This is a genomic window from Streptosporangium sp. NPDC003464, assembly GCF_053588315.1.
The window spans coordinates 56,982-103,244 of sequence record NZ_JBSFPS010000002.1; the positions used below are offsets into that span (position 1 = coordinate 56,982).

Here is a 46,263-nt window from a genome sequence, read left to right on the forward strand (position 1 = left end):
TCGTCGCCGAGCGCGACCCGGTGGTGGGTGAAAAGGCGGACCCGCGGGGATTCCACCCCCGCCTCCAGGTCCAGCCGCTCGATCTCCTCCAGATAGCGCCGCAGCAGGATCAGCAGCTGCAGGGCTCCGGTCTGGAACATCGACGGGCTGTCCAGCACCTCGACCATGTCGGTGCCGGTCCGTTCCGGGTCCGGCCCGCTGGGCGGCTCGGCCGCGTCCAGCACAGTGATCACCCGGTGGGGCGCGCCGTCCTTCCACCGGTCGTCGATGAATTCGGTGTGGTGGATGAGGCCGGCGATGCGCGCGGTGGAGAAGCCCAGGAACAGCTCGTCCGTCGCGATGGGGCCCGCGGGCCAGTCCGGCCGGTACAGGCACTCGGCGAGGCGGAAGACACTGCCGTCGCCGCGATGCGGCACCCGTTCCTCGCCGTAACGCTCCAGCATCATCTGGTCGATGATGCCCAGGTGGTGGTACAGCTCCTCGCGGATGTTCCAGTGCACCCCGAGCGAGGGGTCGCCGCGCATGTCGACGCCGACGGCACGGCGGCCCATGGCCACCGTCCACAGCATGGCCATCATGTTCGTGCAGCCCAGACCCAGCGCCAGGAAATCCGGATCGCGTACGCCCCTCAGATCATCCGTATGATCGCTCTGGTTGAACGGGACATAATCCACGTCGGGCTGATTCATTTCGCGCTCCTCCCCGGTATTCATTTGTCGGCGCCACAGAAAAAGAGTTGCGACCGGCCGTTCCCGGTACGATTGAATTGAACCGATTCAGTAATCGACCTCTTCATGCCCTTCTCTTTTCTTGGTCCGCCGACTTTTCCTCCAGAACCAACTCTGCGCGTCCGGCGGCACGCAAACCAGGAATTCCGGTTGCAGGAAGCTGCTCGTGATTGCAGCTTCCTGCCACGCCGCCGCATCCGGGCGGCCGCGCCGCCGTGTCGAATACCGGAGCAGGAGTGCATGGAGAAAAGACGGCGCAGGCGCGCCGGCGGGCGTCTTTGACGGGGAGGCCCGGCACCGGTCCTGCGCTCCGGCAAAGGCCGGACACCGGTCCGGGACGGAGATTCATGAGGCCGCTCCCGGCGGCCGAAAGCACCGGACCGGCCAGGCCTCCCGTGCCCCGCGATCCGCGCCCGGCCCTCGGTCAGGGCGGAGCCACGGACGGTGGAGCCGGCCGGCCTGACGCGCCGGCCGACACGGCCGCCGGCAGGAGCGCCCGCGTGCCGCACACGGCAATGCCGTCCGCGGACGTCATAAAAGTTATTACCTGTGATCGAAGTCAGCAATATCGGAGAAGCCAGGCGCGCCGGACCTTGAAATCCTACGGGGAACTTACGTTCTCAACTGTGAGGAAGAGGTGAGCAACAATGACTGTCACCGTGGCGGAGGAGTGGAAAAAGAATGTAGCGGCGCATTCGGACGAGCGATTGACCGGCCCCCGGGGCGCGTGGTGGTTCACCGGCAAACGCCCCCTCCCCGGGGAGTGCCCGGGTATGCAGGAGACCGGCCGGATCACTTCGCTGCCGCTGCCGGACCTGTCGGTGTGCGGCCGTGACGCGGTGCTCGACTACTTCGACAACTCTTGGGCGCTTCAGGAGATCCTGTTCGCGGGACTGCAGACGTCAGAGGCCTTCTACCGTCCTCCGGCGCACAACCTGCGGCACCCCATGATCTTCTACTACGGTCACCCGGCCGCGCTGTACATCAACAAGCTGCGGGTCAGCGGCCTCCTGAGCGGTCCGGTCAACGCCTACCTCGAGCACGTCCTGGAGACCGGCGTCGACGAGATGTCCTGGGACGACCTGTCCAAGAACGACATGCTCTGGCCCTCTGTCGGTGAGGTCCACAGCTACCGGGCCGAGGTCTACCGGATCGTCCGGGGGATCATCGAGTCGACGCCGTTCGCCCCGGACCTGGGCCGCCCGGTGACGATGGACGACCAGGCGTGGGCGATCTTCCTCACTTTCGAGCACGACCGCATCCACCTGGAGACCAGCTCCATGCTGATCCGGGAGCTGCCCCTCAAACTGGTGCAGCACCCCTCGGCCTGGCCGGCCCCCGCCCCGATGCGGCGCGTCGGCGACGCCGGCGGCCCGACCCCGGAGTCGGTCCCGGACAACCACACGGTGGCCGTCCCCGGCGGGCGGGTCCGCCTGGGCAAGCCCTGGTCCTTCCCCTCCTTCGGCTGGGACAACGAGTACGGGACCCGGGAACTGGACGTCGCCGACTTCGAGGCCTCCCGCTACCTGGTCAGCAACGGCGAATACCACCGCTTCGTCGCCGACGGCGGCTACCGCCGGCCGGAGCTGTGGTCGGAGGAGGGCTGGGGCTGGCGCGCCTTCCGCAACGCCAAGTGGCCCCAGTTCTGGGTGCCCGACGGGCCGAGCGGACTGCACCGCTACCGCCTGCGCACGACCTTCGAAGTCATCGACATGCCCTGGGACTGGCCGGTCTGCGTCAACTACCACGAGGCGAAGGCCTACTGCGCCTGGCGCGCCGAGCGGGACGGCCGCGCCTACCGGCTGCCGACCGAGGCGGAGTTCCGCTGCATGCGCGCGCTGCCGGACGAGCCGGCCGTCGACGACGACCCGGTCATGCGCCTCAGCGGTGCGCACCTGCGCGCGCAGGGCGTCAACCTGAACCTCGCCTGGGGGTCGGAGACCCCCGTCGACCACTCGCCCGCCACCGCGCACGGCGTGCACGACTCCGCGGGAAACCTCTGGACGTGGTGCGAGGACACCTTCAACCCGCTGGACGACTTCGCCGTCCACCCCTACTACGAGGACTTCAGCACCCCCTGCTTCGACGGCCTGCACCAGATGATCCTCGGAGGCTCGTTCGTCAGCACCGGCGACGAGGCGAGCATCTGGGCGCGTTTCCACTTCCGCCCGCACTTCCTGCAGCAGTCCGGGATCCGGCTGATCGCCTCGCCGGACCCGGCCACAAGCACCGAGGCCCCCGACACCTACAACACCCAGGAGATGCTCAACCGCTATCTCCTGATGCACTTCGCCAGTGTCCAGGAGACCTTCGGCCGCCCCGACCACCCCCTCGCCGTCGCGCACGCCTATCCGCAGCGTCTGGCGAGAATGCTCACACGCGAGGCCGAGCGGATCGGCGTCAGCCTCCACCGGGTCCTGGACGCCGGATGCGCCGTCGGCGGTGCGAGCTTCACCCTTGCCGAGAGCACCGTCACCAGCGTCGTGGGCGCCGACCTCAGCTCCACCTTCATCGAGACCGCCCGCAAACTGGCACGCGGCGAGGCGGTGCCGTACGAAAGGCTCGACCAGGGCGAGGTCCGCACCCGCCTGCACGCACGCGCGCCGCGGCCGGCCGGCGGCGCCGACGTCGACTTCGTCATCGCCGACTGCTGCGCGCTGCCGGAGACCCTGGGCAGCTTCGACGCCGTGCTCCTGTCCAACCTTCTCGACCGCGTCGCCGACCCCCGGGCGTGCCTGCGGCAGTTCACCGACTCCGACCGGGTCCTGCGCTCGGGCGGGCTGCTGCTGGTGGCCAGCCCGTGGTCGTGGCAGCCCGCCTACACCGCGCCGGACAAGTGGCTCGGCGCACGGTCCCAGTCGCCGACCAGCGAATACGAGATCAGGCGGATCCTGGGTGAGGCCTTCGACCTCGTCGCGGAGTCCGACGAGCCGGGCATGCTGCGCGACCACCGGCGTCACTACGAATACCTCAGCGCCGACGTCTCGCTGTGGCGCAAGCGCTGACCACCGAGGGGCCCGCCGGATCCCGCCCCTGATCCGGCGGGCCCGCCCCCACCTCCGCGCGGAGCGACAGGAGATCCGCCGTCAGCCGTGACCGCGGATCTCCTGAACCGCCCAGCCGTTGCCGTCCGGGTCGCTGAAGTGCACGAAGGCGCCGCCGTCCCTCGAAGAGAGCCGCTTGACCTCGGTGACCTCCACGCCCCGCTCCAGCAGCTCGGCCCGGGCCGCCTCGATGTCGGAGACGACCAGATGCAGGCCCTGGAGCGAACCCGGCGGCGTGTCCACGATTCCGACGCCGATGGCGATCGAGCAGGCCGATCCGGGCGGGGTCATCTGGACCACCCGCAGATCGTCGCTCATCCAGCTGTCGTGGTCGAGGTCGAAGCCGACCTTCTCGGTGTAAAAGCTCTTGGCCAGATCCACGTCCTTGACGGGAACCGGCACCAGTTCGAGCTTCCATTTCATGGCGCGTCATCCTTCCGTACGGTCGATCTTCCAAGCCGCGCGGACCGACGGGCACGGCCGCCAGGACCTACCCCCGCCTGAGCCGTCCGCCGTCCCCCGCGCGGAGGCCGCACAGGGTCCCCCGCCCGGCCGCCTCCGGAGGACGGCCCACGCGTCCCTCGAGCTCACGTAGAGCTATCACGAACCTCCTGTCCCCGTCCCGGGGTTCGCGTTCCGGCCACGCCCGGGCGCGTCCCGTACCCGCGTCACGCCCGGGCGGCCCGCAACCTCGGAGATGCACGGCCGGCCGGGGCGGTGTGATGCTGCCTGCGTAGACACGTTGACGGTAGGGGCTTGATCTCGACAGCAGCCCGTTGGGACGGACCGTTTCCGTCCCGCCGGATGGTGACCGCAGGCGGTTCTGACGGTTTCGACGTCATCGGCGTGCAGGACGCGGCCGGTCAACGGCGCCGCGCCGCCGCGGTGAGCACGGCCGAGGCGGACGGGCGGCCGGTGAGCCCTCGGTGACGACCGGGCCGCCGCCAAGTCGGGTCCGTTGACCCGTCTTTAAGAAAGGTGACCGCAATGAGCAGCCAGGTCGGAGATCGCGTTGTGGTACTTGGCGGGAGCATGGCCGGGATTCTCGCCGCCCGGGTGCTCGCCGAGGCGTACCGGGAAGTTCTGGTGGTCGATCGCGACACGGTGGTCGGGGTACGCGGGCCGCGCCGGGGAGCGCCCCACACCCGCCACGCCCATGGGCTGCACGCCCGCGGTCACCTGATCCTGGAATCCCTGTTCCCGGGCTTCACCGAGGAGCTGAGCGCGGCTGGCGTGCCCACCGGCGACCTCGGCGAGATGCGGTGGTATTTCAACGCCCGACGGCTGAAGCCCGCGCGGACCGGGCTGGTCTCGGTGACGGCGCCCCGGCCGGTTCTGGAGCATCACGTCCGTGCCCGGGTGGCGGCCCTGCCCAACGTGTCGTTCATGGAGCAGTGCGACATCGTGGGACTGGTGGCCACCGCGGCACGTGACCGGATCACCGGCGTGCGGGTCCAGCGGCGCTCGGCGGACTCCGTCGAAGAGGTGCTGGAGGCGGATCTGGTGGTCGACGCCACCGGCCGCGGCTCCCGCACGCCCGCCTGGCTGGAGGAGTTCGGCTACCAACGGCCCGTCGAGGACCGGGTGAAGGTCGGCCTGGCCTACACGACCCGGCACTACCGGACGCGCCCGGAGTGGTTCGACGGCGTCCAGTCCATCAACCCGGTGGCCTCCCCGGCGCACCCCCGGGGCGCGTTCTTCGGCCAGGTCGGCCGCGACCTGTGCATCCTGTCGCTCACCGGCCTCCTCGGCGACCACCCTCCGACCGAGCCCGAGGCGTTCCTCCAGTTCGTCCGCTCCCTCCCGGTGCCGGAGGTGTACGAGGCGGTCCGCGACGCCGAGCCGCTCGACGACGCGGTGTCGTTCCGGTTCCCGGCGAGCGTGCGGCGCCGCTACGAGCGGCTGACCCGCTTCCCCGACGGTCTGCTGGTCATGGGGGACGCGGTGTGCAGCTTCAACCCGGTCTACGGCCAGGGGATGAGCGTCGCCGCGCTGGAGACGATGGTGCTCCGCCGGCACCTGCGGCAGGGCACCCCGCCGCAGCCGCTCCGTTTCCTCGGCGACGTCGCCCGCGTCATCGACACCCCGTGGGACATCTCCGCCGGCGGCGACCTCGACTTCCCCGGTGTCGAGGGACCGCGCACGGTGAAGGTCCGGGCCGGCAACGCCTACATGGCGCGGGTGCAGTACGCCGCGACGAAGGACGCCAAGGTCACCGAGGGATTCATGCGCGTGGCCGGTCTCATCGATCCGCCGCAGGCCCTCATGCGCCCGTCGATGCTCCTGCGCGTCCTGCGGCACGCCGTCCTGCGGCCCTCCCCCGGCGAGTCCTGGCTGGCGCGGGAGCGGGCGGCCGAGACGATGACCCAGCCGACCCCGTGACGACCGGGCCGGCCGCCTCGGACGCCCCGCAGAAAAGAAGGGACGGGTGAAATTCCCGGAGCCCGCGACAGGTATAGACACCACATATGAATCAACACAATTCATGTCATTGTGTGATTTCTCTCCGGGGGTCGCGGGCCCTGCACCCATTCAGCGGCCGCCGATGTGACAGCGGAATCCGCAGGCCGGTGACATCCCACGTCACCGGCCGGTGGGCCCGGCCGATTCCGGATCGGCGTTCCAGTGTAATCGCCCCGCACGGCGACAAAGGCAAAAGAGCAATTTGGAAGATGCACTGACCAGGACACAACTGCCACGGTCATGGTGAGGGTCAGCACGCTCATCGCTGGCAGAGCAAGGAACGTGCCTATCGACACCACAGGCGGACGGCATGCATCGGAGGTAGCACGAATTCTGTCGCCCAGGCGGGACCCGCGTTCGCACCGCGGATCCGCACGATCTCCGACGGCCGGCTCCGCGACTGCCTCGCGCGGGCCGATGTCGTGATCGGGGCTGTACGGAATGCGGCTTCCGATCTCCGCCTGGCCCTTGAGGGAGGACGCGGTTTGACGACCGAGATCCCGACGCGGGAGCAATCTGTGCCCCGCCCGAACGGCGATGAGTATCCGAGCGCATCGTCGTCCCCATATCCAGCCGCTCCGGCGACCTGCGGCACCAACGACGAGAGGATGATCAAGACATGACGACAGTCGACGCGCCGCCCAAGGCTGGGCGGCGGGAGTGGATCGGCCTGGTCGTACTGGCCTTGCCAACCATGCTGACGACCGTGGACATCAGCGTGCTGTTCCTCGCGCTGCCCCAGCTGGCCACCGAGCTGGGCGCCACCGGCACCGAGCAGCTGTGGATCACTGACATCTACGCCTTCCTGATCGCCGGATCCCTCATCACCATGGGGACCCTCGGCGACCGGATCGGCCGCCGCAAGGTGCTGCTGAGCGGCGCGGCGGTCTTCATCGTCGCCTCGCTGCTGGCCGCCTACTCCACCTCCCCCGAGATGCTGATCTTCTCGCGCGGGCTGCTCGGCATCGCCGGAGCCACGGTGATGCCCTCGGTCATGGCGCTGATCAGCAACATGTTCAAGGACCCCGCGCAGCTGGGCGCCGCCTACGGCATCTGGGGCGGCTCCATCATGATCGGCGTCGTGCTCGGCCCGGTGGTCGGCGGAATCCTGCTCGGCGCCTTCGGCTGGCAGTCGGTCTTCATCATGGGCGTGCCCATCATGGCGCTGCTGCTGCTGCTCGGCCCGTTCTTCCTCCCCGAGTTCCGGGCTCCGGAGGCCGGGCGGCTGGACCTGATCAGCGTGGTCCTGTCCTTCGCCTCCATCCTGCCGATCGTCTACGGCCTCAAGGAGGTGGCCAGGAACGGCTGGCAGCCGGCGGCCATCGTGGCCCTCGTGGCCGGCGCGCTGTTCACCCTGATCTTCATCGTCCGCCAGCGCAGGCTGACCAGCCCGCTGCTCGACCTGAGCCTGTTCTCCATCAAGGCGGTCCGCACAGGGCTGATCGTCGCCACGGCCATCGGTGTCATCATGGGCGGGGTCGGCCTGACGGCCGTGCTGTACATGCAGATGGTCGAGGGACTGTCACCGCTGCAGGCGGGCGCGTGGATGCTGGCTCCGACGATCCTGATGACCGTGGGCGGCATGGGGATCGCCCCGCAGATCGCCCGCAAGGTCCGTCCCGCCTTCGTCCTGGTGGTCGGCATGGTGATCGCCGCGATCGGCATGCTGGTGCTCACCCAGGTCAGCAGCGTGGGCGGGTTCACGACCCTGATGATCGGCCTCATCATCGCCTACATCGGCGGCAGCCCGGTCGGAGGACTGACCCAGTACATGCTGATGAGCTCCGCCCCGCCGGAGAAGGCGGGATCGGTGTCGTCGGTGTCGTCGACCGGCGGCGAGCTGGGTGTCGCGCTGGGCATCGCCGTCCTGGGCAGCGTCGGCACGATCGTCTTCCGGAACGAGGTGGTCATCCCGGCCGGGGTCTCCGCCGGGGCCGCCCAGACCGCCAAGGAGAGCGTCGCCGGCGCCGTGGCCACTGCCCAGCAGCTGCCCGGCACAGTCGGCGCCGACCTGCTCGAATCCGCTCGTGAGGCCTTCACCAGCGGGCTGCACGCGGTCACCACGGTCACCGGCGTCCTCTACATCGGCCTGGCCATCCTGACCTTCGTCGGGCTCCGGCACCTGCCCCCCATGAGCGGGGCACCGGGTGCGCCGCCGACGCCGGGCGAGGCGGCACAGACCGAGCCGTCCAAGGACGACACGGTCCAGACCGTCAGCTGACCGGAGAACCCGCCGGCACGGCACCGCGGGACCACATCGGACCAGGTGCCGACGGACCGGACCGACGACAGGTTCCCGCTCCCGGAAAAGGGGGCGGGAACCTGTCGTCATCGGCCCCGGGCGCCGGCGCGGGCAGGTGGCACCGCCTGGGCCGCCTGCCCGGACCCACCTGTGAGAGGCCGGAATCGGGAGGACCTGATGGACGCCGACCGGACGACCGGGCCAGGACCGCGGGCCGGGCGACGGGAGTGGACCGGGCTGGCCGTACTGGCCCTGCCCACCCTGCTGGTCTCCCTCGACGTGTTCGTGATGCTGCTGGCGCTGCCGCACCTGAGCAGGGACCTGGGAGCCGGCAGCACCCAGCAACTGTGGATCACCGACATCTACGCGTTCATGCTCGCCGGATTCCTGATCACCATGGGGACTCTCGGCGACCGGATCGGCCGCCGCAGGCTGCTGCTGGGCGGCGCGGCCGTGTTCGGCCTCGCCTCGGTGCTGGCCGCCTACTCCACCTCCCCGGAGATGCTGATCGCCGCCCGCGCGCTGCTCGGGGTCGCCGGGGCGACCCTGGCCCCCTCGACCCTGGCACTGATCAGCAACATGTTCCACGACCCCCGGCAGCGGGGCCTGGCCATCGGGGTGTGGCTGACCTGCTTCATGGGCGGCGCCGCCATCGGCCCGATCGTCGGCGGCGCGATGCTGGAGACCTTCTGGTGGGGCGCGGCGTTCCTGATCGGGGTGCCCGCCATGGTGCTGCTGCTGGTGCTCGGGCCGCTGCTGCTGCCCGAATACCGCACCCCGCAGGCCGGCCGGCTGGACCTGGCCAGCGTCGCGCTGTCCCTGGCCGCGACCCTGCCGATCATCTACGGCCTCAAGGAACTCGCCAGGAACGGCTGGCAGCCGTTGCCCGTCGCCGCGGTCGCGGCCGGCCTCGCCGTCGGCGTGGTCTTCACCCGCCGGCAGCGTGGACTGGCCGACCCACTGCTGGACCTGCGTCTGTTCGCCAACCGCACCTTCAGCGCCGCACTGGGCACGATGCTGTTCGGCATCATGCTGACCAGTGCGATCATGCTGTTCATCACCCAGCACCTCCAGCTGGTCGACGGCCTGTCACCCCTGCAGACGGGCCTGTGGATGCTCCCCACCGTCGCCGCGAACACCGCGAGCTTCCTGCTGTCGCCGCTCCTGGCCCGCCGGATCCGCCCCGCCTACCTCATCGGAGCCGGCCTGGCCGTGTCGGTGGCCGGCCTGCTGCTGCTCACCCGGGCCGGCGCGGCCTCCGGACCCGCGGTCCTGGCGGCGGGCTTCGCCCTCAGCAACCTCGGCGCCGGCCCGCTGCTGACCCTGGGCACCAACCTGGTCGTCGGATCCGCCCCGCCCGGCAGAGCCGGATCGGCTGCGGCCATGAACGAGACGAGCGCGGAGTTCGGCTTCGCGCTGGGCATCGCCGTACTGGGCAGCGTCGGCACCGCCGTGTACCGCCACCACATCGCCGCCACCATCCCCGCCGGCATACCGGTCCCGGCCGCCCAGGCCGCCCGTGACACGCTCGCCGGCGCCGCGACCGCGGCCCAGCACCTGCCCGACCGGCTCCAGGCGGCGCTGCTCGCCCCCGCCCGCGAGGCCTTCACCAGCGGGCTGCACGCCGTCGCGATCCTCAGCGCCGTGCTCCTGGCCGGCGTCGCGATCCTCGCCGTGACCCTGCTCCGGCACGTGCGCCCCAGCGCTCAGAACCACCCCGACCAGCCTGGCGACGCCCCGGAGGCGGCAGCCGGTGCCGCCCCCCAGGGAGCCTCCAACTGAAACGAGCGTGCCGGCCGTCGGCCGGCACGCTGTGTGCGCACGCTGTGGAGGTCCGGCCGGGGCCGGACGGTCGGGGCCGGACGGTCGGGCGGGGGATCAGGCTGCCGGCCACGTCCAGTGCATGCCGTCAAGGGAGGGGATGAGACCGCCTGGGCGCACCGGGGTCTGCTCGTCGGCATTCTCACCGATGACGGCCTGCACCTGGATCCGGGCGCCGGCCTTGACGACGGAGCGGGCCAGCGAGGCCTGCAGCAGGTTGCGGTCCTCTCCCTCGACGTGCACCGGACGCTGGACGATCTGCGACAGCTCCTCGAAGGCGGAGGCCCGCTCGGTTAGGTAGGAGCCGGCGTCGACGAGCGCTCCCTCGTTCGAGGCGCCGCCGCCGACGAGCTCCACGAAGGACTCCAGCTCGGACGCGGTGTTGTTGGTGACCTTCTTGGCGTTCCAGAAGTAGGAGTCCTCGTGCTGGTGCATGTCGTAGAAGGCGACGAGGAAATCGTGGAAGAGCGCGTACTCCTTGCGGTAACGGGCCTCGTACTCCTCGAAGGCGGCCGTCTCCTGGGTCTGGTCGCGCAGGGAGGTGTTGATGGAGCGGGCGGCCATCATGGCGCTGTAGGTGGCCAGGTGCACCCCGGAGGAGAAGACCGGGTCGATGAAGCAGGCCGCGTCACCGGTCAGGACCATGCCGGGCCGCCAGAACGCCTCCTTGCTGTAGGAGTAGTCCTTGCGGATGCGGATCTCGCCGTAGGGCCCGTCCGTGACGCGCTGGGCGTCGGCCAGGTATTCGGCGATCAGCGGGCATTCGTCGATCAGCTTGCTCAGTGCCTTCTCCCGGTCGCCCTGGACCCGTTCGAGTTCGGCCTGGCGCACGACCGCGCCGACGCTGGTGAGCTCGTCGGTGAGCGGGATGTACCAGAACCAGCCGGAGTCGAAGGCCGCGGCCAGGATGTTGCCCTGGTTGGGGGCGGGCAGTCGCTTGCCGCCGGTGTAGTAGCCGAACAGCGCGATGTTGCGGAAGAACTCCGAGTAGAGCCGCTTGCCGCCGACCCTCTGATGGATGCGGCTCTTGTGCCCGGAGGCGTCGACGAGGTAGCGGCTGCGGGCGGTGTGCCGCACGCCGTCGGCGTCGGTGAAGTGCACACCGCACACCCGTCCGCCGTCCTCGACGACGTCGGTGACCGATGTCCGCTCGCGCACCTCGACGCCCTTGCGGCGGGCGTTGTCGAGGAGGATCTGGTCGAACTTCATCCGTTCGACCTGGTAGGCGGTCGAGGCCTCGGTGGTGAACTTGGAGGAGATGGAGAAGGAGAAGGTCCATGGCTCGGGATTGCTGCCCCACCGGAAGGTGCCGCCCCGTTTGGGCATGAATCCGGCTTCCCGCAGCTCCTCCGAAACGCCGAGGAGCTGGCAGATGCCGTGCACGGTCGAGGGGAGCAACGACTCCCCGATCTGGTAGCGGGGGAACTGTTCTTTCTCCAGGAGCAGGACGTTGTGTCCCTGCATCGCCACGAGCGCCGCGGTCGTCGAGCCCGCGGGGCCGCCGCCGACCACGATGACGTCGTATTCAAGGGCGTTCTCAGCACTCACGTTCACGTTCTCCTTCACAAGGCACGCCGCCCGGCCCGAGCGGACGTGTGGTGATTCCCCGTCAGCCTCCTCACCGCCGGCGGCACCGGGCCGGCCCTGGGGCCACCGGATGATCCGGCGGCCCCGGGGCGCCGGCCCGGCCCCGTGGGCCGGGCGTCGATGGGGCATGGAAGTTCAGGACCAACCGCGCCTGGGGTCAGCGCAGCTCGACGCCACAGTCCACGACGGCCTGGAGCACCTCACCGCGCGCCAGGGCCGCGGCCACCGTCTCGATGTCGTCGGCCATGTAACGGTCCTTGTCCAGCGTCGGCACCAGCGAGCGCACCTTGTCGTAGACAGCCTTGGCGGCCGGGCTCAGCCCCTCGTAGCGCCCGGAGACGTCCACCGCCTGGGCCGCGGCGAGGAACTCCACCGCGAGGATCTTCTCGTTGTTCTGCAGGACCCTGCGCGCGTTACGCGCCGAGATCAGGCCCATGCTGACGATGTCCTGGTTGTCGCCGTTGGAGGGCACGCTCTGCGTGCTGGCCGGGCCGATGGTCCGGTTCTCCGCTATCAGCGCCGTCGCCGGATACTGCGCACCGGCGAATCCGCTGTTGAGACCGGGGTCGCCCATGACGAGGAACTCCGGAAGGCCGTAGCTGAGGTGCCGGTTCAGCAGCCGGTTGGTCCGCCGCTCGGACAGGACGCCGAGCTGGGTGAGCGCGATCGTCACGAAGTCCATCGCGAACGCGATCGGCTGACCGTGGAAGTTGGCGCCGTGGAAGATCTCCTGCCCCTCGAAGAACAGCGGGTTGTCGTTGGAGGAGTTGAGTTCGATCTCCAGCTTCGTCACCGCGTGGTAGAGGGTGTCGCGGACGGCCCCGAGGACCTGCGGGATGGCCCGCAGCGAGTAGGCCTTCTGCAGGTAGTGCGGCGTCCGCTGCACGGTCTGGCCGTTCTGCCTGCTCTCCTGGACCTGCTGGCGCAGGTCGGCGTGCTCCACGGTCAGCTCGCTGCCCCGCATCAGCTCGCGCATGTTGGCGGCGCTGTCGATCTGGCCGGCGTGCGGGCGGGCGATGTCGTGCCCCTCGGGACGGAAGGGGCTGGTCGAGCCCTGCAGCGTCTCGATCACCAGCGCCGCGACGATCTCGGCCTGCCGCACCTGGGTCAGGGCCCGGCCGACGACGAGGGAGCCCAGCCCGGTCATCGCGGACGTGCCGTTGATCAGCGCGAGCCCCTCCTTGAAGCGCAGCTCCAGCGGCTCGATGCCGAACTCGCTGAGAACCTCGGCGGTCTTGACCCGCTTGCCGTCACGCAGGACGTAGCCCTCGCCGATCACCGTGCTCGCGATGTGCGCCAGCGGGGCCAGGTCGCCGCTGGCGCCCAGCGAGCCGATCTCCGGGATGGCCGGGATGATCCCCAGGTTGAGGTAGAGCGCCAGGCGCTCCAGCACCTGCGGCCGCACGGCGGAGTACCCCTTGGCCAGGGCGTTCAGCCGGGTGGCGAGGATCGCTCTGGCCTCGTCCTCGGCGAACAGCGGGCCCACGCCGGCGCTGTGGCTGCGCACGAGGTTGGTCTGCAGCTCCACCTCCTTGGCGGTGCCCACCAGCATGTAGATCATCTCGCCGAAGCCGGTGGTGACTCCGTAGATGGGGATGTCCTCGCGGGCGATGTCCTCGAAGACCTGCCGGCTCCTGGCGGCCGCGGCCAGGGCACCCGGCGTGAGCTTGCAGGGCGCCCGGTCCTCGGCGATCCGCCGGACACCGGCGATATTCAGGCTCTCGCCGTCGATGTCAACCGACACGTCGACCTGGACCGCCTCGGTCTTGACCACTTCGGTCTCGACTAGAGTCAATTCCCTCACTCCTTCATGGCCTTGCTAACGGCTGTCGTCAAAGGCTTGCGTTTGGCACAGGGTCGGACGTCGTCGTCGGACTGTTCCTCACTGCCGACTCGACCAGGGCGGAGAGACCGGCCAGCGAGGGGTTGGCGAAGCATTCCCGCAGCGACAGCTGGACCCCGAACCGCTCGTGGATCAGCGTGATCAGCAGGGGTATCAGCAGGGAATGCCCACCCACCGCGAAGAGGGTGTCCTCGGTGCTGAGCTGGTCGGTGCCCAGCAGCTCCGACCAGATCTCCGCCATACGCCTCTCCGCCCAGGTGCGCGGCATCGGGGCGTCCTTGGCCGGGAGCGGGCCCGGATCGGGGAGCCGGCGTCGATCGACCTTGCCGGCGAGGTTGCGCGGGAGCCGATCGTTCATGATCATGAACGACGCGGGTAGCGTCAGCTTGCCGAACCGCCGGCGCAGGTGAGCGCGCCACACCTCCGGGGAGCCCACGGCGTCCCCGGACGGCGTGCGCTGCGGCACGACATAGACCATCAGGCGGGTGACCAGCCCCTCCTTGTTGGTGAGGGCGGCCACCGCACACTCGGTGACCGAGTCGTGAGCGGCCAGCGCCGCTTCGACGTCGGTGAGCTCCACCCGGTTGCCGAGGAGCTTGACCTGGAAATCCTTACGCCCGCGGAACTCCAGCAGGCCGTCCCAGCGCCTGCGCCCGAGATCCCCGGTCCGGTAACAGCCGCCGGGCTCGGCACCGGGGGCCGCCTCCAGCCCGCGCACCGGCAGGAAGGCCGGGCCGACGCCGGCCCCGGCTCCGATGTAGCCCGGCGTGACGTACGGGGTGAGGATGACGATCTCCCCGGTGACCCCCGCCGGACAGGGCCGGTCCAGCTCGTCCAGCACCAGGACCTGCCGACCGGGAATGGAACGGCCGATCGGCACAGTCCCGTGCACAGGAGCGCTGATCTCGTGCCAGGTCGCCGCGATCGTCTCGGTGGGGCCGTAGGCGTTGATCAGCCGGGTGAGGGGCAGGGCCGCGCGCAGCCCGTTCGCCAACTCCTCCGGCAGCGCCTCCCCCATCAGCAGGAGATGGTCGAGCGCGGCGAGCCGCCCGGCCGAGTCCTCGCTGGTGACGAGCGCGAGGATCTCCTTGGCGAAGCTGGGGACCGTCTCGATGAGCGTGATCTGCTCATCGGCGAGCCAGTCGACCAGTTTCTCGGGGTTCATCCTGATCCGTTCGGGGACCGGGCAGAGCGTCCCTCCCGAGACGAGGGTCGCGAAGACCTCGCACAGCGCCGGGTCGTGCTCCGGAGCCACCCACTGCGCGACCCGGGAACCGGGGCCGATGCCGAACTCCGCGGCCAGCCAGGTGACGAACTGGGCGAAGGCGCCGTGCGTCTGCGAGATCCCCTTCGGCCTGCCGGTCGACCCCGAGGTGTAGGCGACGTAGGCCCATTCGCCCAGCCCGCTCCCCGGCGGGATCGGCGGGATCGGGAGGGCCTCGGACCGGTCCGGGGCCGAGAGGTCCAGGACGCGGCCGCCGAGCTCGTCCCGGTACCAGGTGCTCAGCTCGTCGCCGGCCGTCTCCTCGTCGAGCACGAGGCAGGTGGGCCGCAGGTCCTGCAGCACCGCCTTGCCGCGTTCCCCGACATCGGCCGTGCCGAACCAGACCAGGTGCGCGCCGGCGCCGAGCACCCCGAGCAGCGCGGCGATCTGGCTGGTCCCCCGCGGCAGCCGCACCGCGACGGCCTGGCCCTCGACGGTGCCGAGCGCCCGCAGGGAGGCGGTGATCGACGCCGCCTGCCCGACCAGGTCACGATAGGTGACGGTGGTGCCCTGCCAGGCGATCGCGACCGCCTCCGGATGCCGCTCGGCGTGCCTGCGCACCAGCTCGTGCACCGGCCACTCGGCCGGGGCGGCGCCGGTGATGCGGTCGGCCTCGCCCACTGCCGCCCGGATGCGCTCCTCATCCTCCAGGGGCAGCGCCCCCACCGGCAGGTCGGGCGCCGCCAGCGCCGCGGCCAGCAGCGTGTGGAGCTGATCGAGGATGGCGCGGGCGGATGAGTGCTCGAACAGGCCGGCGCGGTACTCCAGGGACCCGGTGACCGAGGAGTGCGTGCTGTCCACGGTGAGCGTGAGGTCGGCTCTGGCCGCGCGGCCGTCGACCGGCCGGCGCCGCACCTGGGCGCCGGCCAGCCGGAGCTCGGACTCGGGCGCCTGCGGGGACACGAACATGGCGTCGCAGAGCGGGATCCGGCGGGGGTCCCGCTCGACCTTCAGCGCCCGGACCAGGTGGGCGAAGGGCAGCTGCCGGTGGGCGGAGGCGCCCTCCGCCAGTTGCGCCACCCCGGCGACCAGCTCGCGGAAGGTGGGAGCCTGCGAGACGTCGGCGCAGAGCACCAGGAGGTTGTGGAAGGGGCCGATGAGCGCGTCGGCTCCGGAGTTCGGCCGCACCGACGCCGGCACGCCCACGGCGATACGGTCCTCACCGCTGTAGCGGTGCAGCAGGCACTGGAACCCCGCGAGCAGGACGACCCATGGGCTCGTCCCCGCCGCCCGGGCCAGTCCGGCCAGCGAACGGCCGAAATCCTCGCCCCAGTCGAACGACACGGCGCCACCGTGGAAGGACGGCTCCGCGGGGCGGGCCCGGTCCGTCGGCAGGTCCAGCGGGGGCGGCGGCGGCGTCAGCGTCGCAATCCACCACTCCAGCAACTCCGGCGCGCTCTCCTGCGCGCGCTGCTCGCGCGCGTAGTCGGCGTACTGCGAGGCGAGGGCGGGCAGCGCGGCCGGCCGGCCGGCATCCTCCGCCGCGTAGCCCGCGGAGAGATCCTCCACCAGGACGGACACCGACCGGTCATCGGCGACGGCCTGATGCAGCGCGAGCAGCAGAACGTGCTCGGTGACGCTCAGCCGCACGACGGCCGACCGGGCCGGCGGTCCCGCGGCGAGGTCGAACGGCGTGTCGGCCCAGTCCGCGCAGAAGCGGTCGAGCTGTGCCTCCCGGTCCTGTGGGGGCGTCCCGCTGAGATCCACGAACGACATCGGGTTGTCGTCTTCGTCGGCGATCCGCTGCACCAGCCGCCCGTCGATCTCGACCAGGGTGGTCCGCAGGGCCTCGTGCCGCTGGAGCACCGCCCGCCAGGCCGCGCGCAGCGCGCCGATCCGAAGGCCGCCCGTTATCTGATATGCCCGGTTCATATGATGGGCCGTGGAATCTGGAATAAGCTGGCTCAGGAACCATAAACCGTCTTGGGCATCGGACGCCACCGCGTGCTTGGCACCGACCTCACGTGCACAAAATACGTCAGCCGCGACCATATGATTCACCACCTCTGCATTCTCATGCCAAGACGCGTTCGGGAGCTTCTCAAGAATTGCGATAACCGAGCGGCGTTTGCACCTGTTCAGCACCGCGGATCACTGGCGCGGCAGCGTGTTTTCGGCGGGCCGCAGGGGGTGGGCCCGATCTGCCGTCGGCCGGCGCGGTGGACGTCTGCCGCAGCTCCGATAGTGGCAGCTCCGGCCATCGGGGCCTTCTCCGAAGTTGCCGCGTTCACAGCCATGTGCAGCGAAAAAAGCAATCGTAGAGATGCGGCCGCCTGCTCATCCGCGAACGATGGTCGGAGAGTCGTTGGCGTGCCGTGTGCGAACTTCCGCGGCAATTAACGGCGCCTGATCCGGCGCTGCGGCGGATGAGAGCCCCGTACCCACGAATGGACCGCGTAAGGAGCATATCCAATGACGGTTAACCACCTGAATGACCTGAGCCTTCCGGCGGTTGAGAAGCGGGTCGAAGACATCTGGCGCTACGTGCTCCGTATGCCGGAGGAGCAGAAGAACGCCACGTTCTTCGAGTTGCAGGGCCACTCGGTGTCCGCGATCCGCATCGCGTCCCGCATCGAGGACGAGCTCGGCATCAGCATCGACGTGAGCGCCCTGTTCGAGGACCCCAGCATGCAGGACTTCGTCCGCACCGTCGTGGCGCAGGCCGAGAGCGCCGGGATCGGCGGCTGACAGGGCCGCCCGTACGGCCGGGCGGCCCCCTGCCGGCGAGAACGCGGGCGCTCCTCCGCCGGGCGCCCGCTCTGTCGTGCCCGGCGCCGACGGGCGGCACCACCGTCTCCACCCCCGGTCGTCGCCGGCGGCCAGGACCGGACCGTGAGGGATTCGTCGCCTCGCAGCCGCTTGACGGCCCGCCCGGCTGCGGTGACGCACCATGCCCGACCGCTTCAACTACATTCAGGGACGGGACCGTCACGGCCGACCTCCGCTCGCCGCGACGGCCCGCTATCGCGAGGGGGCACCATGCGCTGGAACGTCATGTCTGAGCGCACCCTGTATCACGACAAATGGGTGCATCTCCGCTCCGCCGACGTGGAACTGCCCGACGGACGGCACCTCGACCACCGGTTGATCCAGAGCTCCGACGGCGCCTATGCGGCCGTGGTCGTCCGGGAGCGGGTGCTGCTGCTGTGGCGGCACCGGTTCATCACCGACGCCTGGGGCTGGGAGCTCCCCAGCGGTGCGATCAACCCGGGAGAGGGGCCGGCCGCGGCGGCGGCGCGGGAGGTGGAGGAAGAGACGGGCTGGCGCCCGGAGGGACCGCTGCGCCGCCTCATCCACACCCAGCCGATACCCGGGCTGCTCACCGCGCGCCACTACGTCTTCCGCGCCGACGCCGCCACCTACATCGGCCCGCCGGCAGACGGATTCGAGTCCGAGCGGATCGCCTGGGTGCCGCTGAGCAAGGTGCGCCGCCTCATCGACAGCGGCGAAATCCTCGAAGGGACGACGTTGACGGCCCTTCTCTGCCTGCTCCTGCGGTCCGCTTGACGCCCGCTCCCGGCGGGCGCGTGCACCGGCTGCCCGGTCCGCCCGGCGGACCCTGAGGTCGCCGCACCGGCACTGGGGCGCCCCGTGCCCCCGCCGGCCCCACGGCCCGCCGTACGGCGGTGGCCCGGGGCCGCGGGGGCACGGGGCCCGGACGCTACCCGCGGGGGCTGTTCTGGTAGGCGGCCAGGCTCCACTGCCCGTCCTGCCTGACGACGATCCAGGTGGCCCGGATGGCGCGCTCGTCGGAGACCTCGGTCTCACCGGGGGCCAGCACACCACCGGCCGTGATCACGATCCCGACGTCGCCGCTGAGGAACCTGACGTCGATCGGCTGCCCGGTCACCTGGGTGCCCTTGAACGGCCCCTCGAACGCGGCGGCCATGAACGACTGGATCTCCTCCCGGCCCTTGCGGTACAGGCCGGGCAGGATCATGGTCCCGTCCTCGGTGAAGACCTCGGCGAAGGCCTGGGCGTCGTGCTTGGCCCAGGCCGCGACGATGCGCCCGGGGACGGCCGCCACAGCGGCCTGGTCGTCGGCGGAAGGACCTGCGATGGTCGATGCGGGGCTGGTCGTGGTCATGTCCGTCTCTTTCTCCGTGGACGTCGGTGGAGGGAGGGGCCGGCCGTCAGAGGTAGAAGGTGTTCGGCTCCTGGCCGCACAGGATCCGCCCGTACAGCTCGGCGTTGGTGTTCGGGTGCATCAGGGCGTGCAGGTTCACGGCCTGGACGTCACGCGAGATCCGCTGGATCGGCTGGTCGCTGTAGATGGACGAACCACCGCTGGCCGTGCTGAAGATGTCCACGGCCTCTTTGGCCAGCTTGCACACCATGCCCATGTCGGCGCGCGCCCTGGCCCGCTCCTGCAGCGACCACTGCGCGCCCTCGACGCCCTTGCCGTCCACCAGCGTGGCCAGGCGGTGGGCGTGGAACTCGGCCTGGTCGACCTTCATCGTGGCCTCGGCGACCTGCAGGTGGGTCAGCGGCGCCTCGGCCTGGGCCGTGTAGCCGGTGTAGGTGATCTTCCGGTCGGGGAGCCGCTCGAAGAACGCCTCGCCGGCGGCCTTGGCCAGCCCGACCACGGTCCCGACCGAGGAGGCGGAGGCGACCGGGAGCAACGGCGTCCGGTAGATCGGGACGCCGGCGTTCAGCTGGGAGGCGTACTGTCCCTGCAGCACCGCCGGCAGCGGCAGGATGCGCTCGGAGGGGACGAACACGTCGGCCGCGATCGTGCTGACGCTGCCGGTGCCCTTCAGACCGGATGTGTGCCAGTCGTCCACGATCTGCAGATCCGACATCGGCACCAGCCCCAGGACGGGGTACGGCTCGCTCTCGGCGCCCACCACGACCGCCACGATCACCTGCCACTGGGCGTGCAGGGCGCCGCTGACGAAGGCCCACTTGCCGTTGACCACGACACCGCCATCGACCGGGGCCGCCATCGCGCTCGGGCTCAGCGTCCCGCAGATCCGCACGTCCGGGATCGAGAACACCTCGTCCTGGACCTGGTCGGGGAACGTGCACGCCATCCACGTCGGGATCCAGTACACCGACGCCACCCACGATGTGGACCCGTCGGCCCTGCCGAGCTCGGTGGCCACGTCGACCAGGGTGCGGGTGTCCGACTCGTAGCCGCCGTACCGGGCCGGCACCCGCAGCTTGAAGATGCCCGCGTCGGCCAGCGCCTCGATCGACTCTCCGTGAATGCGCCGGTTCTCCTCCGACCACGCCGCGTTCTTCCGAAGAATCGGCGCCAATTCGGACGCGCGCCGTACCAGCTGCTCCCGCGTCGGAACCTCGGTGGTCAACACCATTTCCTCCCAAAGAATTCAGACGGGAAAACGCGGCCGCCCGGCGCGCCCCGCTCACAGTGCCGTGAAATCATGGAGCGGTGAGCGTTCATCTGCTCCGTCATCCGCCGATGGTCATCACCCCGACGGTCGCACCGGAGGCGGGCACCCGCATCTTCTGAATTGCGGATCGCCATTTCAGGATCGGTCCTCCGGACAGCGGCGGAGGTCCGGTCGAATCACGCGACGTGGAAGCCGCAACCTCTGAGAAGCCCACCGTGCTTCCGGGTGCCAGCATCAAACCTGCAGCAGAAGGCCGACGCGCTCGCTCGCCGGTGCCGTCGGGCAGGACGCGTCGTCCGCGACGCTCCGACGAGAGCATTGTCGAGTCCCGCCGGCGCGCGGGCCTCTTCGAGCGTGTTCCCGTTGGACCACAGCGCCGCTCGGCGCCGCCGATTCATGGGGGAGCCGAGCCGCGAGAAGGAGAGTTGCCTGATGACCGACCATCGGGATGGCCCGGACGTGACGGAGGCGCGGCCGAAGACACGTCCGCTGACCGGCGACGAATACATCGAGACCTTGCGCGACGACCGGGAGATCTACATCTACGGCGACCGTGTCAAGGACGTCACCTCGCATCCGGCCTTCCACAACCCCGTCCGGATGACGGCGCGGCTGTACGACGCCCTGCACGACCCGGCCAAGCGTGACGTCCTCACCGCGCCGACGGACACCGGCAGCGACGGCTACACCCACCGCTTCTTCACCACCCCGCACAGCGCGGCCGACCTCGTGGCCGACCAGCAGGCCATCGCGGCCTGGGCCCGGATGAGCTACGGCTGGATGGGACGGAGCCCGGACTACAAGGCATCCTTCCTGGGCACGCTCGGGGCGAACGCCGACTTCTACGCCCCCTACGCCGACAACGCGCGGCGCTGGTACCGCGAGTCGCAGGAGAAGGTCCTGTACTGGAACCACGCGATCGTTCACCCGCCGGTCGACCGCAGCCGCCCGCCGGACGAGGTCGCGGACGTGTTCATCCACGTGGAGAAGGAGACCGACAGCGGCCTGGTCGTGAGCGGGGCCAAGGTCGTCGCCACCGGTTCGGTGCTCACCCATTACAACTTCATCGCCCACTACGGCCTGCCGATCAAGGACCGGAAGTTCGCGCTGGTGGCCACCGTGCCGATGGGCGCGCCGGGGATGAAGCTGATCTGCCGGCCGTCCTACAGCGCCACGGCCGCGGTGATGGGCAGCCCGTTCGACTACCCGCTCTCCTCACGGCTGGACGAGAACGACACCATCCTCATCCTCGACAAGGTGCTCATCCCATGGGAGAACGTGTTCATCTACGGCGACCTGGGCAAGGTCCAGCTGTTCACCGGGCAGTCCGGATTCTCCGAGCGCTTCACCTTCCACGGCTGCACGCGCCTGGCGGTGAAACTGGAGTTCATCGCCGGCCTGCTGGCCAAGGCACTGGAGATCACCGGCACCTCGGATTTCCGGGGTGTGCAGAGCCGGCTGGGCGAGGTCCTGGCCTGGCGCAACCTGTTCTGGGCCTTCTCCGACGCGGCCGCACGCAACCCGGTCGCGTGGAAGAACGGCGCGGTGCTGCCCAATCCCCAGTACGGCATGGCCTACCGGTGGTTCATGCAGATCGGCTACCCGAGGATCAAGGAGATCGTGCAGCAGGACGTCGCCAGCGGACTGATCTACGTCAACTCCAGCGCCGATGACTTCAAGAACCCAGACATCCGTCCTTACCTGGACAAATACGTCCGCGGTTCGGGCGGCGTCGACTCCGTCGAGCGGGTCAAGGTGATGAAGCTGCTGTGGGACGCGGTCGGCTCCGAGTTCGGCGGCCGGCACGAACTGTACGAGCGCAACTACGCGGGCAACCACGAGAACACCCGGGTGGAGCTGCTGTTCGCACAGTTGGCCACCGGACAGGTCGACGACTACAAGGCCTTCGTCGACGAATGTCTCGCCGAGTACGACCTGGACGGCTGGACGGTGCCCGATCTCAACTCCTTCGGCAACCTGCGGGGCGTCAGGGACGGCCTGCTCAACGACTGAGCGCCTCCGGCCGACCACCTGAGACGCCGCGCGTGAGGAGGCCCGGTCGCCCCACGAGGGCGGCCGGGCCTCCAGGCGTTCAGCTGCGATCAGGTGTCCAGGTGTCCGGATGTCCCGCGGGAAAGGGCGCAGGAGCCCGCCTCGGCGGGCGGCGGTACACCCTTTCCCCGCGGAGCCCTCACGCCGGGGAAAACGGATGACCGGAAAAAGCGGCTGTGGTCCTTTCCGCCTCGGTGTCTGCAGCCACCGACGCGGGGAAGGATTCGGATCTCCTCCTTAACGGATAAAGCCGTTCAATGCGGACCACATTCACATTCAGCTTCTTTAAAAAGCATGACATCGGCCTGATATCCGAGGCATCTCCCCCATTGCGCTGTCCTTTCCCGGAAAAATGAACGGTACGGGCACCGGCGGGCCCGCCGTACGGTCACGCCGATCTGCGGCGGCTCAGGCCACCGTCCTCTCCTTGGCACCGGCCGGGCCGCCGAGTATGTGCTCGCGGCCCCGGTTGCCCCGGACGAGCAGATCGGCCAGCGGTCCGCCCCTGGCGTGGTCGGCGCTGCGCAGCGCGCCGGCGGCGGTGGTCAGGTCCCGGACCACCGCGTCCAGCACCGCGGCGATCGGATCGGCGTTCTGCTGCAGGATGTCGCACCAGAGGCCGGGGGCTCCGGTGGCGACCCGGGTCGTGTCCTGCAGGCCCCTGCCCGCCAGCGAGAGCGTGCTCTGGTCGGCGCCCGCGAACCACGCCGCGAGCGCCGCCGACACCAGGTGCGGCACGTGCGAGACCGCGGCGGCGGCCCGGTCGTGCGCCTCGGGGGTGAGCACCCTGAGCTCTCCCCCGCACACCCCGACCAGCTGCGCCACCAGCCGCACCGGCCCCGCCGGCGTCGCCGGGTGCGGGCACAGCGCCCACGGCCGGCCCGCGAACAGGTCCGCGTGCGCCGCGCAGGGGCCCGACAGCTCACGGCCGGCCATCGGATGCCCGGGAACGTAGGTGGTGAAGTCACATCCGGCCAGCTCCGCGTCGGCGATGATGCGGGTCTTGGCACTGGCGACATCGGTGTAGACGGCGCCCAGCCCGCGGGCCTGGGCCTCGCGCAGCACGTCGACGACGGTGGACGGCGGGGTGGCGATGACCACGACGTCGGCAGGGGGATCGTCGGGCGTCAGCGCGGCCCCCGCCCCCATCCCCACCGCCTGCGCCAGCGCGCCGGTGTCCCGGTCGGACAGCCCGACGTGGATGCCGGCACGGCGCAGCCTGAGTGCGATCGAGGTCCCGATCACACCGCTGCCGACAACCGTGACGCGGCGGACCCCGACCGGGTCCGCAGGTTCCTCCGCAACGTCCCCGCCGGGCACGCGGGCATCCGGCGGGGCGTCGGCAACCATCGCGGTCGTCATCAAATCTTTTCCTCTCATCGCCTATCGGATCGTGTGTTTTCCAGCTGTTCTCGCACGGATAACTCTGCGCGTTTCACAGTCCGTTAACCAGGCAGATCAGAGTCAACAAGCTGCCCATCGGAAACCGCTTCATGTCAATTACCGGAAATGGCGAGGGCCATCGCCTGTCCTTTCTCCGAGCGGGTCGGAAAACCGCGGGGAGAAAGGACGGGCGATGGCCCTGAACCTGATGTGCCCGGCGCGCTGTCAGGCGTCGGCGAACTGCCCGGGGGAACGGCCGGCCCCGGCCGGTCCCCGGTATGCCTGAGCGATGTCCAGCCAGTGGTCGGCCTCGGCACCGGTGGCGGTGAGCGCGAGGTCGTCGCGGTGACGGCGCCTGGTCACCAGCAGGCAGAAGTCCACGGCAGGCCCGGTGACCTTCTGCTCGGAGTCCTCCGGCCCGTAGGCCCACACCTGTCCCGAGGGGGCGGTGAGCTCGAAGCGGAACTCCCCGGCCGGCGGCGTCAGCCCCCGCGCCAGATAGCCGAAGTCCCTGGTCAGCACCGCGAACACGACCAGGTGCCCGATCCGGTCGGTCCGCTCCAGGCGCACGCCGAGCGCGTCGGCGATGTCCTGGCCGTGTGCGAACTGCTCCATGATCCCGGCGCACGCGAGGATGACGGGCGGCAGCGGGTTGACCAGCCAGGGCACCGTCTCACCCGGCGGGACGGCGGCCAGCGCCTTGACCACGGCCTCGCGCTCGGCCTGCCAGCGGTCGAGCAGCACCTCCGGCGGGTCGTTCTTGTAGTCGGCGAGCGCGGCGTTCACCGCGCCGTCGAAATCCTTCTCCGCCCCCGCGGCCAGGACCTTGAACGCCTCCGCGTCGGATGCCGCCGTCCCGGCCAGCCTGAAGATGAAGGCGAGGTGGGCGATCTGGTCGGCGATCGTCCATCCGGGTGCGGGAGTGGGCAGCCGCCACTGCTCCGCGTCGAGCCCCGCCACCAGCCGGGCGAGTTCGTCGCCCTCGGCGGTCAGGTCGTTGAGCACGCCCTCCAGCTCGCTCACGTCTCTGTCCTCTCATTTGGCGATCAGATTCAGATCGGAATGCCTTGATCACGTGCCCGCCGCGGCCGGCCGGACCGATAAAGCACGTAATGAAATACCTCGCTCGCGGACGGCATTATGAGAACACCTCGGAACAGCGTTATCGAATCAAGGATGCATCAGCGGAAATCACGCTGTCTTCTCCATGGGTGCTGTCGCGGCGCGGCGCGGCCACCGCCCGCCGCCCCCGCACCATGAAGACCGCGAGCAGGCTGCCGAGCAGGAGCACCGCGGCCACGACGCCCAGCGTCGGCCTGCCGGCCGCCACGAAGCCCTCACCGAAGGCCTCTCGGGTCAGCCGGGCGAAGCGGGCGGCGACGTCGACCGGCAGGGCGCCCGGCGGCGGACCCGTGGCAGGCGGGCCGGCCGCGGGTCCGCCGGGGGCGGCGCCTGCGCCCAGCCCGGCCAGATACGCCTGCCGGACCCCCTCCGGGAGCTGCGCCAGGCGCTCCCCCGCCTCCCGCAGCAGCGACTCCGCCAGCCTGTTCTGCAGGACGGCCCCGATCACGGCCGCGCCCAGGGCCGCACCGACCTGCCGCGCCGTGTTGAGCACGCCCGAGGCGGCCCCGGTCTGCCGCGGAGGGATCTCGCGCATCGCCTCCGTCGTCGCCGGGGCGAACGTCAGGCCCATGCCGACGCCGACGACGAGGAACGGGACGAGGAACGTCGCCGCCGTCGCCGAGGTCGCCGAGACGGCCGCGACGGCGAACACGCCCAGTGAACAGCAGGCCAGGCCCACGATGAGCAGGATCCGGCCGCCGACCCGGTCGGTCAGCCGGCCCGCGGCCGGGGCGACCACGGTCAGCGCGAGGGTCAGGGGCAGCCCGGCGACCCCCGCCGCCAGCGGGCTCATCCCCAGTACGGCCTGCGCCTCGATCATGAAGACGAACAGCAGCCCGTAGAGCGAGAACGACATGATCAGTGTGATGAGCGTGGCGATGGTGTAGTTGCGGTTGCGGAACAGCCGCAGCGGCAGCAGTGGCTCCGGCTGGCGGCGTTCCCACAGCACGAACAGCACCAGCAGCACCCCCGCGACGGCGAGGATCCCGAGGATCGTCACCGGCCCCGCGACCGTTCCCCAGCCGTGGCGCTCCCCCTCGACCAGGCCGTACACCAGCGCGGACAGGCCGCTGGTGGCCAGCAGTACGCCGACCAGGTCGAAGCGGTGCGACACCCCCGGCCGCAGACCCGGCACGTAGCGGAGCGCCAGCAGCATGCCGGCCAGCGCCACGGGGACGTTGAGATAGAAGATCGACTGCCAGCCCAGCCGGGTGACCAGGAGCCCGCCCAGCGTCGGCCCGCTCACCGAGGCGACGCCGGCCACCGCCGCGAAGATCCCGAAGGCCCCGCCGCGCCGTTCGGGCGGGAAGATCGCCGAGATGAGCACGAGCGCCTGCGGCAGCAGCGCCGCCGCCCCGACACCCTGCAGCACCCTGGCGGCGATCAGCTGGTCGGGTGTCTGGGACAGGCCGCACAGCGCCGAGGCGAGCGTGAACAGCCCGAGGCCGGCGACGAAGACGGCCCGGGGACCGAGCAGGTCGCCCAGCCGCCCGAAGACGATCAGCGACGACGCGAAGGCCAGCAGGTATCCGTTCAGGACCCACAGCACCTTGTCGAGTCCCGCCCCCAGCGTCCTCATCATGTCCGGCGCGGCGACGTTGACGATGGTGGTGTCCAGCAGGATCAGGAAGTTGGCGATGCAGAGGACGCCCAGCGCGAGCCACGGACTCGGGCGTGCCGGCCGGGCGGTCATGTCGCCCGGTGAGGCCCCGTGGACGGAGCGGTCTGCAGCCCCGGCCCGGTCCGCATCCAGCCGCCCACCCGCCGCGCCGCGGCCAGGCTCGCCCACGAGGTGAGCTCGACGAGCGCGCGGTCGTCGGGGTTGTCCCGCCGGAAGTCGTCGATGAGCGCCCGATCGACCTGGTAGGAGGCCATCGCCGTCAGCAGCGCCAGCCGGCCGGCCGGCCGCTGGGCGGGCGGCAGGGCGGAGACCGACTCGGAGACCCAGGCCCGGCTGAGCCCCGCCGGCCCGCCGTTCCACCCGGCCAGCTCGGCGGAGACCAGATCCCGGACGTCTTCCGGCACCGAACGCCGGCCGCCCCGCTCGATGGCGGCGCAGGCCCGGGCGAAGGCCTCGGCGATGTTGGCCGTGCCCTCCGCCCAGGACAGATCGGCCGGCAGCGGCGCGTCCGGCAGCAGGCCGAGGGACGCGCCGGGGGCGTGAGCCCTGCGGGCCGCCGGCCTCATGAACAGCCCCAGCAGCCGCATGAGGACCGGGCGGATCCCGGCGGGCACCTCCGGCGGCACCGGGGACTCGTCCAGGAACACGTTGACCATGCGGTTGAAGTACTGGAAGGTGACCGCCACCCCGACCAGCTCCGGAGCCTGCTCCGCCGGTGACGGCAGCTCGTGCTGGGCGGCCGTCTCCCGCCTGTCGCTGGCCCGCGCCCACGCGGCGATCCGGCGCACCCCGGGGTCGGTGATCTCCTCGATGCGGTCAGCGGCGATCTCGGCGGCGTACTGCCCCTGCACGAGGCTGTGCAGCGTCGCGCTGTGTACGTCCACGCAGTAAGGGCAGCTGTTGCCCATCGACACCGCGGCGGCCACCGCCTCCTTGATCGCCCTGCTGACCGTCCCCTGGGCCAGGAGTGACTCCCGCAGCATCAGCCAGCAGGCCGCCAGGGGTTCCGGAGCGGGCGAGTGCAGGATCACCGGCGGCGCCAGCATGCCGAAGTCCCGTTCGACCTGCCCGTAGACTCTCCCGACGAGATCCAGCGCGGCGCCTGGTCTGACCGCGGAGACGTGGCGGATCTGGGACAGCGCGCTCCGCCGTGCCACGGGGGTGAGGATCCTGCCCATCGCTCGCTCCTCTCCTCAGCGGTGCAGCAGAGTGGGCAGCAGCGGTGCCACTCCGCTCCGCCCGCTGGTGGCGCCGTCCGGCGACGGCGCGCCGTAGGTGACCTGCACGCCCCGCTGCTGCGCGGCCTGCACGATGCCCGGCACGGCGCGCTCGGCGAGCGCGGCGATGGTCATCGCGGGGTTGACCGTCAGCGCCCCCGGTACGGCGGAGCCGTCGGTGACGAAGATGCCGGGATGGCCCCGCAGCTCGTTACGGTCGTCGAGCGCCGAGGTGCCCGGGTCGTCGCCGATGCGGCAGGAGGCCAGCGGGTGCACGGTGTAGGCGCCGACCACGTCGTTGGTCCACGGCGCCACCTTGGCCAGCCCGTCGCGCTCCACGATGTCCTTCACCTCGGCGTCCGCCTGGGCCCAGCCGCGCAGCGTGTTCGGGGTCGGGTCGTAGCGGAGCCGGCCGACGCCGAGCATCTGCTGCGAGAGCCGGTCGGCGTTGCCGGTGGCCGGGGGTGGCCCGAAGACCCCCTCGTTGTCGTCCTCCGTCATCTGGAAGATGATCAGCCAGGAGCGCCAGCGCTTGAGGAGCTCCTTCTTCTCCAGGCCGAACCAGCTCGGGCCGACCGCGCCGGGCACCTGCGCGAGGATGGTGCCCAGACCGGGTGGGAAGTAGAGCTGCTCCAGCGAGAAGCGGGAGTATTCCGGCAGCGAGCCGTCGAGGCGGTCCCAGCTCGCGACGGTCGGCCCCTTGCCGATCTGGTTGGCCTCGTAGGCCAGGCCATCGCCCCGGGTCAGGCCGAGGACATCGCGCACCCGGTCCTCGTCGAAGACGACGGTGTTGAGCCGCTCGCCGTTGCCCGAGAAGTATCTGCCCACGGCGTGCGGCATCGTGCCGAGCGTCGCCTCGCTGCGCTGCAGGATGACGGGGGTGGCACCGGCACCGGCCGCAAGCACGATGATCTTGGCGTCGATCGTCCCGCTGTCGGCCTGGACCCGGTAGTCCTCGTCGTCGACGACGTTGTAGTGCACCCGGTAGTCGCCGTCGTCGGTCTTGGAGATTTTCTGCACCTCGTGCAGCGGCCGGATCTCGGCGCCGTGCGCGAGTGCCGCAGGCAGGTAGTTGAACAGCAGGGAACGCTTGGCGTCGAAGCGGCAGCCGGCCATCATCCAGTTGCAGTTGGTGCATTTGCTGTTGTCGATGGCGGCCGGCAGCGGGTTGGCCGTGCGGCCCGCGTGGTTGCAGGCCGCCGCCCACAGCCCTCCTGCGTAGGTGGCGTCGCTCCAGTCCTGCTTGGTGACCGGGATCGCCTCCTCCACCCGGTCGTACCACGGCTCCAGGGTGTCGCGGCTGACGGCCGACGGCCACATCCGCCTGCCGATGCTGCCACGGCGTTCGAAGACGAAGCGCGGCGCGCGGGGCATCGCGGCGAAGTACACGACGCTGCCGCCGCCCACGCAGTTTCCGCCCAGCAGGCTCATGCCGTCGCCCACGACGAAGTCGAACGCCCGCGTGTAGGACGATCCGAGTTTGTAGTCGTGCTCGAAGTCGTTTCCGCTCAGCCACGGCCCGCGCTCGAGCACCACCACCCGCGCGCCGCCGGCCGCGAGGTGATAGGCCGCGATCGCGCCGCCGAAGCCGCTGCCGACCACGAGGACGTCGGTGCGTTCGGTGCTGGTCATGCGGGGCTCCCTGAAGGGGTCGTGTCCGGGTGCGGGCTGGCCAGCTGGCGGCCGTAGGAGTATTCGGGGAAGCGCCACAGACCGTCGGGGTCGGGCGGGGTGATGCCCATCGCGGTCAGGCCGGGATGCCCCGCCGCAAGCGCGTCGGCGGTGTGCATGTGAGCCGCGGAGTCGAAGGCCATGTTGCTGAACAGGGCGAGACTGACCCAGAACGGCTTCTCCGGGTGGCCGGGCGAGGTCAGCCGCTGCACCAGGGCGGTGCGGTGCTGGAAGGCCAGCGCGACGAAGGGCGGCACCGACTCGTCGAGAACCAGCCTGTACCCGGCCGCGTACTCCCGCGCGTGGTCGTTCAGCAGGCGGGCGAAGTCGTCCAGTCCGCTGCTCAGCCCGGTCGCGTCCCACTCCAGCAGCTCGATGGCGCCGGCCGCCACCGCGCCGCCGCCGGTGCTGACGCCCGCGATGGCTCTGTCGTCAGGCGATCTCTTCTCACCCGGGATGATCGTGTCCGCGAACGCCTCGAGTGTCATCGTCCTGGCCTGCTCTGCGTCCGATGTTGGCGATGGCATAGGCGTTTCCTCGCGTCTCATTCGGCTCCGATCCGCTTCATCGTCCGGGCGCCCTCGCGCCCGGTGCATCTTCTGGATTGCCGTCCGCCCCGGCCTGCAGCGCCAGGCGGAGAGTGGCCAGCGCGCGGACGGTCTGGCTGCGCACCGTCGAACACCGGCTGCCCATGGCCCGCGCCGTCTCCTCGACACTGCGGTCCTCCCAGTAGCGCATGACGACGGTGGCCCGCTGCCGGGGCGCGAGGTCGGCGAGTGCTCTCATCAGCAGGAGACGGTCGCCGAGGAAGGCGTACGGATCAGGTGTGGAATCGGACTCGGGCGGCAGGTCGTGGAGGATCTCGTGGGACCAGCGATGGGACCTGCGATCGCTGATGATCAGCCGGGTCATGATCACACGTGCGTAGCCGGCGAGCTTGTCACGGTCTTTCAGGGTGTCCCAGCGCAGGTGGAGCGCGATCAGCGTCCGCTGGACGAGGTCGTCGGCCTCGTACCAGTCGGCGGAGAGGAGGAACGCCATCCGCCGCAGCGCGGGTCTGGCCTCCTTGACGTAGCGCGAGAACTCGTCATCGCGAGCCTCCGCCATCTGCTCACACCCCATCACGGTGAACGGATCCCGGCGCCAGGCGGGAGATCCTGAAAAACGACGCACAGCGTCGCCGAATTTGATAGGTATTAGGTCGGTATCATCAGAATTCGACGTGCTCCCCCGTAGCGGCAACCCCTATCCCGCCCCTACCTGCCCCCTCGCACGGCATTGCAGGAGCCCGGAAAAACATTCAGCGCGGTCCGCCCACCACGGGCTCCGCGCGTTTCACATCACCGATATTCGAAACCGTCGGCATATCACTTGAAAAATAAAATTCACCCACAACGAGTGATAATTCGACATGTCCTGGTCACTTCAGAAATCCACCCGCGGTGCAGCGTCATGCGCGTCTCACCGCGTGTGACATCCAGGAGGCCGGCGACCGGCGACTGAGCCGCCGCCGGCCGTGCAGCGGTGAACCCCGGCCCGGCCCGACGACCTCTCACAGCGCCGATGGACCGGGACCGAGGCCGGTGGTGAGGCCCGTGGCTGACGGACCCGGTGAAGAACCCGTCAGGGGATGGGATTGGAATCGCTCGTGGCGCCCTGCCTCTCCCAGGCCGCGTGCTCGTTCTCACGGATCTTCTCCTCGACCCGCTGCTCGACCCGGGACATGGCGATCCGCAGGATCGGCGGGGCCATGAGCGACGTCACGATCGCCACCAGGATGACGATCGTGTAAGCCTCCAAGCTCAGGATGCCCAGGCGCAGGCCGACCATCGCGACGACGACCTCGATGACGCCACGGGCGTTCAGCCCCGCGCCCAGGGCCAGCGCCTCCCACTTGTTCAGCCTGCTCAGCCGGGCTCCGGCATAGGCGCCGAGGAACTTGCCGACGATCGCGATGGCCAGTACGGCGAGCCCGGAAAGAAGGACCTCCGGCCTGGCCAGCGCGGTCAGGTCCATCCGCAGACCGGCGGTGGCGAAGAAGATCGGCGCGAAGACGGAGAGCACGACCGTGCGGAGCGGGGCGAGCTTGGCCGGGTCGACCCGGCCCGCGGAGCCGATGAGGATACCCATGACGAAGGCGCCGAAGACGGCCTCCAGCCCCAGGGCGTGGGTGCCGGCGGAGGCCAGCAGGAGCAGCACGGCGGCGGTGGCGACGGTGGGTCCCGGATCCTCAGAACGCCCGCTCAGCCGCAGCACGCCGCGGACCAGCGGGCGTCCGAGTGTGAGCGCGAAGACGATGATCGCGACGAGGTAGGCCAGCGAAGTCAAGACCGTTGCCGCGGTGAGGGACTTGACGGCCATGGCCGAGACGATCGAGAGCACGAACCAGCCGAAGGCGTCGTCGATCATGCCCGCGGTCAGCGTGAGCTGCCCGACGTTGCGGTGCAGCAGCTTCATGTCCATCAACGTCTTGGCGATGACCGGGATGGCGCTGACGCACATCGCCACCCCCAGAAAGAGCGCGAAGACCGTGACGTCGGTGCCCTTGGGGATCAGCGAATCGGGCAGCAGGAAGGCCACCCCGATGCCGAGCCCGAGCGGCACCACCAGCCCGCCCAGACTGACCCCGGCCGCGGTCAGGCCTCGCCGCCGCACCAGGCCCATGTCCATGTGGATGCCGGTGATGCCGACCAGCAGCAGCACGCCTATCTGGCCGATGGCGTCCAACAGGTGAAACTGTTCGGCCTGTGCCGGGAACAGCCAGGCCGACACCCCTGGCGCGACATGCGTCAGGAACGAGGGTCCCAGCACCACACCGACGAACAGCTCTCCGACGACGGCGGGCATGCCCAGCCGGACGGCCGACCGGCCGAGGACGTGAGCCAGCAGAAGCAGCAGGCCGATCTGCAACAGGAAGATCAGTAGATTGTGCGCCGCGATCGGCGCAATCGGCGTGTTCATCGAGACGAGCACCGTTTTCTCCTTCCGCCGGCACCGGGCCGGCCAAAATCCAGCGCGCCGTCGTGGCCGCGCTCCAACGGCCGGGCGGGGCGATGCATCACCCTGGCCACCGGCCCGGACCCACAGCTGCCGACCGGTGCACGGAAGGCGGTGACCTGCTCGCGGCGGGCCAGGTCACGGGCGGCGAACCGGTGAAGGCCGTGACGGGCGGCGCGGCCACGCGGCGGCCGTCGTGCACCCGGTCCAGGCCTCGGGTCCGCACCGGAACCGTGCCGCGCGGGGCGGCGAACCCTTCCGGATCCGCCGGCCGAGCCGGAATGCACGGCGTGGTCAAAACAGCGGGACCGGCGCACATGAAAGCGGGACCGGCGCCCATGAACAGGCGCAGTCCGAGGACGGCCAATACGGCGAATCTCCCCGGACCGAATATCGCGGCGGGCCCGCGGACTTCAGCACTGGAACGGTCATGGCAACCCTTAACCGAGGGAAAGGACCTCGTAGTCACTGAACTCGCCCTGCCACGTCCTGCAATGCGGTGGCCGACGCGTCAGGTCACGACACCTGCATCCGTCCATGACCCGGGCGGCCGTAGCAGTGGCTGATCTCCGTCCGTGTGCGACACATGGCGTGGACTTTCACCACACATCATAAACAAGGTAATCCCCGTCGCATCTTCTGAATTGCGATGCGCTCTCCGGCACACAATTACACAGGATTCAGCCCTCCGGCGCCACCCCGTGACCGGATATCAGAACCGCACCCCGACCCCGTCCCAGCCGGGCCTGACGGCGCAATCGCCGGAGATCCCTCCCGGCCGGCCGGTGACACTCAAGGACCGGCACACACCGCGCCTGACCGCGGAAGGACAGGGCCAGACAGCCCACGTCCACCCGGTTGCGGTCGCGGCGCCCCCCACCTCCGGCGCGCCATGTGAACAGGCAATCGTGTCCGCATACAGGAATAAACTGACAAATCTTCGGCCCCATACAATCTATTCAACTCTGAGGATTCTCACACCATGAACACGGGGGTAACATGATTGAATCTTCGGCAGACGAGCCTGCGGTGATCGGCGTGGTGCCCGTCTGCTTCCCGGTGCAGAATCATTGAGTCCGCACGGCGGGCCGAGAGATTGAAGGGTGACAACACGGGTAACGACCCGTACACCCTCTGAACCGAAATATACCGAAGACATCCAGACCACTTGGAGCGGGGCGTGGCCAAGCAAATCATTGAGAAGGTCACCGACGACATCGACGGCACCGAGGGGGCGAGAAACGTCACCTTCGCCATCGACGGCGACCAGTATGAGATTGACTTGTCGGACAAGAACAGCGACGAACTGCGCAAAGCGCTTGCCCGGTTCATCAACGCCGCCCGGCCGGTGCGTCAGGAGAGAGCCCAGAGCCGCCGCCAGAGCGGCAACGGCGGCAACGGCGGTGGCAAGCCGAATCGGGACGCCTCCACCGCGATCAGAACGTGGGCGAAGGAGCAGGGGCTCACCGTCAGCGAGCGCGGACGGATCTCCGCCTCGATCCTGGAGAAATACAAGAACGCACACTGAATCCACGAGGGCCGCCCTCTGCTCCTCGAGGGGATGAGCCTGATGTGTGCACACGCACCGCCGTCCCGGCTCGGGCCGCACCATGCAGGCCGGCGACCCTCGGCGATGCCGGGCCCATGCCTGCCCGCACCGCACCGGAGGCGACGGGCGCGGACAGCCGTCCGGCAAGATCCTGCTCAGTTCATGCCCGCCGTTCCGCCACTTCGGGGGATCGGCGGGCACCGGCCGGCTTGCCCGGCCCCGGTCACACCGCCGTCTCAGCCGGCAGATCGGCACGGGCCGCCGGGTCGGCGAGGACCAGCGCGGACCGCCGAGGGCCTACGGCCGGCCGGGATCCTCACCAGGCCCGCTCGGGCTCGGATTTTTTGAGCGAGAGGCCGTCCGGATCACCCCTGGCCGATGTGACGCGGCCGGTGCCGCCGGGTATGGGCCGCAGACCGCAGACAGCGGCGCCCGCAGATGGGACAGGCCCGATGGGTGATTCTCACCGGCACTCCTGAAGTCGTCGATAGACCATCATGATCCGGTGCCGGGGAAACGACCACCTTCCAACGTGCTGAAACCGTGAGGTGTCGGCAGGCCGGGCACGGGGCCACGGCCGCCGCTCCTGCCCGGCAGGCATCACCTTGATCTCCGGAGCGCCGCCCTATTCCTCTTCCCCGTCGGCCTCGGCGGCGGCCTGCCGCTTGGCCTTGCGCAGCGCCGCTCCCCGTTGCGCACCGACCACGCTGGGGCCGGGGGGCAGCCGGTAGACCGTCGGGAACGGCTTCCCGTCGTTGAAGCGCCGCTCAAGGTCGAGCACCCAGTCGGCGATGCCGAATTCCACCAGCTGCGCGAAGCTCGCCGGTCCGTCATAGTCCTCGCCCGCCACATAGGCCTTGGCCCCGGCGCCGTAGACGGCTGCCTTGGCACGTTCGAGCAGCCTGTTGGAGATCGTCACGGACGTGGGCTTCTTCCGCAGGCCGTCCTCGATCAGTTCCGCCCGGGCCGCGGCCCGTTCCTCAGCCGACATGCCCGCCACCGGCTCGGGCCTCCGGCGGGCTGACGGCTGCTTACCGGAAACAGGTTTGTCCGCAACAGATTTGTCCGCGGCGGGCTTGCCGGTGGATTTCCCACCGGTGGCGGCCGGGGACGCGCTGGTCTGCCTACGCGTGCGGGTGGTGCGCGGCTTGTCGGCCGGTGCCGTTGCTGCGGTCTCGGGCTCGCCGGGTCCGGCCCCCTCCTGGCCGGCGCGCTTGTTCCCGCGGGCTCTCGGCGCCCTTCGCGGACCGCCGGTAGGCGGGCTCACCGGATCCTTGCTGTCGCCGAGTTCAGGCATCACGGTCCTCGTCATCAGGGTCGGCATGGGCGACCGGTAGTTACATGCGATCAGGCGTTACCGGAGTACACCGGTTGAGGTAGTCGCACTGAATCAATCTTCGCGCATCGTCTGAGTCTTTGCACTCACCGTCATACCGGTCGGCCCTCTTCCTGCCGCCCTCAGAAAGCCGGAGCCCTGGCGAGAGTCGTCAGGAGACCTCTGTCTGGCGGTCCCATCGCTTGGGACGGCCTCTCCTCCATGGGCCACCGTGTCCTCCGTTAGTCGCCGTGCGCTGGCCGATTTCACCGCGTCGAGCCGCTGAACGAGGGCGGCCGGAGCGGGGAGCGGCCATGCGGAGACGCTGCCCGGCCCTTGCAGACAAGGAGGATGGCCAGACCTGCTGGACCCCCTACTGAGCACGGTCGATGTACGAAGTGAAGTGACCTCTCCATACCAACACGTCCTGCAGGCAGAATCTTCGTGACTCCATCATGCGCAGGAGCTTTATAGCAAAGAGCAGTGTGACTCATCTCATGGTTGAGTTGGATATGGAGCTTGCTGGAGTGAAGGTTAACGAAACACGAAGAGCGATCAAGAGTGTCGACACAGCGCTTCAAGCAGTGTTTGCCCAGGTCAATCCAGGTAATAGGTGTTGAAGTAGGTGCGACAAGAGGGTTCAAAATATTTATATCAATAATGCCTAAAAAAGTGTTATGAATAATATTTATAATAGATATGAAGATATTTATAACGATCGTTATTTAAATAGTAATTAAAGCAGGTATGAAAAAATGCTAACAGATAGAGATTAAGATAGTCCTAGAAGCAGGCATTAAGATCAATAGGTCAATAGGGAGTTGCATAGTTAGTGCGCACACTTAACTCATCGCTCTGAAGCCTGGCTGTGTGAGTGTGTGTCCCATCGGTCAGCGCAGAGGGTGACCCATAGGGCATGTCACTGGCCAATAGGACGTGAGGGCAACCGTTCAGCCCATGGACCGGTTACCTGGGCATGTGTCAGCGTGATCGAGTGCCCAGAGGAACGAAGCAGGATCTGGCTCGGGGAGCAGTAGAGTCACTGACCGGACACGCCGCCCGTAATCTGGTCGATCGCACCACGAATCTGCTAATAAAGGAGGCACTTCGTTGTTCGTAGGGACGCGCACTACACTGCTGCGTCGTCCACGAGGCGGAACAAGCACTCATTGACCCGGTAGAGCGTGCAGGAGAACAGACCGATGAACTTCCCTCTGGCTACCGCAGCGCTGAACAGCATGACTGTCCAGCAGATGGTGGAGTTGATCCGTCCCAAGCTCAAACGGGTCATCATCATCCTGAACAACAAGGGCGGCGCGGGAAAGACCACCACCACGGCCAACGTGGGGGGCCAGCTCGCAACCGCGCTTGCGGCCGCGGGCTCCAGCAAGCGGATCCTCTGCATCGACCTCGACCCGCAGGGCAATCTCGGCCTCGACCTGGGCTACCAGGGCAGGACCGGCGACGACCAAGGCCAGAGCATCATCAACGTCGTGGAGGGCACCGGACCTCTCCACGTCATCCGGGACGTGCGCCCCAACCTGGATGTGATCCCCGGCGGCAAGGTCCTCAAGAGGATCACCGCGTCCATCATCGGGACTCGCTCGATGGATCCGGGACGAGAGATCATGCTGTCCCTCGCTCAGGCCATCGCGGAGATATCCGACGACTACGAGTGGATCTTGATCGACTGCCCGCCCAACATCGTCGACCTTCAGTACCTCGCCGCCGTCGCGGCGGAATACGTCCTGATCCCCGTCTGCTTCGACCAGGGCAGCATCCAGGGATTGGAGGGCGTCAGCGACGTCTTCGAGGCCTCGGCACGGCTCAACCCGTCCCTTACCCCGCTCGGCGTGCTGCTGTTCGGGTTCGACCGCACCAATCTCCGTAAGGTCAAGGACGCCGAAGGAGAAGTGATCGGCGTCCGCGAGATCGGCTTCCTCGCCGAATCCCGACGCGAGATCACCGAGGTCCTGGGCGACTCCGGGATACCGATCCTCCAGACCGTGATCACCCGTGCCGTCAAGGTGGCCCGCGAGTGCCGCAAGCGCGGCAAGACCTTCACCGAACTCGCCGATCTCACCGCTGGTGAGGATTGGAAAGAACACTCCCGGCGACACCAGCTCAACCTCAGCGTGGAATCCGCCGAGACCTCCGCCATCGAGATAGAAGAGGTCACAGCAGAGATCATCAAGCGGGCTCTCGAGCTCGAGGCGGAGGCGCACGCATGACCACCACCGACTTCTTCGACGAGAAGCCACCCACACCGCGGCTGACCGGGATGACTCGGCAACGGGGACGCAGGGGCAGCAGCGCGTTGACCAGCCTGGTCGCTCAGCCTGCACCGGAGCAGGCCCCTGAGACGGTTTCCCCTGAGGCGCCACCGGTGCAGGTGGCCTCTGTGCAGACCTCACCGGTGCAGGAAGTCGCCCCCACTCCTGCCTCGCAGATCCCCGAGGCACCCGCCAGCACACCCGCTGCCGTTCCTGACGGGGCCCAGGAGCCCGTGAAAGAAGCGGGCCCTGCCCCCACCACCCCCGACGGTCAGGCACCGGCCGAGACGGCCCCAGAACAGGCCGTCGAGAGCGACGCCTCCTCTGAGCCCGCGGGCACGGAGCCGGTCCAGGACGAGGCACCTCTGTCCGCCGCGCGGCCATCTCAGCGACAGCCGGCCGACGCGACCAGACCTGCGCGGAAGACCGCACCACGCCCCCGCTCCCGGGCGACGGCCGCGACCAGGCCATCGGGCTACCAGACACCGGAGCAGGTCAGCGTCTACTTGACGCCCGAGGCCAAGAAGAAGGCCAGAGACGTGGCCCGGGCAGAAAAGATCGACTACGCCCGGTTGGCCATGGATGCGATCGACCATGCCCTGGAGCAGGACGTCCTATCACCGCTGGTGAAAGCGCGCCTCGAGGTCACACGGCCGAAGGGCTCCAGGTTCCCCACTCGCGTCAACCTGCGATCCAAGTCGGAGCCTGGGGCGCGCCGTGTCCTGTGGCCGGTCCAGCTGCGCCCGGCGGAGATCGAGGTCCTGAACGAGCTGGTCACGGAGACCGGCGCCGAGCATCTGTCCACCCTGGTGTCGGTGGCGGTCGAGGCATACCTCCTTGACGACGACCCCGAGACACGGGGATAGTCCGGCACTCAGCCGCTGATCGGCTCCGAGCCCTCCCGCCCCCTGTCGCAGCTCGATACCGACGGTCGTCGACCATCATGTGTTCAGCACTCCTGGCTCACCGGCGGCCGGGCGGACCCACCTTTGAAGGTGGGTCCGCCCGGCCGCCGCTCTGTTTTCCCCTCCCACCCGGCCGTTCACAGGGTCCCCTGATCGATCCCGGATCCGATGGGCACCGACATCACTGAGCGGCTCAACCCGGAGCAGCCACCCATCTAGAACCCGAAGCAGCCATCTAGAAGTGGTGCAGGAGCCATCTAGAAGTGGTGCAGGGTCCCCGGAAGTGGTGCAGGACCCGGTGAGTGGTGCACCGGTGGTGCAGCAAAAAACCCCCTCTGACCTGCATCGATGTCCACCGCTGCACCACTGCACCACTTTTTGGAGACCATGTTGCGTTCAGGCGCAGAATCTCTCCTCTACATGATTGTCTGCACAACTATCACCTCAAAGGGCGCCCTGAACTGCGGAAACGTGCCGGCCCAGGAGGAGCGCTTCGGTTCTAAGGATTCGATGAGGCGATTTTCGAGACTTCTACATCGGCGACGGCTCGATGAGAGATCCTTACGTCACCTGCAGCGCGACACCCTGCCGCCTGGGGTGATGTCACACCGTGAGCAACCGGATCGAAGTCATTTGAAGGCCAGGCTGGAGCGTCAGATGCAGGTGGATACTGGTGGAAGGCAGCCGCGACACGCCGAAGAACCGGAAACAGTCGCATTCGACTTTCTAGTACTGGAAAGATGGTCACATGGAGAGCGAGACCCAGATCAAGGGCAAGGCCAAGATGGGGCGTCCTTCGAAGGGCCCTCGCAAACTAGTCAAGGGTGAGGTCCCTGTGCCCTATGCTCAGCGCTTCAAGCAGGAGGCCGAGCGCCGTGGCATGTCACAGGCCGATCTGCTGGCTGCGATTCTCGCCAACGTCGACTGGGAGGCGATGTCTCTCAGCGCGTAGGCCACAAATGAAGAACCCCCGCGGTTGGCGCCGCAGGGGGTCCCACAAAGAATCACGCGGAATCGTGTTTTCCCAGACCGGTTTCCGTCGTGGAGCTAGCACCAGACGGGCTTCCGTCGTGGAGCTAGTTAAGAGTGTAGCCCGTCTTGCCCGGCGAGTCCCATATTGGGATCACTCCCGGCGTGTCGAGCTAGCTGTGACTCACAATGCCCGTGTCACACACACTCCTGCCACCGCCTTGACGTGATCCTTTGAAGTTGTTTGCCCTACAGGCCCGCATCGGCGCCTGTCCGGACAAGCAGCTGGGGACCTCCTCACGCGACATCCGGGGACGCAAAAGCCCGTCTGGAGTAACAGGTCGTAACACAGGCTACGAGGTCTGTGACAGGAGGAATTGCCCCAGTGACCGTGCTGGCCGTCGAACCGCGAGCATCGCTGCGACGCGTGCTTGAGGCGTTTGATCGCCTCGGCTCCGTCGTGCGTCCGCGCGGCGACCAGGCACAGGTGCAGTGCCCCATCCACGAAGACGACAGCCCGTCAGTATCGATCAGCTGGCGTAACGGGCAGACTCTGATGCACTGTCATGCCGGCTGCGCCATCGAACTCATCGTGGAGGCCGCAGATCTGCGGATGAGCGACCTGTGGGACGATCCCGTCCCGTCCAAGCTCGACCGGACCTCCCAGCCCGCACGCCAGCGACGCCGGCTACGGCCGACCACCCCGGCCGCCGCGACCGGCGGCGTCCCTGCCAGAACGGCCAAGCCCACCCTGGGAAGACCGACCAGCGGCTGGCGGCAGGTGGCCACCTACACCTACTTCGACGAGCACGGCCTGCGAGTCGGCCAGGTGATCCGTAAAGAACGGAGCTACGAGCACGGCCACAGCAAGTCCTTCTCCCAGAAGCACTGGGATCCGGACTCCAGCCGCTGGGTGCCGGGCGCGCCCGAGCGGAAGGTCCTCTACCGACTGCCCCAGGTCCTGGAGGCGATCGCCGCCGACCGGCCGGTCTTCCTGGCCGAAGGGGAAAAAGACAGCGAGTCCCTGACCGCTGCCGGAGTGTGCGGTACGACCAACGCCTCGGGCGCGGGAAACTGGCACGAGAGCCTGACACGCCAGCTGACGGGCGCGCATGTGGTGATCGTGGCCGACCGCGACGCGGCCGGCTACGCCCGTGCGCGGCGGTTGCTGGCAGAGCTGGCACCGCTCACCGCCTCAATACGCGTGGCAGAGCCCGTGACGGGCAACGACGTCACCGACCACCTGGAGGCCGGACGCAGCCTCCAGGAGCTTCAGACACTCAACGAGGACCAGTTACGCATACGGCTGGCAGCCGCCCGCGGCGAGGCCTTGTATCTGGCCATCACAGCCGAGAACGCCACGGCGATCGAGGCCGCCGGAGCCTGCGCCCTGGCCTGGCGTCCCGAACTGGCCGCCCTGCTGACCGACGCCTCCGTGGTGGTCGTGGCCGACCGTGACACCGGCGGCTACGCCTGCGCCCGCGACATCATGGGCCGTCTGGCCGAAGTGGCCGCGACAATCCGGGTCGTGGAGCCCACCGCGGGCATCACCGCGGCTGCCCACCTGGCCGCAGGCGCCCTTCTGGAGGAGTTCCGACCGGCCCTGCGGCTGCTGCACGGCGACGGGGAAGGCGACGACGGAGGCCCAGGTGACGGAGGCCCGGGCGGCAGCACTCCCGAACAGCCCAACCAGCGACCGACCTACATGGTCCGCCACGGCGAACTAGTACGGGTGCGCCACGACCGGGTCAAGGGCACCATCACCTACGACACCGTGCTGGGCTGCACCGCACGGATCATCCGGGTGGAGCAGCGCGGCAGCCTGGTGGACCCGGACGACCCACCGGTGACCAGCGGATACCTGATGGAGCTGGAACACCCCAAGGCACCCGGCGAGATACGACAGTTGCGCGTCAACCGGGACGACTTCGGCAAGGGCACCTGGCTGGACGACCTGCCCTGGCCGGGTGTCACCTACGACTCCTCCCGCGGCGGCCTGGCCCGCATCCGTGACGCGATCCGCATGACCAGCCCGCTGGCCGAAGTCCAGGTGCTGCACAACGCACCCGGCTGGATCCCCACCCCTGACGGCGACATCTACGTGCACGCCGGTGGCGGCATCGGCGCCGACGGCCCGGTGAACGTGCCCACGCACTTCCCGCACAAGCTGGCCCTCTACCGCCTGCCTGAGCCACCCTCCCGCGACGGGGAGCGCACCGCACTGGCCGCCGCCGCACAACATTCCACCGGGCTGCTGGAACTGCTGCCGCCACGGATCGGCGCGGTCCTGTCCGGTATCGCCTACCGGGCCGCGATCACCCGGACCGCGCCGGCGGTCGCCCTGATCGGCGGCAAGGGCTCCTACAAGACCTCAATGGCCAAGGTCGCTCTGCACCACTTCGCCCCCGACCTGCCGTTCGACGCCTCGGTGATCTCCCTGTCCGAACGCGGCGCCACCGCCAACGCCGCCGCCAGGACCCTCTACCTGATGCGCGACACCCTCACTCTCGCCGACGACGCCGCCCCGGACCGTTCGATGCGCGCAGCCGCCGAACGCCTGGGCGGCATCATCCGCCTTCAATACAACGGTGAGACAAGGGACCGGCTGGACCGCGAGGCCGAGCTGCGCACACCCACCCCGCCACGAGGCTCGCTGATCGTCACCGGAGAGGTCGGACCGTCAGCGGCCAGCGCGACCGAGCGGGCCCTTACGGTCCCCTTCCGCAAGGGCGAGATCGCCACTGAGGTCCGCGAGGCACTGTGGGAGAAGACTTCCCGACACGGCCGCGCCCTGGTGATGGCCTCCTTCATCCGCTGGATCGCCGGCCGCCGCGAACAGGTATTGGAGCTGACCCAGCAGCGCCTGCTGGACTATGCTCGGGCCTGGCGGGAGGCCGGATACGCCGAACGGACCGCCGAGGCTCTGGCCAATCTGGCGGCCGGCTGGCGGGCCATGCTCGACCACCTCGTCGACATCGGCGTCTACACCAGCGCCCAGGCAGACCAGACATGGGAACAGGCCTGGAAGGGCCTGACCGCGGCAGGCGACTCCCAGTCCCACCCCGATGAGCCGGTCAGCCACGGCCACAAGATCCTGTCGATGATCGCCGCCGTCCTCCGCGGCCGCTACGGCTACATCACCAGCCAGAACGGAACCGCACCACACTCCGACGTCGCTCCCCGCTACGGCTACCACGTAGACCAGGACGGCCGACTGGACAGCCAGGGACGCGCGATCTCGACGATGCGACCAGGACGCCAGCTGATCGGCTGTTACGCCGACACCGACGAAGGCCGCCGCCTGTACCTGGAGCCCAAGCTCACCCTGGCCGCGATCCGGCAGCTGGCCGCCGCCATGGGCGACGCCTACGAAGAAACGATGTACTCGACCGGAGAAGCACTGGAAGAGACAGAAGCACTGAAAGTCCTCATCCACGGCAACAAGATCCGCCGGACACATCCACGGACGATGCCCGGTGGCGACCGCCCCCGAGTCTGGGATCTGTCCGAGGCCAAGGTCTTCGGCTTCGGCACCGATGACGATGACGAAGAAAGCCCAGGCCCTGCCCCCGACGCGGGCGGCCCTCCGGTGAAGCTAGTCCACGACGCGACGACGACCCCTGGCGAGAGGTCTGCCCAGAACCTCCCCATCGAGCCCACGGACGTCACCAGCCCCGAGACCGCCGCACACCGAACCGCTGGTCCCCAGAAAGAGGATCCGGACATGAGATCGCAGCTGCTGACCGAGGCTCAGCCCTGTGTGGTCTGCGGCGACCCGTGCGTGGTGACCTTCGACGACATCGTCGTCCACGTCACCTGCGAACTTCCCGAAGCCACCTCCCACACCGACACCCCCTTCGACCACACCGGCGAGCAGTCCCCCGCACCACAGCCCGCACCCACCGGACAGCGCTGGCGAGCACCGGCGGCGGTGGCCGACGTCAGCGGCATCCATCTACCAGGCGGAGAGGTGATCGACCTACCCGCCCCGCTCACCCACCTCGGCCAGCTGGCCGAGCTCGCAGTCGACCTGCGCCTGGGCTGGGGAGGCGGCAAGACCCTTCCCGAGGTCGGCCAGATCTGGATGACCGCCGACCTGATCCGCCAGGTCGGCCTCCCCGTCGACCTCCCGGAACGGATCCGCGACCAAGAGAAGGTCCTCGCCGAAGCCGCCAACCACCCATTCATCACCTCGTCCTTCCCGGTCGGCTGGAGAGTGAGCCGGGCCGCCACCGAAAAACTCGTCCCATGGATACGCATGTGGCGCGCCGACGGCGCCGGAGCTCTGCTGTGCCTGATCCCCCTGGTGGAGGCCGCAGGTATGGACACCCTGCTGGCCGACGACCCCACCCCCCCAACCCTGGCCGAACGCCTGCAGCGCTACGCCACCGGACTCGGCCTGCCATTCCGCGTCTCCAGCGCCGCCACCGGAGAAGACCTGATCGCCTTGTGCGATACCGACCGGAAAATTGTCGTCACCGAGCCGGTCGAACCGATCCCTCCCGCAAAACTTCCCGGCGAAGGCGACTATCAAGGGCACAACAGCTGGTCCCGGCCACCACGCGGCGCCGAAGTCGACATGCCCTTCCTTCACGCCTACGACTTCAATTCGATGTTCCTGTCGGCTGCGATGCATGCCCCGCTGGGACTTGACGGTGTCGACCACTTCGTCGCCGATGACAAGACACCGCTACGGTTCGACCCCAAGAGGGCCGGCTACTGGCTGATCAAAGTCCCCCACTGGGACACCTGGACACTGCCCACACCCTTCGTGAACCTGGCCCGCCCCCGCGAGGACGGCACAGCATGGTTCACCTCACCCACCCTGCGAGTCGCGGCGGACCTGTTCGACCTGGAGCCGGACATCATTGAGGCCTACGTCTGGGAACGCAAGACGACCTACCTCAACAAATGGGGCACCACCATCGACCAGGCCCGGCTCCACCTGCTTCAGCTACGCGATGAAGGCGACACCGACGCCGGGCCACTGCTGGAAGCAGTCAAAGACGTCTACAAGGCGACCATCGGCGCCCTGGGCAGTTCCCAATACCGCGAAGGCAAGCTCTTCCACCGGCCCGACTGGCGTCACACGATCATCGCCCAGGCACGGGCGAACCTGCTCCGCAAACTCGTGAAGATCGGCGAGGTCAGCGGACGTTTCCCACTGGCCGTCATCGACACCGACAACGTGCTGTTCGCCTCCGCCGACCCCGACCCGATGACCGCCTGCCCAGCACCTCTGGAGACAGGACTACGCCTGGGCCAGGTCAAACACAAGGCCTCAGCCCGGCTGGAAGACGTCGCCGAGCTGCTCGCCTCCCGCAAGCCTTTCCCCTACAACGTCCTGACCCCCGCCGCCGATTGGACACCATTGACCACCAGCGCCCCCTCCGACTTGAGCCGAGGCCGGCATGCCTCGGGGTGACGAACGCGTCTCCAACCCCGACCTCGCCGGCTACGCCAGGGCCAACAGGGATGAGGTCTACCGGATGATCACCGGACATGACCCGAACAGCGTCCCCGAGCTGGTCCGCATCGCGGCCCGATCAGTCGGTGTTTCCCCCGGGGCCAGCAAGGCCGCGATCGCACGCGCCATCGCCCCCATCGTGGGCCGCGCCCCCCGTACGGTCGAACGCTGGATCACCCAGACCGGCCGCCAGCGTATCCGAGCGCCCCAACCCGACGCCCTCAATGCCCTCCGTACAGTCGCAGACCGCGTACGAGCCACTCCCCAGGGACGCCGCCAGATCCTAGGAACCCGGCGTGAGTCACTGATGCGCAGCCGCGGCATGCGGATGTCAGGTACGGCGGTCTGCGGTCCGCTGAGCGCGGAGGCGCAATACCGCCGCAAACGCAGGTTTGACGACTACCACATTGACTCCGAGGTGGCAGGGAACACGATCGACGCCTGGCTCGCCAACGGAGAAGACGCCGCCTACAACGCCTTCAACCAGGGCTTTGCCCGAGCTTACGGCCTGACCGGCTGGGACGAAGAGGAAACCGAACCGGACTGGGTTTTCGAGGACATGAGCGGTCTGGACTTCAGAGCCGATATGACCAGCTGAACGCCGGATGAGCAACCACCTCGTCATGCCGTCACAGCCTTGAGACTTTAGGCGGTGCTGACCACCGCCCGTCACCCGAACAGCGGTTCATGCGTGATGGGTGGTGGTCAGCCCATGGGGGCTGGGATCGAATCAAAGTGGTCGCAATCGGGCTGGCTGGGGTGCTCCTGCTTGGAGGATCGAATCAACCAGGCTTATAGGGCCGAGCAATCCGGGTCCTGACCAACACAGGCGGTCACGTCACCGGATGGGCGCCGCATCGAGCTGTTAGACAGATGCGTTTAGTGGTTAGCAGTATCAGTTTAATAAGGTAGTTCCATGTAACTTGGTTGACGAGCAGAGTTGATGCCATAAGCCCGCGAGCTGGCTTGGCCGTGAGGGGTATCGCTGCTGGCTCTACTCTGAAAGGTGCGGTAGAGCCGGCCGGCAGGTTGCCGATCTCAGGTCTGCGGGGAGGGGCACAGACTGACTGTGTGAGCACTGCGGCCTGCGGAGATCAGGTGATGGCTTGCAGGCGGATGTTCTCCTTGAAATGCCAGTTCAGACCCTTGAGTAGCGGGTTTCAGCTATTCGTTAGGCTTGCTAATGAATAGCTGAAACGGTTGAGCTTGAAGTACAAAGATTGTTGTACGGCTAGCTCATGTGATCATCTGCACTTCCGAACCGGGCGCTTCAGCGCCCGGGCTCAGCCGCCACCTCACCGACGTGGCCCAAGCACTGGCCGAGCTCCTCGCCGGATGGCTCGCCGGGGCCGCCGCCCGAGAACGGCATACGC

29 protein-coding genes (1 of these 29 cut by a window edge) are annotated in these 46,263 nt (G+C 68.9%); 13 read left to right on the forward strand and 16 right to left on the reverse strand.

The genetic code is table 11. From position 1 onward, the window contains the following. Positions 1–689: the start of a hypothetical protein gene (locus tag ACWDS7_RS00790; RefSeq protein WP_451927497.1), read on the reverse strand. Its footprint begins 1,087 nt before the window's first position; only the first 689 of its 1,776 coding nucleotides appear in the window; it begins with the start codon at positions 687–689; its stop codon lies beyond the left edge, outside the window. An 812-nt stretch (positions 690–1,501) separates the two neighbouring features. Between ACWDS7_RS00790 and ovoA the strand changes: the two genes are divergently transcribed. Further along, a complete protein-coding gene (ovoA, locus tag ACWDS7_RS00795; RefSeq protein ID WP_451927498.1) occupies positions 1,502–3,733 on the forward strand; it encodes a 5-histidylcysteine sulfoxide synthase in 2,232 nt (743 codons plus the stop codon). 81 nt (positions 3,734–3,814) lie between these two features. Here ovoA and ACWDS7_RS00800 read toward each other — a convergent pair whose 3' ends face one another. Beyond that, positions 3,815–4,195, reverse strand: a complete 381-nt coding sequence (locus ACWDS7_RS00800; RefSeq protein ID WP_306876124.1) for a VOC family protein — start codon at positions 4,193–4,195, stop codon at positions 3,815–3,817. 564 nt (positions 4,196–4,759) lie between these two features. Here ACWDS7_RS00800 and ACWDS7_RS00805 point away from each other — a divergent pair. The 3 genes from ACWDS7_RS00805 to ACWDS7_RS00815 all read left to right on the forward strand — a co-directional run bounded on the left by ACWDS7_RS00805 (position 4,760) and on the right by ACWDS7_RS00815 (position 10,259). Next, complete coding sequence (locus ACWDS7_RS00805) at positions 4,760–6,154, forward strand: FAD-dependent oxidoreductase (protein WP_451927499.1); 1,395 nt, start codon at positions 4,760–4,762, stop codon at positions 6,152–6,154. A 700-nt stretch (positions 6,155–6,854) separates the two neighbouring features. Next, the gene (locus ACWDS7_RS00810) at positions 6,855–8,456 is read left to right on the forward strand and encodes an MFS transporter (RefSeq protein ID WP_451927500.1); all 1,602 of its coding nucleotides are present in this window, start codon (positions 6,855–6,857) and stop codon (positions 8,454–8,456) included. Positions 8,457–8,654: 198 nt separating this feature from the next. Continuing rightward, complete coding sequence (locus tag ACWDS7_RS00815) at positions 8,655–10,259, forward strand: MFS transporter (protein ID WP_451927501.1); 1,605 nt, start codon at positions 8,655–8,657, stop codon at positions 10,257–10,259. A 96-nt stretch (positions 10,260–10,355) separates the two neighbouring features. On the opposite strand, the gene ACWDS7_RS00820 is transcribed toward ACWDS7_RS00815, so the two are convergent. The 3 genes from ACWDS7_RS00820 to ACWDS7_RS00830 form a co-directional block, all read right to left on the reverse strand. Next, on the reverse strand, positions 10,356–11,846 hold the full coding sequence (locus tag ACWDS7_RS00820) for a tryptophan 7-halogenase (RefSeq protein WP_451927502.1): 1,491 nt from the start codon (positions 11,844–11,846) through the stop codon (positions 10,356–10,358). 196 nt (positions 11,847–12,042) lie between these two features. After that, positions 12,043–13,680 (reverse strand): tyrosine 2,3-aminomutase, encoded by a 1,638-nt coding sequence (gene cmdF / locus ACWDS7_RS00825; RefSeq protein ID WP_306876134.1) that lies wholly within the window; start codon positions 13,678–13,680, stop codon positions 12,043–12,045. Between the two features lie 37 nt (positions 13,681–13,717). Next, positions 13,718–16,984 carry a non-ribosomal peptide synthetase gene (locus tag ACWDS7_RS00830; RefSeq protein ID WP_451927503.1) on the reverse strand — a complete coding sequence of 1,089 codons (3,267 nt, stop codon included), beginning with the start codon at positions 16,982–16,984 and terminating at the stop codon, positions 13,718–13,720. A 420-nt stretch (positions 16,985–17,404) separates the two neighbouring features. On the opposite strand from ACWDS7_RS00830, the gene ACWDS7_RS00835 reads away from it, so the two are divergent. Then, positions 17,405–17,680 (forward strand): phosphopantetheine-binding protein, encoded by a 276-nt coding sequence (locus tag ACWDS7_RS00835; RefSeq protein WP_451927504.1) that lies wholly within the window; start codon positions 17,405–17,407, stop codon positions 17,678–17,680. 306 nt (positions 17,681–17,986) lie between these two features. Beyond that, positions 17,987–18,499 carry an NUDIX domain-containing protein gene (locus tag ACWDS7_RS00840; protein WP_306876139.1) on the forward strand — a complete coding sequence of 171 codons (513 nt, stop codon included), beginning with the start codon at positions 17,987–17,989 and terminating at the stop codon, positions 18,497–18,499. Positions 18,500–18,653: 154 nt separating this feature from the next. Here ACWDS7_RS00840 and ACWDS7_RS00845 read toward each other — a convergent pair whose 3' ends face one another. Together ACWDS7_RS00845 and ACWDS7_RS00850 are read right to left on the reverse strand one after the other, a co-directional pair. Beyond that, positions 18,654–19,079 (reverse strand): SgcJ/EcaC family oxidoreductase, encoded by a 426-nt coding sequence (locus ACWDS7_RS00845; RefSeq protein WP_451927505.1) that lies wholly within the window; start codon positions 19,077–19,079, stop codon positions 18,654–18,656. Between the two features lie 46 nt (positions 19,080–19,125). Further along, a complete protein-coding gene (locus ACWDS7_RS00850) occupies positions 19,126–20,310 on the reverse strand; it encodes an acyl-CoA dehydrogenase family protein (RefSeq protein ID WP_451927506.1) in 1,185 nt (394 codons plus the stop codon). A gap of 471 nt (positions 20,311–20,781) precedes the next feature. Here ACWDS7_RS00850 and ACWDS7_RS00855 point away from each other — a divergent pair, with 471 nt between their 5' ends. Further along, entirely contained in the window at positions 20,782–22,362 is a 1,581-nt protein-coding gene (locus tag ACWDS7_RS00855) for a 4-hydroxyphenylacetate 3-hydroxylase family protein (RefSeq protein ID WP_451927507.1), read from the forward strand. Positions 22,363–22,809: 447 nt separating this feature from the next. Here ACWDS7_RS00855 and ACWDS7_RS00860 read toward each other — a convergent pair whose 3' ends face one another. The 8 genes from ACWDS7_RS00860 to ACWDS7_RS00895 form a co-directional block, all read right to left on the reverse strand. Continuing rightward, positions 22,810–23,763, reverse strand: a complete 954-nt coding sequence (locus tag ACWDS7_RS00860; protein WP_451927508.1) for a prephenate dehydrogenase — start codon at positions 23,761–23,763, stop codon at positions 22,810–22,812. 246 nt (positions 23,764–24,009) lie between these two features. After that, positions 24,010–24,807, reverse strand: a complete 798-nt coding sequence (locus tag ACWDS7_RS00865; protein ID WP_451927509.1) for a TIGR03084 family metal-binding protein — start codon at positions 24,805–24,807, stop codon at positions 24,010–24,012. Positions 24,808–24,946: 139 nt separating this feature from the next. Further along, positions 24,947–26,599, reverse strand: coding sequence for a DHA2 family efflux MFS transporter permease subunit (locus tag ACWDS7_RS00870; RefSeq protein ID WP_451927510.1), 1,653 nt, complete (start codon positions 26,597–26,599; stop codon positions 24,947–24,949). After that, positions 26,596–27,705 carry a carboxymuconolactone decarboxylase family protein gene (locus tag ACWDS7_RS00875; RefSeq protein WP_451927511.1) on the reverse strand — a complete coding sequence of 370 codons (1,110 nt, stop codon included), beginning with the start codon at positions 27,703–27,705 and terminating at the stop codon, positions 26,596–26,598. The genes ACWDS7_RS00870 and ACWDS7_RS00875 overlap by 4 nt, the downstream gene beginning before the upstream one ends. A gap of 15 nt (positions 27,706–27,720) precedes the next feature. Next, a complete protein-coding gene (locus ACWDS7_RS00880; protein ID WP_451927512.1) occupies positions 27,721–29,376 on the reverse strand; it encodes an FAD-dependent oxidoreductase in 1,656 nt (551 codons plus the stop codon). Further along, positions 29,373–29,942 (reverse strand): DUF5987 family protein, encoded by a 570-nt coding sequence (locus ACWDS7_RS00885; RefSeq protein WP_451927513.1) that lies wholly within the window; start codon positions 29,940–29,942, stop codon positions 29,373–29,375. The genes ACWDS7_RS00880 and ACWDS7_RS00885 overlap by 4 nt, the downstream gene beginning before the upstream one ends. Positions 29,943–29,979: 37 nt before the next feature. After that, positions 29,980–30,522, reverse strand: coding sequence for a SigE family RNA polymerase sigma factor (locus ACWDS7_RS00890; RefSeq protein WP_451927514.1), 543 nt, complete (start codon positions 30,520–30,522; stop codon positions 29,980–29,982). 516 nt (positions 30,523–31,038) lie between these two features. Then, positions 31,039–32,388, reverse strand: a complete 1,350-nt coding sequence (locus ACWDS7_RS00895; RefSeq protein ID WP_451927515.1) for a cation:proton antiporter — start codon at positions 32,386–32,388, stop codon at positions 31,039–31,041. Between the two features lie 1,204 nt (positions 32,389–33,592). Here ACWDS7_RS00895 and ACWDS7_RS00900 point away from each other — a divergent pair. Then, positions 33,593–33,940 carry a histone-like nucleoid-structuring protein Lsr2 gene (locus ACWDS7_RS00900; protein WP_451927516.1) on the forward strand — a complete coding sequence of 116 codons (348 nt, stop codon included), beginning with the start codon at positions 33,593–33,595 and terminating at the stop codon, positions 33,938–33,940. 646 nt (positions 33,941–34,586) lie between these two features. Here ACWDS7_RS00900 and ACWDS7_RS00905 read toward each other — a convergent pair. Continuing rightward, entirely contained in the window at positions 34,587–35,285 is a 699-nt protein-coding gene (locus ACWDS7_RS00905) for a hypothetical protein (protein ID WP_451927517.1), read from the reverse strand. 1,193 nt (positions 35,286–36,478) lie between these two features. On the opposite strand from ACWDS7_RS00905, the gene ACWDS7_RS00910 reads away from it, so the two are divergent. The 5 genes from ACWDS7_RS00910 to ACWDS7_RS00930 all read left to right on the forward strand — a co-directional run bounded on the left by ACWDS7_RS00910 (position 36,479) and on the right by ACWDS7_RS00930 (position 45,488). Further along, positions 36,479–37,507 carry a ParA family protein gene (locus tag ACWDS7_RS00910; RefSeq protein WP_451927518.1) on the forward strand — a complete coding sequence of 343 codons (1,029 nt, stop codon included), beginning with the start codon at positions 36,479–36,481 and terminating at the stop codon, positions 37,505–37,507. Beyond that, positions 37,504–38,415 carry a hypothetical protein gene (locus tag ACWDS7_RS00915; protein ID WP_451927519.1) on the forward strand — a complete coding sequence of 304 codons (912 nt, stop codon included), beginning with the start codon at positions 37,504–37,506 and terminating at the stop codon, positions 38,413–38,415. The genes ACWDS7_RS00910 and ACWDS7_RS00915 overlap by 4 nt, the downstream gene beginning before the upstream one ends. A gap of 787 nt (positions 38,416–39,202) precedes the next feature. Continuing rightward, positions 39,203–39,406: a hypothetical protein gene (locus tag ACWDS7_RS00920; protein WP_306876168.1), complete on the forward strand. Its 204-nt coding sequence runs from the start codon at positions 39,203–39,205 to the stop codon at positions 39,404–39,406. 573 nt (positions 39,407–39,979) lie between these two features. Continuing rightward, positions 39,980–44,848 carry a hypothetical protein gene (locus ACWDS7_RS00925; RefSeq protein WP_451927520.1) on the forward strand — a complete coding sequence of 1,623 codons (4,869 nt, stop codon included), beginning with the start codon at positions 39,980–39,982 and terminating at the stop codon, positions 44,846–44,848. After that, a complete protein-coding gene (locus ACWDS7_RS00930) occupies positions 44,835–45,488 on the forward strand; it encodes a hypothetical protein (RefSeq protein WP_451927521.1) in 654 nt (217 codons plus the stop codon). Before ACWDS7_RS00925 ends, ACWDS7_RS00930 begins: the two co-directional genes overlap by 14 nt. The last annotated feature ends 775 nt before the right edge of the window (positions 45,489–46,263 follow it).

What these genes read in the sequence shown, in the direction of transcription:
- ACWDS7_RS00835 (WP_451927504.1), top strand. Translation starts at nt 17,405, where the DNA reads ATGACGGTTAACCACCTGAATGACCTGAGCCTTCCGGCGGTTGAGAAG.
- ACWDS7_RS00875 (WP_451927511.1), bottom strand. Translation starts at nt 27,705, where the DNA reads ATGGGCAGGATCCTCACCCCCGTGGCACGGCGGAGCGCGCTGTCCCAG.
- ACWDS7_RS00855 (WP_451927507.1), top strand. Translation starts at nt 20,782, where the DNA reads ATGACCGACCATCGGGATGGCCCGGACGTGACGGAGGCGCGGCCGAAG.
- ACWDS7_RS00885 (WP_451927513.1), bottom strand. Translation starts at nt 29,942, where the DNA reads ATGCCATCGCCAACATCGGACGCAGAGCAGGCCAGGACGATGACACTC.
- ACWDS7_RS00810 (WP_451927500.1), top strand. Translation starts at nt 6,855, where the DNA reads ATGACGACAGTCGACGCGCCGCCCAAGGCTGGGCGGCGGGAGTGGATC.
- ACWDS7_RS00930 (WP_451927521.1), top strand. Translation starts at nt 44,835, where the DNA reads ATGCCTCGGGGTGACGAACGCGTCTCCAACCCCGACCTCGCCGGCTAC.
- ACWDS7_RS00830 (WP_451927503.1), bottom strand. Translation starts at nt 16,984, where the DNA reads ATGGTCGCGGCTGACGTATTTTGTGCACGTGAGGTCGGTGCCAAGCAC.
- ACWDS7_RS00870 (WP_451927510.1), bottom strand. Translation starts at nt 26,599, where the DNA reads ATGACCGCCCGGCCGGCACGCCCGAGTCCGTGGCTCGCGCTGGGCGTC.
- ACWDS7_RS00840 (WP_306876139.1), top strand. Translation starts at nt 17,987, where the DNA reads ATGTCTGAGCGCACCCTGTATCACGACAAATGGGTGCATCTCCGCTCC.
- ACWDS7_RS00915 (WP_451927519.1), top strand. Translation starts at nt 37,504, where the DNA reads ATGACCACCACCGACTTCTTCGACGAGAAGCCACCCACACCGCGGCTG.
- ACWDS7_RS00800 (WP_306876124.1), bottom strand. Translation starts at nt 4,195, where the DNA reads ATGAAATGGAAGCTCGAACTGGTGCCGGTTCCCGTCAAGGACGTGGAT.
- ACWDS7_RS00920 (WP_306876168.1), top strand. Translation starts at nt 39,203, where the DNA reads ATGGAGAGCGAGACCCAGATCAAGGGCAAGGCCAAGATGGGGCGTCCT.
- ACWDS7_RS00805 (WP_451927499.1), top strand. Translation starts at nt 4,760, where the DNA reads ATGAGCAGCCAGGTCGGAGATCGCGTTGTGGTACTTGGCGGGAGCATG.
- ACWDS7_RS00880 (WP_451927512.1), bottom strand. Translation starts at nt 29,376, where the DNA reads ATGACCAGCACCGAACGCACCGACGTCCTCGTGGTCGGCAGCGGCTTC.
- ACWDS7_RS00910 (WP_451927518.1), top strand. Translation starts at nt 36,479, where the DNA reads ATGAACTTCCCTCTGGCTACCGCAGCGCTGAACAGCATGACTGTCCAG.
- ACWDS7_RS00850 (WP_451927506.1), bottom strand. Translation starts at nt 20,310, where the DNA reads ATGGTGTTGACCACCGAGGTTCCGACGCGGGAGCAGCTGGTACGGCGC.
- ACWDS7_RS00905 (WP_451927517.1), bottom strand. Translation starts at nt 35,285, where the DNA reads ATGCCGACCCTGATGACGAGGACCGTGATGCCTGAACTCGGCGACAGC.
- ACWDS7_RS00815 (WP_451927501.1), top strand. Translation starts at nt 8,655, where the DNA reads ATGGACGCCGACCGGACGACCGGGCCAGGACCGCGGGCCGGGCGACGG.
- ACWDS7_RS00845 (WP_451927505.1), bottom strand. Translation starts at nt 19,079, where the DNA reads ATGACCACGACCAGCCCCGCATCGACCATCGCAGGTCCTTCCGCCGAC.
- ACWDS7_RS00860 (WP_451927508.1), bottom strand. Translation starts at nt 23,763, where the DNA reads ATGACGACCGCGATGGTTGCCGACGCCCCGCCGGATGCCCGCGTGCCC.
- ACWDS7_RS00925 (WP_451927520.1), top strand. Translation starts at nt 39,980, where the DNA reads ATGCACTGTCATGCCGGCTGCGCCATCGAACTCATCGTGGAGGCCGCA.
- ovoA (WP_451927498.1), top strand. Translation starts at nt 1,502, where the DNA reads ATGCAGGAGACCGGCCGGATCACTTCGCTGCCGCTGCCGGACCTGTCG.
- ACWDS7_RS00890 (WP_451927514.1), bottom strand. Translation starts at nt 30,522, where the DNA reads ATGGCGGAGGCTCGCGATGACGAGTTCTCGCGCTACGTCAAGGAGGCC.